Here is a 57,671-nt window from a genome sequence, read left to right as displayed (position 1 = left end):
TCTTGCGGTAGCCGGTCAGCTTGCCGCCTGCGATGGTAAGCATGCCGGAAGGCGATCGAAAGATCTCATCCCGTCTGGAGACCTCGGAAGGCGACTTCCCCTCCTGATAGATCAGCGGGCGCAGGCCGGCCCAGCTCGATTCCACATCGTCTGCGGTCAGACTAAGCACCGGGAACATAAAGTTTGCCGCCTGAATCACATAATCACGATCAGCAGCCGTCATCTGCGGATGGGCCGTATCCCCTGTGTAGTCGGTATCGGTCGTGCCCACGTAGGTCTTGCCGTCACGCGGAATCGCGAACACCATCCGCTTGTCAGGCGTATCGAAGTAAACCGCCTGATGCAAGGGAAACCGGCTTCCGTCGAAGACCAGGTGAATGCCTTTGGTCAGCCGCAGCGTCTTGCCCTGCTTCGACTTGTCGAGCTCGCGCAGCGTATCCACCCACGGACCGGTCGCATTGACGACGCGTCGCGCCCGGATCGTATAAGTGCCGCCTCCGATAAGATCCTCGGCCTCTACACCGGCCAGCTTGCCCTGGTCATAGACCAGCTGCTGCGCTTTCGTATAATTCACAGCGAGAGCCTCGGCTTCCACCGCCCGCTTCATCACCTCGATGGTGAGACGCGCATCGTCGGTCCGGTATTCGACGTAGTAGCCACCGCCCTTAAGACCTTGCTGCTTCAGCAGCGGCTCCTTGACCAGCGTCTCGCTGCGGCTCAGCATTCTGCGCCGTTCCGCCCGCTTCACGCCGGCCAAATAATCATAGATCCGCAAGCCGATCGAGGTAGAGAACCCCCCGAACGTCCCGCCCTCATGAAGCGGCAGCAGCATCCATTCCGGCGTCGTTACATGCGGCCCATTCTCATAGACGACTGCACGTTCCTTACCGACCTCGGCTACCATCTTGACTTCGAATTGCTTCAGGTAACGCAGCCCGCCATGCACCAGCTTCGTCGACCGGCTGGATGTGCCCGATGCAAAATCCTGCATCTCCAGAAGCGCCACACTCATCCCCCGCGAGGCCGCATCCAGCGCGATGCCCGCTCCCGTAATACCTCCGCCGATTATCAGCACATCAACGGCTTCACTCGCCATTCTTTTCAATACCGATTGCCGGGTCAGCCCGGAAAAACGCTCATTCATCTGCAATTCCTCCCTGTTCTATCGCGAGCGCTTATGCGCCGATTGATCGCCAGTTAAGCCGTCAAGCAAAAAGAAACCACGAACAGCCGCTGCAGCGTAACTGCAGCAGGATGTCGTGGTTTCTCCGCTTCTCCAACCGAATATGAACTTGTAGTCAGTATATCAGCTTTAGTTCGTGATTCACAGCCCTGTTTTGTTAAAGATCCGTAAAGAGCGCTCCTAGCAAATCGCATACGTTGCGTCCTCTTAAGCTTGTGACCGTCAGGATCATCCAGCCTGATCCCGGCCTAAGAACCGGATCCGGATCTGACCATGACCAGCCTGCTGCGAACGTCAATCACCCCGGGAGAATAAGCCTGCGCTCAACATTGCACCCGTGAGCCCTCCCCTTCGGCGTCCCGCTCTAGGCAAAAGCCAGCGCGGCCTTCACCGCTTTGCGCCAGCCTCCGTAGAGCTCCTGCCGTTCCGTCTCCGTCATGCCCGGCGTGAAGGTGCGGTCGGAGCGCCAACGCTCCGCAATCTCGCTGCGGTCCTTCCAGTAGCCGACCGCCAGACCGGCGAGATACGCTGCGCCCAGCGCCGTCGTCTCATTGACGACCGGTCGCTCGACATCCGTGCCCAGCAGATCGCTCTGGAACTGCATCAGGAAGCTGTTGCGCACCGCTCCCCCGTCCACGCGCAGCGTGTGCAGCTTCAGACCGGAGTCCTCTTCCATCACATCGGTCACATCCTTGGTCTGATAGGCCAGCGCCTCCAGGGTCGCCCGGATGAAATGCTCCTTGCTTGTGCCGCGGGTAAGTCCGAAGACGGCTCCCCGCACCTCGCTGTTCCAATAAGGCGTGCCGAGTCCGACGAAGGCCGGTACGACATACACACCCTCCGTCGAGGTCACGCGGCTGGCATACGTCTCGCTGTCTGCGGCCGACTTGATCATCCGCAGGCCATCGCGCAGCCACTGCAGCGCAGAGCCCGCCACGAATATGCTGCCTTCCAGCGCATATTCGACCCTGCCTCCGATCCCCCACGCGATCGTCGTCAGCAGGCCGTGCTGGGAAGCGACGGCTTGCTCACCGGTATTCATCAGCATGAAGCAGCCGGTGCCGTATGTATTCTTCACCATCCCCTTGTCGAAGCACGCCTGCCCGAACAACGCCGCCTGCTGGTCCCCGGCCATCCCGGCAATCGGCACTTTACAGCCGAAGAAATGATGCTCCACCGTATGTCCATATACCTCGGACGAGGATCGAACCTCAGGCAGCATCCCCTTCGGGATATCCAGTATTTCGAGCAGATCGTCATCCCAGCTTAGCTCATGGATATTATAGAGCAGCGTCCGCGAAGCATTGGAATAGTCCGTCACATGTGCCTGTCCGCCTGTGAGCTTCCAGACCAGCCAGCTATCGATCGTGCCGAACAGCAGATCTCCGTTCCATGCCTTCTCCCGGGCTCCGTCCACATGATCGAGGATCCATTTGATTTTCGTCCCGGAGAAATAAGGATCAATCAGCAGCCCCGTCTTGCGGCGGAACAGCTCCTCATGCCCCTGCTGCCTCAGCTCCTCGCAGATCCCTGCCGTCTGCCTCGATTGCCAGACTAACGCATGATAGATCGGGTGACCGGTGTGACGGTCCCAGACGACGGCCGTCTCTCTCTGATTCGTAATCCCGATCGCCTCGATCTGGTCGGCGACAATCTCGGCCTCCGTCAGCGCTCCGGCCAGCACCCCGAGCACAGACACCCAGATTTCGCTGGCATTATGCTCCACCCAGCCGGGCTGCGGGTAAAACTGCTTAATCTCCTGCTGCGCCGTGCTGACGATCTCTCCATGGCGATCGAAGATGATCGCCCGGGTGCTCGTCGTTCCTTGATCTATCGCTATAATATAGGTATCCTGCTTCTCGTTCACTGACACTGGTCTATCCCCCTATCCGTCCGGCTGCGCAAAATGCTTCCACAGCTCGGCTCTCGAAGTCGTGACCGCAGATGCCCCGGCCGTAATCGCCTGCTCCACGTCGTTCACGGTACGGATCAATCCGCCGGCGAATATCGGAATACCTGTGCGTTCATGGACTTCCGCGATCATATGCGGCATAACGCCTGGCAGCACTTCGATATAATCCGGCTTCGTGCGCTCCAGCAGCACGTAGCTTTTCTCCAGTGCATTCGTATCGAGCAGGAATAGGCGCTGGATGGCGAGCAGTCCGTTTTGCTTGGTTTTGGCAATGACGCCCGATCGCGTCGAGATCAGACCCGCCGGCTTCACCACCTGACAGAGGAACTCGGCTGCGTATTCGTCATTTTTCAAGCCCTCAATCAGATCGGCATGCAGCAGCGCCTTCTTCCCTTGCGCCTTGGCCAGCCCAACGGCCGGCTGAACCTGGCTGATGTGGATATCGAGGATCACCAGGTATTCGTAGGATAGCTTCATCAGCTTCTCCAAATCCTTCATTCGGCGGGCGGCCGGCAAAATCTGCTGACCATGAAATGTCATCCCTTCCCTCCCCTTTCCCCGAGGCTCCAGCGAAAGAAAAAGACCACAACGAATCCCATCCCGCTAAGAATGTCATTCGTGTGGTCTCCGTCTCTCCGTCACCTGGTATCAACTTGTTGGTCTTATTATAGGGCTACCTGCTGCCGCCCGTCAACGGGCAACCTGCAGTCTGCATCTAAGCGTCCAAGTAAAATTCGTAGCCAGATGCTGCAGAGTACTAGACACAGACGTTTGCTTATTGTCCGCGATCGGCAAGTTGGGGCCTACGCCTTCGAACGGGCCAGCAGGTACAGGAAGTACGGTGCCCCGATCACAGCGACGACGATACCCGTCGGGATCTCGGATGGCTGCAAGATGACGCGGCCGATCAGATCGGCTACGAGCAGCAGCAAGCTGCCCACCAAGGCGGACGCCGGGATCAGAAACTGATGCCGCGATCCGACCAGCTGTCTGGCCAGATGGGGGCCGATCAGCCCGACGAAGCCGATGGCTCCGCCCACGGCTACGCACGAGCCTGCCAGAGCAACGGCTGTCAGCAGCAGCAGCAGCCGTTCACGGCTGACCCTCGTGCCCAAACCTACAGCAGTCATATCCCCCATATTCATCACGTTGAGCGTACGGGCCTTATACAGAGCAAACGGCAGCAGCACGATCAGCCATGGCAGCAGCACCACGACGAACTTCCAGCTCGTCCCCCAGATGCTGCCGGCCAGCCAGATGGCGACAAACTGATACTTATTGGGATCCAGCTTGATCGTCAGAATGATCATGGCAGCCGCTATCCCTGCAGCGACCGCGATCCCGGATAGGACCATCCGGATAGGGGAAATCCCCTTATGCTTTACATAGGATAAAGCAAAGATAATTGCGGCTGTCGCCCCCGCTCCCAGCAGCGCCAGAAACGGGAGGAAGAAAATCGGCGAAGCCTTATCGCTCGGAAAGAACATGATAAAGAGCACAACCATCAATCCGGCTCCCGCGTTGATCCCGAGAATACCGGGGTCCGCCAGCGCATTGCGCGTCAGGCCCTGCAATATGCAACCCGACACCGCGAGCCCTGCTCCGATCAGCACGGAGATCACGATCCGAGGCAGCCTGAACTCAAACAAAATCAAGTGTTGCTTGGCCGTACCTGAACCGAAGAGCGTCTTGAATACCTCCGTCGGGGTCAGCTTAATCGAACCGGTGTTCATGCTGAGAATAAATACGAGCACGATCAGTGCAGCTAGTACGGCAAAAATGGTCGTTACGCGAATTCGCTTGTTGCGCTCCGACTTGGATGCCAAGAAACTGGTGGAGGACATTACATATCCCTCCTTTCCTTGCGGATCAGATACAGGAAGAACGGTACGCCCAGCACGGCAATCAACGCGCCGACCGGGGTTTCATGGCCTGGATTGACCATGCGGGCACCGATATCAGCCAATACCATCAGCAAGCTCCCGAGAACAGCCGAGCATGGAATAATCCAGCGGTAATCGACTCCGACCAGATAGCGAGCGATATGAGGAATCATCAGGCCGACGAAGCCGATGGAGCCTACCGCGGATACTGCTGAGCCTGCCAATACGAGTACAACCACCGTGCAAGCCAGCTTGATCAGACCGGTGCGGCCCCCGAGGCTCTTGGCGATATCCTCACCCAAGCTGAGCAGCGTCACCGATCTCGATAGAATCAGGGCCACGATCATCGCTCCTACAAACCACGGGAACATCAGCTTGAGCTGCATCCACTTGGTGCCTGCGACACCGCCTGCATACCAGAAGGCCAGATCCTGCCCGATGTTGAAGAAAATGGCGATGCCTTCGCTTAGCGACGACAGCAGTGCCGTAACCGCTGCTCCGGCCAGCGCCAGCCGGACCGGCGTCAGCCCGCCCCTCGCCATCGAGCCTATACCGTAGACGATACCCACGCCCACGGCAGCCCCCACGAAGGAGTATAGGATCAGATATTGGAACGGCAGGCCCTTGGCAAAGGCAAAGCACAACGCCAGCACAAAGCCCGCTCCGGCGTTAATCCCGAGAAGCCCCGGATCGGCGAGCGGGTTGCGCGTCATCCCTTGCATAATCGCGCCCGCGACAGCGAAGCAAGCGCCGATCATCGCACCGGCCAGCGCGCGGGGCAGCCGGAGCTCTTGAATAATCTGATGGTCCGTCAGATCCGGATTAAACCGGAATACCGCTTCCCATACGGTCAGGAAACGGATATTCGCCGCCCCCAGCGAAATGGATGCGACGAGTGCAAGCACCAATGCCCCGATCCCTGCAATGATAATGACCGAAGCTGTCACCGGTCTGGATTTGATGACCGGTGATTCCGTCGGCTGTTCAGAAGCCGAGGAAGCTTTCTTAGATGAGGACATTGATTTCATACCTTCCTTGTCACGCGAGAGACGTGTATGGATGCCTCTCCATAATTATGATAACGATTATCATTTTCATGATAGCAGACTAGGAGTGTGGTCGCAACGGATTTTTGAAATTCCTGAATGCCATTTACACCGTGATCCGGTCGCCCTTGGTTGCAGGATTCGATATGACGAGAAATTCCGTATCCGCCTCTGAATCGTTGCGTATCTGATGGGGAACCCCCGGCTCGACCGCAACACCCTGTCCGGGGCCAAGCTCCAGCATCTGCCCATTCAGCTCCATCGTCGCGGTTCCGGCCAGCATGAAGAAAAACTGCTTGGCCTTCACATGATAGTGCTTGACCTCGGCCGTCCCGGGAGGCATCCGCTCATGAATGACGCTGCGATCCGCCTCATTGACCAGAAACCAGCCGTCACAGTCTTCTCCCCATTTGTAATGCTCTGCTGTCTCTTTGCTGATCGGTGTCATGTACTTTCCCCCTTAGATTCCTACCTGCAGCATCACCTCATGTGATGCCCGATCCATGAAGAAGGGTGCCGCAGGGCACCCCTCTACTCGCTAACTATTTTATCGCAAATCAGAAATTGCCGCATTCCGGTTCCTTACCCGTTCTGCTCATTCTTCTCCCGAGGCGTTACGAGCCGCTCATACAGGTAATCGACCACATGCTCCGCTTTCATCCGGCCTGTCATTCCCTCCCGCTCAATGCCGAGCTGCATCTGCAGCAGGCAGCCAGGGTTGCTCGTCAATATGACCTGCGCCTTCGTCTCCTTCACATGCTCCATCTTGTGATCCAGCACCTGCATGGACATCTCGGGCTGGGTCATATTGTAGATCCCTGCCGAGCCGCAGCAGCGGTCCGCGCCCTGCAGCTCGACGACATTCACATGGCCGACGCGCGCGATCAGGTTGCGGGGAGCATTGCCCGCCTTCATCACATTGCGCAGATGGCAGGAGTCCTGGTAGGTCACCGTCTCTCGGACGGTACCGGCAGCTGGCATCACCGTGACGGGAGAAGCCGCGGATGTCCGCTGGGCCGCAGGAGCAGCCTCCTGCCGTGCCTGGTCCTCTTCATGGGCAGCAGCCGCGTCGAAATTCAGCCGGCCCGCCCGCTCAAGCAGCAGCTGGCTGACATCCTTCACGCCTTCGGCGAAGGCTAGTGCCGCGCCTGCATAGTGAGCGTCATCATGCAGCAGATGACCGTATTCCACCAGCAATGCGCCGCACCCGCCCGCATTCGAGACGACGGTGTCCACCTTCGCTTCCTGGAAGGTGAGGATATTCTTCCTGGCCAGCTCCCGGGCCTGGTCCAGCTCTCCGCTGTGCGCATGGAGCGCCCCGCAGCAGTTCTGTGTCTCGGGAATGACTACGTCATAACCGGCCTCGGACAGCAGGCGCACCGTGCGTACATTCGTCTCGGTATACAGCACATCCATGATGCAGCCTCGGAACAAGCCCACTCGTCCGATCGGCTTGCCCTGAGCCGGTACGAAGGTCCCAAGCTGCTCCACCACACCGCTGCCCGATGCTGAAGGCAGGATACGCTCCATCTGACGCATGTGCTCCGGGAACAGATTCATCATCCCGGAGGTGCGGGCCAGCCCCTGCAGGCCGGAGCGCTGATACAGCCGTAGCGCCTTCCCCAGCACCTTCATCCGCTGCTGCTTCGGGAATAGATGCCTGAATGTGATAGAGCGCAATGCACGAATCCACAGCGGATGGTCTGCGTGCTGCTCCAGCGCTTCCTTCGTTTGTTCCAGCAAGGTTCCGTATTGGACATCCGCCGGGCAGACAGGCTCGCAGGCACGGCAGCCCAGGCAGAGGTCGATCTGCTTCCGGAAGCTCGTGTCCGGCTCCATCACATCGTCGACGACAGCCTTCATCAGGGCAATCCGCCCGCGCGGGGAAGCCGCCTCCAGGCCCGTCTCACGAAAGGTCGGACAAGCCGGCTGGCAGAAGCCGCAGCGCATGCAATTGGTCAGCTCATCGTAATCGAGCGAGAGCTTCATCCGCTCAGCTAGTGGGGAACCGCTTTCACGTACCAGCTGTTCTTTGATCGATACAGAACCGCTCATCGGTTCACCACCACCCGTTTGCGCGATGACTTGGCAAAGATTTTGCCCGGATTCATAATGTTATTCGGATCAAAGGCTAGCTTAAGGCTGCGCATCAGCGCGATCCCCGCCTCACCGACCTTCCACTCCAGGAAGGGAGCCTTCACCGTTCCGACGCCATGCTCCCCGGTAATCGTGCCTCCGAAGCCAATCGCCGCTTCGAAAATCTCCTCGAACGCCTGCTCGACCCGGTGAATTTCCTCCGCATCGCGGGCATCGGTCGTACAGGTCGGATGCAGGTTACCGTCTCCGGCATGGCCGAACGTGCAGATCTGCAGCTCATATTTCTTGGCTATCCGGTTAATCTCCAGCACCATATCGGCGATCTTCGAGCGCGGTACGGTCGCATCCTCCAGAATCGTCGTCGGACGAATCCGGGACAAGGTCGACAAGGCGCTCCGTCTAGCCTTCATCAGCCGCTCCGCTTCGTCGGCATCGCGGGCCATCTGTACGCTAGCCGCCCCTTCCTCACGGCAGAGTCGGATCATCTCCTCCATATCCTTGGCGACCACCGATTCATCGACGCCATCCTGCTCAATCAGCAGTACAGCTTCCATATCAGTCGGGAGTCCCAGCTTGTTGTACGCCTCCACCACCCGAAGGGTCGGATTATCGATAAATTCCAGCGTCGCCGGTACGATCCGGTGCCGGATTATACTCGATACGCTGCGTGCAGCCGCGTGAATATCCGTGTACAGCGCGAGCATCGTCTGCTTGTACACGGGGGCAGCAACTAGCTTCACCGTAGCCTCTGTGATGATCGCCAGCGTCCCCTCCGAGCCCACCAGCAGCTTGGTCAAGTCATAGCCGGCTACATCCTTGTACAGCTTGCCTCCGGTACGGATGACTTCACCAGACGGCAGCACAGCCTCCAGACCAATAACATAATCCTTGGTCGTGCCGTACTTGAGCCCGCGCAGTCCGCCCGCGCATTCCATAATATTGCCGCCTAGCGTGGAAATCACCATGCTGCTCGGGTCCGGCGGGTAGAACAGTCCCTGCGCTTCCACCGCCAGATGGAACTCCTTGGTATTCAGCCCTGGCTGGAACGTAGCCGTCAGATTATCGGTGTCGATCTCCAGCAGCTTGTTCATCCGGTTCATCACCATCACGATGCCGCCCTCCACCGGAACCGTACCGCCGCACAGATTAGTACCTGCGCCGCGCCCTATAATCGGTACGCGATGTTCATTGGCCAGCTTCAGGACGAAAGCGACATCCTCCGTATCCCTCGGAAAAACAACGCCGTCAGGCATAGATTGAAGCATCGGTGTCGCATCATAAGAATACGAGACCAGTGTCTCCCGATCATCACGGAAATAGGCCTCCCCCAGCCTCTTGCGCAGACTTAGACGCATTTGTTCGTTTAGCATAACTATCCCTCCTTTTTGTCGGCTGATTTGGCTCTTTTGTAAAATTTGATCATGTGATCTGATGACTTTTGTTCCATTATAGCTTATGCTTGAATGAGTTGTATAGATGTTTGGTGCGGAGGTTCAAGACAAGATGACATTCAAACCCGTTCGGCCCCAAAAAGGAAGCGAAATCGTCCTGCAGTATCTGGAGGGCCAAATCCGCAGCGGCCATTACCCCCTCGGCTCCAAGCTGCCCACGGTGGTCGATCTGGCCGCAGGCTTCGAGGTCGGACGTTCGACAGTGCGCGAGGCATTAAGCGGTCTGAAGGCGATGGGCCTCGTCGATATTCGGCACGGTGGCGGAACCTATGTCTCCGAAGTGCTTCCCCAGTCCCCTGGAGAGCCGGGCGCCACGGACTTCTTCCGTCCGAACGAGTCGCTCAAGGAAGTGCTGGAGGTACGCAAATATATTGAATCCGGCTGCGCGGAGCTCGCTGCGCTGAGGCGGTCGGATGCCGATCTCGCGGCCATCGAGGCGGTACTGGAGCGGATGCAAGACACGCTTGGAGACGAGCGTCAGGCTGAGGAAGCGGATGTGGACTTCCATGTGCGCATCGCCGAGGCTTCGCATAACACCCTGCTGCTGCAGATGATGCTCTCGCTGACCCAGCGGCTGAAGGAGCATATGTCCGACTCGCGGCGGATGTGGTTTTTCGCCGAGCGCAGCTCGGTGGAGCTGCTGCTGGCCGAGCATACGGGCATCTACGAAGCAATCCGCGACCGGAATGCGACCCTGGCCAGCGAACGGATGACCGCGCATATCGGCAAGGTGGACCGGCTTGTGCAATCCCTGTACCGGGATGAACCGCAGTAGCCTTATAGCTCAGCCGTCGTCCCGTGTCTCCAAAGAATGGATTTTCATGACAACGGTACTGCCGTATCTCAACAAGGAGGCTCGCAGCTCGAATGGCATTCGGAATCAATAGGGAAGAATTAACCCGGTGGAAGACCGCCGTCAGCCGCGGTGAGCTGGCTTTCCTGACCCATTACTGGCTGGACAACCGCTTTCCCGGTATCAAGACGGTGACCAAGGTCGGCTGCTCCGATCTGCATACGCTATCGGACTGGTGTATCCGCAACGGCTTGAACCCCGCTTATATCCATCGCCGCCTGCCCTATCCCCACTTTGACCTCATCGGGTCCAAGCAGAAGGAGATTTTGGAGCAGGAGGGACTGCACGAGCATATTGAGCGGTTCAAGCTGTAGCAGCATGCATGACGACGTGGCTGCATGTTATGAAGAAAAACAACAAGCTTGCGGTCATCTGCCGCAAGCTTGTTGTTGTTTATGGCCCCGGATTCCAGTTTTCCTTGGCTCTTGGCCTTCATAGCCTTCCTGATCGGATGGCTGACGCCACGCCAGGCTTTTGCCGCGTGTAGCGCGGATGATTCCAGCATTCCTACTACGGTGTTTATATACAGGATTTATCAAGCTTCCTGCGAAAGCCTGGTCAGACATGCAGCGGCAGCGGCCACATGCTCGGATTTTGTCTTGCCGTCCAACGCCACAATGGGATGCGATGGATATAGCTGCGCGTAATCCGGGTGAAGCACCAGCTCCAACTGCTGTACGGCATCGATCCGGGTCAGCCGGTTGTGCGGCCACCGCACGATGAAGGATTCGCGGCTATTCCCCTGCCTAGCTTCTAACCCTTGGGAAGTAATCGGGGAAGAGCCGGTGTAATACATCGCTTGACTTGCCTCACGCGGGCTTCCCGTTCTTCGGCTGCCTGGGCTGTTAGCGGGTTTTGGGCGCTTGCGCAGCTCCCACAGCACGATAACAGCAATCGGGATCAGGCAGGCCAGCAGCGCGCGCCCTATGCTTCCACTCCATACCCAGATAGCTATAAACAGGCCCGCCAACACAATCGCAAGCAGCCAAGTATACAGCTCCTGGACCCACTTAGTGGACTTCTTCGGCGAAGAGACCTCCCGATCCTCCCCAAGAAACCTTCCAGTATCCACGGTTAGGACAGATTCGCTATCCACTTCCTCTAAGCTTTCAGCACGTTTGGGCAAGTGCTCGCCACCCAGCATATAAGCATTGGCTTGATCGCTGTGCCGCTCAAACCAAGCGGAATCGGGATTCCGCCAAAGAGTCAGGCAGTCCTCTATACTCTTCAAGTATGCCTTAGGCTCACCAAAAAAACCGAAAAACTGCCCTAGCTCCAGATGGATGACCATCGACTGCCGCCCGGCGATATGGCTCCATAGCGTATCCATCCACGCAGATACATACGTCCCCAATGCAGGAAATCGCGACAAGGCCGCCGGCAGGCTCCGATTCATCTGCTGCAAGGCCTCCTCCCATGGAATATGCAGATTCAATGAATCCCAGAACGCCTCACGCTCAGGAGAATCTTCCTCTTCCTCCTGCTCCAGCAGAGGCTCAACTGCCTGCCAGGCTGCCAGAACCTGCTCACGGTATTGCTCATACCGTTCCTGACTCACGACGCAAAACCATAGCGGCGCGATAAAATTATTCGTTTCAAAAGCAACGTCAGCATAAGACCCCACGCTCAGGTTCTCTTGATTCACGCTCAGAAACGTCCGGTTTCCCATCCATCGATCCTCCTCGATTCTTGCCCATGCAGCAAAGCTTCAACGATCTATTACACGCTTTTTTGCAGGTTATAACCGCAATGATGCCAAGAGGATGCCAAAGAAGCCGCCAATGGGAATCCGCAGGAGCGAAAAGTCCAAAGTGCAGCAGCTCTGCCTTCTGTTTAGGTTTTTGATATAATAATCCTATCTCCCGTTGAACCCGACTGCTCTGCTGCTCGAAGCCCTACTGCTCCTCGTTCGGCACAAGCTTCGATTTGATCGACTCGAACGACACGGGCGTATAATCCCACAGTTCCACACTGACGTTGACGTACTGGACACCTTCATACTTCTGTCCGTGAATATGACCGTGGATGTTGACATACGGCATATGCTTGTTCATATACATCGGCTCATGGGACAAGAAAAAGAAGCCCCCATATACGAGCGGATATTCACTTACCTCGTCAAATCCCGCCTCCAGCCACCACGACCGGGAGCGGCCGCGGTCATGATTGCCCAGCACCAGAGTCTTGTAGCCCTGCAGACGCGCGACGATCGCCTTCGTTTTCTCCAGGTTCAAGAACGAGAAATCTCCCAGATGGAAGACCTTATCCTCCGGTTTGACCACGGCATTCCACTTCTCGATCATCGTTTCCGTCATGTCCTCTACGCTGGTGAACGGTCGCGACTCGAAATCGATGATCGCCTTATGGCCGAAATGATGATCCGAAATGACAAATACATTCGGCATAACTCCAACTCCTCTACTCAGTTGCATCGGGAAAATCCCGCATTACCGGACCGGCGCCGGAGGAAGGCTTTCCCCGCGGCGGACGATACCGACCCCTTCCCTGCATACGCCGTAGGGCTCCCAGGGACATGTGGCGCAGATGACGGAAATATCGTGGGACTCGATTTCTACGGCGATCCTGCCCTTTACCTCAGACCAGGGAAGGGGCCTATCCAACTGCAGCCCAAGCCGCTCCAGAACAAGTGCGTCTCGTCCATAAACGCTGGCGCCTTCGCAATGAGGCGGCTTGTCCTGAGGATAATAAGCACAGATGTCATCGGGCCCTTCGGTCATAACGACCTCCGTGTCCGGCTCCATACGCAGGCGCTCATAGATCACCGTCATGTTCACGCAAAACTCCTCCGAATACCCCATGCCCCGAAATCCCAGCAAGCATAGCAGATGATGACCTCTCAGCCTAATCATCGCTTCAGCCCCCCCGCGGCTCAAATACGTACAGCTTGCCATTCGTCGCCGTTCCGAACCTCGGTCCGCTATAGCCCCTGCGCAGCAGTTCCTTGCGCAGCTCCATCATCAGTGCAGCATGGCTGACGATCAGCACATCGCCGTCGCCCTGCGCGATAATCTCATCCAGCACAGAGGCCGCTCTCTTCCGTACTTCTGCCCTTCCCTCCGGGTAAACCCGGGGCGAGAAGTACCAAGCCAGCCGGACCAGCAGCACCCAGGCGACGATATGCAGCCGCCGCTTGGAGATATGACCAAAGTCCGGATAGGCCACCTCACGGAGTCGCTCTGTGACCTTGATGGGCCCGGGGTACAAGTGCTTGGCCGATTTCACCGCACGATCCATATTGCTGGCGTAACACCGGCTCCACTCAATCCCCTTCAGCTCGGTCCGCACCATCTCCACATCCGATGCATCATAGGCCTGAAACCAAGCCGTCAGCTCATCGGGGCTTAGGAAGCCGGCTTTGGGAAAGGAATGCTTGACCTTGTAATGCCTGACCAACCCTATTCTCATCTCATCGATACCTTTCCTTCTCAGTTCCTCATATACGATTTTATTATCATTCCGCAGATTAGGGGTGACTGCTCTCCACGTGACCTGTGGAGGATATCAGGCGCAGATTAGGCGACAGGCGGGTTCAGCATCAATCGCCCTCGCCCATGACCCGTCTCTGCCAGCTCATGGGCGAGCCGCGCTTCCGCGAGCGGAAAGCTTCGGGACGTACAAGCCTTCAGCGTACCGTCCGCCAGTAATCTTGCAATCTCCTGTAGCACGTCCGCGTCGGCCAGTTGGCTAGTGAACCATGTGCGGATTCCCATCTCTTCGGCCATTTCTGCAAAGGGCAGTCCTACCATCGACACCAGCGATCCGCCCCGCTTCACAACGGACAAGGACCGCTCCTGCACCACGCCTCCGATCGTGTCGAGCACCAGGTCCACATCGCGAACCTCCTGTTCGAAGGGAGTGGACGTATAATCAATCACTTGATGGGCTCCCAGTCCGCGCACGAAATCCACATTAGCTGTGGAGGCGGTCCCGATTACCTCCGCGCCTCTCCAGCGGGCCAGCTGTACGGCAAACATGCCGACACCGCCTGCAGCCCCATGCACCAGCACCTTCATGCCGGGCTCAAGCTCTCCGAATGCGAATAGAGCCATCCACGCGGGGGCAGCCCCGCCTGTGATCGCCGCCGCGTCCTCGAAGCTGACCTGCTCCGGCTTCATGGCTAAGGAGTCGGCCCGGGCAATCGTATACTCCGCATAGGTGCCCTGCAAGCTGCGGCCGAATACCGCTTCACCCTTCTGGAACTCCAGGGGACAAGCTCCCGCATCCTCCACGATACCGGAGAAGGACGTCCCCGGTATATAAGGCAGCGTATGGGGGCGGATTAATTGAAACTGCCCCTGCCGCATCTTCCAGTCATTCGGCAGCACGGCAGCCGCCTGTACCCGTACCAGTACCTCGCCATCCCGCGGCTTCGGAACAGGTACCTGCTCCAGCCGCAGCACTTCCGGCCCTCCATAGCGATGAACACGTATTACGCTTTGCATCTGTTCCGACATCTGGCATGGCTCCTTCCCAGGGAAAAGCTCTTGTTCGTCTCTTCTTATTATAGTACGCCAAATGCCGAAAATATAGAAAGCAGCAGGCTCAGCTGCGCATGACCAGCATATTGCCCGATGCATAACGTTTCAGTCCGCGATAGAAGAACCAGGTTCCCCCGACGCTGAGAAGCGCCGTAACCCCCAGCGCGCCGAGCATGAACGGCAGGTCGAAGCTGCGCAGCAGCCCGATCGGTAGGTAGCTGATAAATCCCGCAGGGACGACGGTAAAGAGCAGCAATCTCCCCCAGCTGCGGAAAATATCTGTCGGGTATGTGGCAAACGCCAGCAGACAGTGAAACAGCTGATAAGCCAGCCCTTCGGCATTGCCCATATAGAAGGCAAGCGTATTGACGATCACGATAAAAAATAAAAAGATCAGCATAGCGATCAGCAGCGCCGCTGCGAACTTGAGCGCGCCAAGCAGGCTTTTGTCGCCGAAGATCAGGAACAGCAACAGCCCGAAGATCACATCCCCAATCGCCGACACCGACATGCGGCTGATCAGCACATGCATCAGCACCGGCTTGGGCTGAGTTAGATACACATCGATCTGACCGGTGGAAATCAGTTGGGCCATCCGATTGGCATTGCCGAAGAACACCGCCATTAGACCGAAACCGCCTGCACTGACCGCCCACATCATCATGACATCCTGAAAGCCCCAACCGTTCACCACAGAGAATCGGTGGAAGAAAACGCCCCAGAAAAATACCCATACAACATTATTAACCAGCATCATCCCGGCCGTCATCAGAAAGCTAAGACGGAACTCCATGGCTCCGGCAAGATTCAGCTTCCAGAATGTCCAGACGAAAGCCACCAGGCGGCGCCACTTACCCTCCGTTAACATGCAGCTTCTTCACTCCTTTACGGTAGACAAGCACAGACGCCAGACCCAGCACGACCAGCCAGATCGCTTGCACCGCAAGCATATACGGCACATGGCTCGCATCGTATTGAACCGCAGACTTGGCGGGGAAATACAGAACCGCCTGGAACGGCAGCCATACACAAATCTTCTGCAGGATTTCCGGGAACATCTCCAGTGGCATCAGCATGCCCCCTATCGTGAAGAGCAGCTTTTGATACACAAATTCGAGTCCCCTCGTCTCCTCGACCCAGAATGCGCTGAGTGCGAGCAGCAGATTGAGAAAAAAGTTCACGCTGAAGCCGAATAAGGCGATCGGGAAGAAGACAGCCCAGCCATACCCGAAGCCGGGAGCTCCGAGCACCAGCCATCCGAGGATAGAGCCTACCGTCAGATTGACGGTGAAGCGGATCGCAATTTCGCTGATATAGCCCATATAGTGCAGCCCTATGTAGTTGATCGGCTTCGTCAGCTTGTAGCCGACATCACCGCTCTTCACCTCTTCCTCGATCCGGGTACAAAGACTCGGACAGGCCATCGTCATCGATTCGGTCAGGATCAGGTACCAGATCAATTGGCGGAAGCTGTACCCGGCGATCGAGGTCCCTCCTTCCCCCTGGAACGTCGCCTGCCATAGCTGCGTGAAGATATAGAGGATAAACACGAGAAATACGGTACGGACGAGGAAATCTGCCAAATAAGCCAGATGATTGCGGACCGTGATCCGGCCGACCGCGGCATATTTGGCCGCCCTGAGCGTCAGGTTCATGCGGGTTCGCTTCCTTCCTCCGACCCGGCGGCCGTCTGTGCATAGATATGGGTAATAATCTCCTCCATCGGGGGGTCCTCGATCGTCACGTCATGAATGCGAACATGCCTGACCAGCTGGGCCAGTACCATCTCCATCGAAGTCAGCGACGTATTGATCGACAGCGTCGCCTTCAACCCATCATGCTCGGTCACCGTGGCCCCGGGGATGCTGATCCCGAGCTCGTTCTCCTCCGCCAGCACCAGCCGGATCGTCTTGAAGGTCAACAGCTCCCGCTTCATCAAGGCAACCTTGTCGTCGAGTATGATGCGTCCGTAGTTGACGACGATAGCCCGCTCGCATAACTGCTCGACATCGCCCGCATCATGGGAGGTGAGGAACACCGTCATGCCCTCTTCCCGGTTCATCTCCCGAATCAGCTCCCGGATGCGCAGCTTCACTACCACATCCAGTCCAATCGTCGGCTCATCGAGGAAAATGACGCGCGGCCGGTGCAGCAGCGAAACGGCGATCTCGCAGCGCATCCGTTCGCCGAGCGATAGCTTGCGCACCGGGGTGTTCATATAAGGACCCAACTCGAAGCGGCGGACCAGGTCCTCCTTTCGCGTGAGGTAGTCGCCACGGGGCAGCTCATAGATATGCCGCATTAGCTCGAAGGTATCAGCAGGCGGCAGGTGATACCAGAGCTGGGACTTCTGGCCAAAGACCGACCCGATCCGGAACGACAGCTTGCTCCGCTCTGTCCACGGATTGCAGCCGAGCACCTGGGCATGGCCTGAGGTAGGATGCAGGATGCCCGTCAGCATCTTGATCGTCGTGGACTTGCCTGCCCCATTGGGACCCAGAAAGGCCAGCCTCTCCCCCTGCTGGACGGAGAACGAGATGCCGGATACCGCCTGCTTCGTCTCGTAAACAGGCTTCCATAGACTGCGGAGACTCCCCGCCAAACCCGGCTGTTTCTTCTTGACCTCGAACGTTTTGTTCAGATTGTCGATCGTTATCGCAGCTGCCATACTTTCTTTCTCCTCCCTTGTTCTTTGCGAGTAAAGCAAAAAAGACCGCCGACAAGATTCTCCCGGATTTGGGGAGGAACTTGCCGATGGTCTTTTATCCCTACGGTGTAGCACAGCTATCGCTATGCCGGCTTCGCTCGGTTCGGCTTGATCCGGATCCCTAGAAGCCCTTCCATGAAATGTTAAGTGATAATTTACCATAATATGGACCTGTCTGGCAATCATTTTTTCCAGCGGAGCGATAGCTTATATTCTGCTTGCGGTTACTACCTCCAAGAACGATCCCGGTAAGTGCCGCCCGTGAACGACGAGACAAACAGGATGATCGCGGTCAGGATGTGCATAACCATCCCTACAAACGGAATCCAGGCAATCAACGAGGTGAAAATACCGGCCAAGCTCCCGATTTTGGGACCGCTTTCTCTAAGTGCCAGCGCAAGGGTGACTACATGAAGAATAAACATAACCACAAGCGGGGTATAGGACATGGAAATCACAATCGTGCCGCCGATAAACGGAATGCCTAGAATCGCCTCCAGCAGAGCCGTGATAATAATAAACACCTGAGAAAGTCTCATAACCAACCAATCCTTTGCCGTTTAGTTTGCTCTCAATTAGTATATGAGCTATTTCCTTCCCGCGCTATACCCAACTTCGAGAGAAGCCCCACGACGCTAACACAGTTACCGGGTTGTCCTCCTGTTACTGAAGTCTAGCCACTATCCGGGACAGGTCAGAAATCTTACTGCCCGCCGACGCTAGCTAATCTCAGGAGTCCTCCCGTACGGGCACGGACCTCAAGCTCCCCGCGCGTATCTCCGACAAACCCGTTTACGCGAAGCCGATCTCCAGGACGTATCCCCTCTAGTTGCTCTGCTGCCACCACGATCTCGCCGGTTGCATCATGCAGACGCAAGGACCGGCGCTGGCCGTCCTGACTCAAGACGGGTTCGCTGATGACGATGCCTTCGACCGATACAGGCTGCTCCAGCATATGCCGGGCTTCGAGCACCGATACCGGAGGATAGACCTCGGCCTCACGCACCGGACGTTCCGGTACGGCTGCTATCGCCGCTTGGCTGAAGCCCAAGACCTGCTGGAACGCGGCTTCTACGCTACGGGCCACACTATTTTGAATGGAAAGCGGGAGCACGGATACAACCAGCAAGACGAGGAGCAGCAGCCAAAGCGCATATATTCTCACAACCGGGTTCACTTGAATCGTCCCCTTCCCATTTACATGCCTACCTACTATTTCATCATAAATGGCGGATGTTAAACAGGGTCGATGATTATGTTAAAGGTTTGTTAATCTGGATGCTGTATGTGAAAACCAAGCATAAAGAAACACAGGCACAATACTGCACCTGTGTCAGAGATCACCGTAAAACTATATGAACAATACCCTGCCGAATACTCAGCTCACCTAAGCATGCTATTAAGCAGATTGTAAAATTTTCTCCAGCAGGTCTTCCTTGATCATCTTGATCCGCTGCTTGACGTAGAAATCATAGCTTGCTCCCTTGAGGCTGTGAAGAGGCACGGGCTGATCCGTATGGTTGTCCACGATCATCATCGAACCGTTATCAAAAAATTTGAATGTTAAATCCACCCAATCTCTGCCCACAGCGTCGAGAATCTTCTCAATCTGCCGCTCGCTCATATGCTCGCTATTCTCCAGCATGACTTTTCTGAAATAATCCCGCTCGATAAATCTGACATTTACCATACTCATGATCTACACCCCTCTCAAATTAGGAACATGTGTTCTATATCTCCATTATATCAAAATTATGATTCATGTCAACATTTTACAGAACAAATGTTCCTGTTTATTGACTAACCCTTTGGAACATACTACCGTGGTGAACCGAACTGCCAAATTCATCCTATAGGCCGATCTTCGCTCGTACGCCTTGACAGTTTCGCCCCAGTTAACTACAATAAATGAAACCAAAAGGTTTCATATTATCGCATTACACCACATCCAAGGAGGCTATTTGCCGCAATGACTTCTCCAGCCCACGAACCGGTACCGGATATCCACAAAACCGTTCTGCTCAACGCGCCGATCCAGAAAGTATGGAACGCCGTCTCTACATCCGAAGGAATCGCCGCTTGGTTTATGCCTAACAACTTCGAACCGCAGCTCGGGTTCGAATTCACGATCCAGTCCCCGTACGGGACACAGACCTGCCGGGTGGAAGAGCTCGATCCTCCCAACCGCCTCGTCTTCACTTGGGGAGATGAATGGATTCTTTCGTTCAACCTCGTCGAGCGTGACGGACAGACCGAGTTCACCCTTACTCACTCCGGCTGGGGCGAGGCCGAAGCTGTTATCGCCCAAACCGGCATGAAGCACGGAATGGTCAGAGACCGTATGAACCAAGGCTGGGAGCAGATTGTCAACGAAAGGCTGCGCAAGCATGTAGAGGAATAAGCTATGCAAGCCCCTGAACCCAAGCACGACGTGTTTCAGGCGATTGCAGATCCGACCCGACGCAAGCTGCTCCGACTGCTCGGCGACCGGGAGCTGCCCGTCACTGCGATCAGCAGCCATTTCCCGATGACCCGCACAGCCGTCTCCAAGCATCTGCGTATTTTGTCCGATGCAGGGCTGGTCAGCGAGCAGAAGGTAGGGCGTGAGAAACGCTACAAGCTGCAGCCCGAGCCGCTTCTGGAGCTGAAGCGTTGGCTCGCGTACTACGATCGGTTCTGGGACAACCGGCTGGCTGTGTTAAAGCACCTGGTGGAAGCGGAGGACCCGGCCGATATCGGGCCATTAGGTCCTCAGGCGGTCCCTCCTGGCGAGTAGGCGGCAGATTACAGCCCCTGCTGCAAGTCGCGTTCCGGTCATTCACCGGAGGAGTACCAGCCGCCGCATAAGTTACGATCCGTTATGCACCGCCATACCTTAGAAATGCAACATACCCCAAAGAGAGCCCCGGCCACGAGGTTCTCTTTGGGGTATGTTTCTGCATCACTTCATGAAGTATAGCTCAATTGGCTGAACGTGCTCCACTCGACGCGCGGACGACCTGCACCAGGGAATATGCGCAGAAATATAGTTCGGCTTCCCTCTTCCGGCTCCCGCTTGACGGTTCAAACCGCCAAGACAGTCCGGCTCAAATTCTCCGTTCAGGAATCCATGATCCGGGCAGCTATGGCTGTAAACCGCCGCCAGCGGCCTGTCCAATGGATGCAACAGCCCTGTGTCCAATTACTTCTTCCGGACGATATCTGTTATGAAACCGCGTCGGCCTTACCGGCACAGCAGCGTCTGAGTAACAATATCCGAGTACAGCTCCATGCCGTCCGTCCTGGCGATATGGATAACATCGGCGAACTTTTCGCTGCCAGGCAGCACGGCCGATAGCTGGTTCTCCCGCCCCAGAATATACTCGGGGTGAAACTCCACGCCAGGACGCCCGTCAAAGATCGCCGCGTAAAAGATCCCCGTCTCCACCAGATCCTGAAAGAAATGGCTTCCGTACGACAGCTCGGGCGTGAAGCCCGCCTCCTCCGAGGCTACCTCGCAGATGGCTGACACATGGCATAGCTCCGAGAAGTGAACCGGAACCCCCAGAGATGGCATCGTCGTCCCCCAGCGGCCTGGACCGATGAGCAGGGCGTTTTTCCCTCGAAGCGCTTGATTGATTTTCCCGATTTGCCGGGCCACGGCATATTTCCCCTGCTCGGTGCGTTCCAGATAAGCACGAGGCTGAATATATACCGCATAATCGACAGGCAGCCGTACATTTCCGCCCATAAAGCTGCCTTTCGCGGAAAATAAGCACGTCTCTCCCTCCCCCAGCTCAGGAAGCTCCACCGGCTGTCCCAATCCCCGCGTCTGCAAGGGACGGCACTGGAGCACATTCACCTTAAACTGGTTGTCCCGCGTAAAGTTCGCGGTAAACTCGATGTCTACTGGGTACTCGTATACGCTAGAGAGCAAGGCGAGCATGTCTTTCATCACCCCAGGGAATTCCGTATGCTTCAGCAATCGGTGAAAATTAATGATATATGGGACAGGCCGATCCTTGTAGCCCAGCTCTCGCAGGCGGTCCGCGGTAGCCTTGTCCACTGAAGCGAATAACGCCCGATCCGTCTTCAGATCGTAGGTCAGCACATCGTCCGCCTTCGGGCTGGCAGGTGCATTATCCTTCAGGGAGAGCACATCCACTCCCCGCTGGGAAAACTTGCGGAGATCCTCCGCATCCATCGGCGAAGGGCGCAGCGGGTTGTCCAGGGTAACGATCTTGACATAATCCCCGACCGTACGGTCCACGGCCCGGGTACCAAGCCCGAAGACGAGCCGGAGCATACCCGCCTCCATATCGACGCCCGGTTCCCACACATACAGGTTGGAGGAATTGCCAACTCCCGCAATATGCGGAAAATACGCATCCCGGTAGTGGTCCCCGGATACGCGCTGGACGAGTAGAGCCATCTGCTCATCCTTCTCCCGCAAGCCACGGTTCAGCCGGTAAGCCAGCGCATCCTCATTCATCATGCTGGCATATACGGTGCGAACCGCCTGAACAAAGGCTTCATAGCGTTCCTCAGGGGTGCCCTGGTTCACGCAAAATACGCTTTCATATTTGCCTGCGAAGGCATTCCCGAAGTTATCCTCCAGCAGCGAGCTGGATCGGACGATAATCGGCGATTGGCCGAAGTACTCCAGCAGCTGCATGAATCGCCTGCGGATGCTCTCCGAGAACTTGCCCTGCTTCATCTTCTCCTGCAGCTCCGGGGCGAGGGTGAAGTAGCCCTCCTGCGTTCTTTGCTTCGCCCGCAGCTTCCACCAGCCGTTCTGCACCATATAGGTGTAGAACACATCCGCTCCGATGTAATACGAATCATGCGGCTCCAGATAAGGTGCGATACGATCCTGCCCCTCGCGTTCGAGGATTTTCCGGGCCAGCAGCATCCCGATGCTCTTGCCTCCGATTAGCCCCGTTCCAACCTCCCGGGAGGCAATCGCCAGCAGGTCTTCCAGCGTGAAGAAACGCTCGCACAGCTCCAGCATCCGGGAGGCCGGGCCGACGAGCAGCGACATCAGCAATCCCTTCGCTTCCGACTGCCGCTCCGGCTCCAATGTCAGTGCCTCTCTGGCTTTATTGACCGTCACATCCCAGAAATCGAGCCGTTCCACTCCACGGTGAATCGCTGAGAATAATTCGGCAGCCTGTGCGCTGGCTGTGATGCTGACGGCCTCTTGTCCCTGAATGAGATGCGGAAAAAACATGCTTGGCGAATACCGGTTCCACACCTTGAGCGGATGGACATACATATGGTCACCCAGCTGATACAGATCGAGCAGCAATTGAGTCGTCTCGCGGATGCCGGCAATCGTAGCGTAGGTATGGGCATTGCGGATGATAGAGAAGTAAGCGATCGTGTCCAGCTCATACAAATAAGGGCAGGATACGTTGAAAAAGTTGCCGATCATCGCGTCGGAATACCAATATTCCAGCAGCTCGGTCAGACAGTCGAACACGTAGAAGGTCCTTCGGCCTTCACGTTCGATCAGCAGATGCACCGCTGCCGCGAAGCTTTCAAACCCCTTCTGCGCATCCAGCGTGACGACCTCGATGTCCGGACTTTCTTCCAGAATCGGTTCATGGCTGCCGAAACGGACGTACACAAGCTTGCGATGCTCCAGCTTCGCCTGGGTGACGAACGGCTCGACCATGCTTGCATAGTGGAGAACAGAATCAACCTGCCAGACAACATTATCGCCGAGCCTCAGCTTGTCGATCACCTGGTCAAACCCTGTCAATCCGGTACTCACCTTGTCATGCATTTCCGTACTCATGGATATCCCTCCAGACGGCTGTTATTGTCCCTATCATAAGGGATGAACCGGAGCAGGGGCAATCTATCTCTCCAGCCGACTCTTCTTCCGATGAATCCCCCCGCTTCCAATCGAGCATCCTGTCACGGTACAAAGATAAACGGCTCCGCCGTCCTTTCATGGACGGGAGCGTTTACGGATGGCATAGAGCCACTTCGAGGATATACTTTCTGATATGCTGAAAAAAAGAATCTGTTGCCGATGTACACAAGGATCGTTTTTCATTTCGTTTATTCCATTGCTTAGGGACGCGCAGCAGAATCCAGCCTGCTGCATCCGCCAAGACCGTCTGCCTGACATCAGGGGGCATCTGCTCAAGCAGGAGCCTGCGGACCAACAACCGCATGTACCGGGCGGGGACGGTCAATGGCGGTTCGTTGAGCAAGAAGGCGCGTCAGTCCGCGGCATCACTTGGAAGCGATCTCATCATATTCGGCGGCAAAGCCGCTACGACCTGAAGGAATTGGACGCCGAGAATGGCTCCCCAGTGAACATACATCCCACGGATACTTGAAGCGCTCGAGCGATTTTCTCAATATTGATGATGCTAATATTGCGCTCACCCCGTTCGATCCCCGACACATAGGTTCGGTCCAGACCTGCCTTATGGGCCAGCAGCTCCTGAGACATACCCGATCTAGCCCGCAACTCCTTTACCCTTTGCCCGAAGTTAAATCGTATATCCATCGTGCAAACCCTCCCATACACATCCATATCTACTATATTATATTACACTTTGTCGGCTGGGTCTAAAGTTGTATGGATCTATAAAAAAACAGGACATGTGACTTATAGTCCGTGGAGGAAGGCGCATGGGGCCTCTATAATGGAAGGGCTGGTCCTCTATAGAGGGGGACCGGAGTGAAAGAAATGATTACAAAGGAGATGATTCCGTGCATCAGACATTCAAGAAGGTTTCGACTGCACTAGTGTTCACCTTACTGGTGTCGCTCTTCTCATCGGTTGCCGCTTGGGCTGCTGCCAGCGAGAAGACGGTCAAAACGCAGCAGGGCGGTTACGTCAAGATTTCCAATATTAGCGAGGAAATCAAATACACAGACGAAGGTGCCGGGGTAGGCGATACCCTCTTTATCGCTCACGGCCCGGTCGTCGTCACTGTCCACGGTGATGAGCCTAGCGCTAGCGTCAGCTTCCTCGCTGAGGCGAAGCTGGAGGGCGATTTATTTGATATCGGAGAATCCATGGAAGAGATTCCGGTCAAGGATAACCAGGTCACGCTGACCAAGCCTGGCTACTACGGGGGCTATGTGATTTTCGGCTCGGAGTATTCCATAGAAACGGTGGCGCAATTCGCCATACAGATCGTGTCCGCCTCCAGCACGGAGTCTGCAGTCAAGCCAGGTAAGAGCCCGGAAGCCCCGAAAGCTACCGAAGTGAAGACCGAAGAAAAAGCGGAAGCCAAGCCGGCAGACAAGCCTGCCGTTCCTTCGGAAACCGCTGCGGCCCAGCCGACTGCCTCCAAGGTATTGGTCAACGGCAAGGAAGTCGCTTTCGAAGCCTATAGCATTAACGGCAATAACTACTTCAAGCTGCGCGATCTGGCCCAGGCGGTCACAGGCACCGAGAAGCAATTCGAAGTAGGCTGGGACGCTGCCAAGAATGCGATTGGACTCGAAGCCGGTAAAGCTTATACCCCCGCTGGTGGGGAGCTTGCCGCCTCCTCCGGCACAGGCGCTCAAGTGGCGAACCCTACCGGCTCCAAGATCTATCTGGATGGCAAAGAAGTGCCGCTGACCGCTTATAACATCGGTGGCAATAATTACTTCAAGCTGCGCGACATCGCCAGTGCCCTGAACATTGGCATCACTTGGGACGGCCAAGCCAGCCTGATTGGTATCGATACGAAGTCCGATTATAAAGAGTAGGACGTTGCTGCCGGGCATTCCTGCAGCATGACAAAGAACCTGGCTTTCTTCCCTGGAAGAAAGCCAGGTTCTTTGCTGTGTCCGATACAGCCAACCATGCGTGGCTTCTCACCAAGCATGCAGTTGACAATAAACGAAATCATTGGTAGTTTATACTTTATTACGATAATACGATAATATACTAAAGTAATTGAAAGAAGGTGGACTTAGATGGAAAAGCTTAGAATGGCCTTCCCAAAGGGCAATCAGGCTGTAACGGACTTGCTTCACCAAGCAGGCTTCCTATTACCTCCTAATTTCGAGGAATCCAGACTCTATCTCATACCTCTTGCAAACACGAGTTTAGAGCTTATTCTGGCCAAGCCCGCAGATATTCCGGTCTATGTTGAATATGGCGCCGCTGACGTGGGGATTGTAGGAAAGGATATCCTGCTGGAGAAGCAGCGTGATGTCTACGAGCTGCTGGATTTACAAATCTCCGTTGGTTGTTTGTCCATACTCAGCATAGCCAAGCCAGCCCGCTCCCCTCTTCGAGTAGCCACCATGTATCCCCGGCTGGCTGCCGAGCATTACCGGCAAACAGGGAAGCAGGTAGACGTGATCAAGTTGAGCGGTGAACCGGAGCTTGCTCTTCTCACCGGATTAGCGGATTGCGTGCTCGGTGTCCTGGATAAATCCCCTTCAAGCTCCATGGCCATGGGATGGGATTACATTCGCCGTGTTTCCGATCGTCTGATTGCCAACCGGGCAAGCTATCACATCAAACACAAGGACATCCAACATCTGCATGCAGCCTTACAACTCCCCATGAAGTGCGCGAGGACTTGATGGTCGCCAAGCCCCGAATCGGCCTTTCCTTCTAGCTGTTTCACTTCCGAATCACTTGGTAACGTTACCAAAAACCGTTGATCAATTCATAATTTTAGGTTAAAATCAAGAAAACGGACTTAAAGGACGTGCCCTATTGTCAAAAAAAATAACCATTACCGAAATCGCTGAGAAAAGCGGCGTCTCTGTTTCCACGGTGTCCCGGGTTCTCAATAATAGTCCCTCGGTATCGCCGGCCAAGAGGGAACGAATCCAGCGGATCATCGACGAATATAACTACACGCCCAGCATTTTCGCCCGCGGGATGATTAATCATAAGACCAAAAATATCGGGGTCATGCTCCCGGATATCACCAACCCGTATTTTGCCTCTTTCTTTCTTCAGGTGGAGCACTTTGCGCTCAGCAATATGTACGCCACGATCCTGTTCAACACGATGTTTACGAAAAACCCCCGTAAATACGAAACGCCGCTCAGTGAAACGGATTACTTCAAAATCATCTTGGAAAAGCAGGTGGACGGCGTCCTGATTCTCGGCGGGCAAATCGATAAAGAAGAGGTTTCGCCTTCATTTGTCGAAGCGCTCAATGAGCTGCACCGCAATGTGCCGGTCGTGATCGTAGGCTCCCGAATCGAAGGCTGCGACTGCTTATTCATTGAAAGAAATTCCAAGCAGGGCATCACGTCGCTGGTGCATCACTTCAAAGCCTTGGGCCATAAGGACATCGGCTTTGTCGGCGGTGAGCCCGGCATCCGGATTACCTCGGCACGGATCGATGCCTTCCGGCAAAGCATGCGCGCCTTCGGTAATGAGCCGCTGGAGCGCCATATCGTGATGTCGGATTACTACGCGCCCGACGGCTACCAGGCCATGAAGCAGCTGCTGGAGCAGAACCCGGGACAGCTTCCCACAGCGGTGATTGCCATCAACGATATGGTCGCGCTGGGCGCGATCCGGGCCATGAAGGACGCCGGTCTAAGCTGCCCGGAGGATATCGCGATCGCCAGCTGCGATCAATTTCTGCAAAGCGATTACTCCATCCCGCGGCTGACGTCTGTCGATCAGCACAATGAGTACCTCGGCCGGATGGCTGTTCTGCAGTTGATCAGCGCCATTAACGGCTCCATGGAATCCGTCAGCGTGGACCATATGCCGCAATTAATTATCCGGGAATCCTGCGGATCCACAGCACGTCTGTAACGTGCCGCCACTAGCATACAGCCCGCAAAAAAAGATGGCTCCTGAACCGTTCAGGAGCCATCTTTATTGTGGGCTATTCCAATCAATTCATCTTCGTATTCCCGCTGCACTTAGGCGTAATCCCCCGGCTGCGTCTTGCTCTGCATCGCCACGCCAAAATCCGTGTAGATGCGCTGCGTCAAGTCGATTCCGCGAGCGCCTGCAATATGATGGGCCAGAATTTGGAACGGGATGATCAGGATCAGCGGCGCCATGTACTCGTCAAGGTCCACATCCAAGCCGAGCACGCGCTCGCCGTCGGAAGACCCCAGCGTCACCGTGTACACATAAGGCGTAATCCGGCTTTCGTACCCCCGCAGCCGCTCCATCCTGTCCTTCACCGGGCTCTCCGTCTCCAGGAAGAAAATTCGATGCTCGGGGTTCACCTCCAGATAAGGGCCGTGCATAAAAGCCTCCAGGTCGATCCCCTGCGAGGGAAGGCGCACCGTTTCACAGAACTTGGTTTCCATCTCCTTGGCCGTACCGACCGTAGGGCCGTAGCCGACCGAGGTAAATCTTGGCGCAGCCGCCAGCTCGCTGCGATGCCGCTCGAAGAAAGCTTCCGTACGGGCGATCACCTCCGGGATGGACGAGCTGGCCGCGCGGAACCTCGCCAGGTGAGCCTGCTCCTCGGCTTCTGTCAGCCTGCCCCTCGCTACCGCCACCCGCAGGCCGGCGAGCATCAGGGAGAGCACGGTCGCCGTAAAGCCCTTCGTCACATAGCCAACCCGCTCCTTGCCGCAGCCGATATCGACCGTCACGTCCGCCGCCTCGGAGATGGCCGCAGTCACATCGCTCGTGAAGGCGACGGCCCTAAGGCCCGTCTGCTCGCGAATCCGCTCCAGCGCCCCGATGGTCGACGTGCTTTGTCCGCTTTGTGAGATACCGAGAACTAGCCCGCAATGCGGGCTAATCTTGTCGTAATAGGTAAAATTAAAGGGCTCCTTGATGTCGATCCGCACATCGGTTACCCGCTCGATGTAATATTTGGCGCTTTGCGCCGCATTGATGCTGGAGCCGGTCGCCAGAATCAGCCATTCCGCGGCAGCGGCCGGTACCAGCTCCGCGAAGGCGCGGACATTATGAGGATAGGCATCCAGAATGCCTGCCGTCACCGCCTGCTCTTCCCCAATATACGTCATCATGGTCGGTTTTATCTCGTTCATGTGGATCATCCCGCCTCCCAGTGGTTGCATGTATTCCCATAAGCTTTCCTTATTGGTAACGTTGCCAAATCAAGCTGCCACATGCCTCAGAATGATTCAGAATCACCCTTTCAGCGTCGGCTGTCATCGTATCCCCTTGCTCAGCTTCAGCCGTCAGCGCATCAGTTCTTCCTAGCTGAGGCGTTAAGCTTGTCAGCCCTTCACCGCACCCGCCGTCATGCCCTGCACCAGCTGCTTCTCGAGCAGCGCATAGAATGCCAGCACTGGCAGCAAAGCCATCGTGAGCGCCGCCATCTGCAGCGTCTGGAACTTCGTCTCGGTCCCGGCAAAATTCGCAAGCCCCAGCGGTATCGTCTTCAGAGCCGACTTACTGATTAATACCAACGCGAACAGGAATTCATTCCAATTGTAAATAAAGTTGATGATGATGACCGTAGCCAGCGCCGGGCGGGTCATCGGCAGAATGATGGACCAGAAAATCCGGTAAATGCCGCAGCCGTCGATAATCGCAGACTCCTCAATATCCTTGGGGAACGACTTCATAAATCCGGCCAGAATAAAGATCGTGATGGATAGATGAAAGGCCGTGTACGGCAATATCAGCGAGAGATGCGTATCCAGCAGCTGGAGCTTATTCATAATCATGAAGATGGGTACCAGCGTCGCATGAATCGGAATCGTCAGCCCGATCACGAACAGGCCATATACCCATCCGGACAGCTTGAAGCTGAATCGGGCGATAAAGTACGAGGTCAGCGCGCCCAGCAATACGGTCGTGACGATCGAAATCGCGGTGACCAGGATACTGTTCCAGAAGTAGGTGCCCAGCTTGGCAACCTCCCACGCCTGGGTGTAGTTGCTCCAGTTCCAAACCTTCGGCAACCCGAGCGGGTTCATCGAGAAATCCTCTTCCGACTTGAATGAGTTCATCACCATCCACAGTAGCGGCACAATATTGACCAGACCGGTAACTAATAAAATAAGATGAAGCGCTGTTACCTTTAAACGGGGTGTTCGCATACGTCCTCCTCCAGCCGCCTAGCTGCTGCGTCGTGTAATCAAGTTCGCGGCATAAATCACAATCAGACTGAACAGAAGAATCAGGATGGACACGGCGCTTCCGTAGCCGAAGCTCATATTCTGGAATGCGCTGTTGTACATGTAAATTGTCATCACGTCCGTGTTGTGTGCCGGGCCTCCGGCCGTCATCACGAAGATCAGGTCGAAGACGCGGAAGCTGTTGCTGATCGCAAAGACGACTGTAACCCAGATCGTTTCCTTCAGCATCGGAAGCGTCAGATGCCAGAACTGCTTCCAGCCTGTCGCTCCGTCCATCACTGCCGCTTCCTTGATTTCCTCCGGTATATTCTGCAGCGCAGCCAGGAAGATCACCATGTAGAAGCCGTAGTTCTGCCAGATATATGTCAGACTGATCGATGGCATGCCGAACGTCGGGCTGCCCAGCCAATCCTGGATCCAGCTATCCAGCCCCAGCATCAGCAGGATGCTGTTCAAGAGGCCGGCTTCATGGCGGTATACCATGCCCCATGTCAGGGAGACGATGGCTGTCGAGATGACGACAGGGACAAACAGCATAGAGCGGTAGAGCTTGAGCCCACGCAGTGAGCGGTTCAGCAGCAGCGCGAACAACAGCCCCAGCGGCAGCTGACCGAACACGCCGGTGAGCAGCATGAACAGATTGTTCTTCACCCCGGTCCAGAACACCATGTCCTTCAAAATCGTGATAAAGTTATCCAGACCGACATAACGCATCGGGGACAAGCCGTCCCAATTGAAAAATGAATAAAATAACGACATACCGATAGGGATGAGCGCAATGCCTATATAAATGACAAGTGCCGGGAGCATGCCAAGGAATACGATCCATCCTGTCCTTCTCGTTACAAGCATAGGCAACCTCTTCTCGCGGTAATGATGGGTAATGATGGTAGTGAACGCTTATTTCCGCAGCTTATCGACCGCATCCTGCATATCCTTGGCAACCAATTCCGGAGTTCTGACCTTGGCCGTGATCGCCTGGATGCCGTTCATCAGCGCATCCTTCACCGTGGAATGCATCGTGCCGTCGAATACCAGCGCAGAGCCATTCTTGGTCAATTGCATCATTTCCTTCAGGTACGGGTTCACGTCGGCCGGAATTTCGACAGTCGCCGGCACAATAATCCCCAGCTTGAGCAGATCCTGATACAGTTCAGGCGCGTAGAAGAACTTCAGGAACTTGAAGGCAGCCTCCTTCTTGGCCCCGCTCAGCTCCTTGTTCAAGCCGATACCGTACTGAATCGCGCCTGCGCTGGCAGTCGGATCGCCCTTGCCGCCCTCGACGGCCGGGAACAGCGCGATGCCGATATTGTCGGCGGCCGCTTTATCCGAATTGTTGACCCGGAACTTGGCGTCGATCGTGGAGCTGGTCATCGTCATAGCCGCTTTCTTCTGCAGGAAATAATCCTGCTGCTGCACCTCGTCCATCGTGTTGATGTCCGCATTGAAGGCCCCGATCTTGGCGAAGTCGGCAATGACCTCCAGCGACTTCACATACTGAGGATCGGTAAACTTGGCTTCGCCCTTGATGACCTTGAGCAGGAAGTCGCTGCCGGTCAGACGGTCTTCGACAGCGGACATGAAGGTCGATTCCATCGGCCATTTGTTTTTATTGCCCATCGCCATCGGCGTGACGCCAGAGTCCTTCAGCTTCTGCATCATCGTCAGGAAGTCCGCATAGGTTTTAGGGAATTCCTTGTAGCCAACCTTGGCCAGCATATCCTTATGATAGTAGATGATGTCGACAAATGTCCGCTTGGCAGGAACCGCGTACTGCTTGCCGTTCACTTTGTACCCGGCAACCGCCTGATCGGACAGAAGCCCCTTCCAGGTCGGCATAATCTCATCGATCGGCAGCAGCACATCGGCGGCGATGAACGGGTCCATCTCAACGCCCGGGAACAGCACGAACATATCAGGCAAGCTCTTGCCCGCCGCCTGTGTACGGAGTTTGGTGATGTATTGGCCGGACGGCACGTCCTGCTCCTCGATCTTGATGTTCGGATTCTGTTCCTTGAACTTCTGAATCCGGTCCTTGTACAGCTTGTTGTCGACATTGGGGCTGGACCAGTTGTACTGGATGGTCAGAGTTACCGGCTCCTGCTTGTCTTTGGGCGCCCCCTTGTCAGCGTTTCCAGGGCTCGTAGCAGGAGCAGGCGCTCCTCCGCAGGCCGATAAGGTCAGCAATCCGGCAGCCGAGGTCATCATGAGCATGGTTTTCAAGTTCGCTTGTTTCATAAGAACAACTCCCCTTTAATTGTTTATGATGAACCGTTGGCCCCCGTCTTGTGAGCCAAGAGACGATCCCGCTTTTCCTGCTCGTACAGATCAGCCAGCAGGGATAACCATTTACCGGCCAAGCCTACCCATACTTCCTTATAAGTCGCGCTGTTCATATGCGGCCAATAAGGGATATCCTCGTTCTCGAAGGTCTGAACGCCGACCGGGAGTTCCCCGACCATCTCGCCGCTCAGTACGGTATATTGCTGTGCGAAGTTATAACCTTCGCCGTACATCAGAGATTGATTGAACGGATTTTTGCCTACTACCCAGTGCAGCTGACTCTCAGCGATCGCGAGCAGCTCCTGATCGCCCAAGATCAGGCCCGCCAAGGAAGCCGCCTTCCCTGTAGAGAGGACGATCGCCGTGTTTCCTTTGAAGGAAAACCAGACCGGGAACCGCTTGAGCGTATAGTCGTCGTTCAGACGGTGACCCTGCTTCAGCTGCTCCGCGTAACGCCCCTTGGCTTCCTCGCCGACAAGCAGATGCTGATGCTGGAAGCTCTCGTCATCCTGCGGCTCATCCACATGGTAGAGGCCGCTCGACAGCATCGGATACGGCGCCGTGAAGGCCGTCAGGAACTTCACGTAAGACCCGTAGCTGCGGACCGCCTCCAGCCAGCTTGCCGCCTTCGGATGGTCCGGCTGGGTAGCGAGAATCTCGCTCAGCGCCGTCAGATACAGATGCTCTCTCGCCTGATGGTTGAAGTGCTGGATGACCTTCCGCTCCGGATTACGGTAAAAGAACCCCGCGACGGTCTGCCCGTCATCCGTCCGAATCCCTTCCTGCTCCTGTGATTCGAGCACATAGTCCAGGTAATGCTCAGCCTTCTGCGCATAAGCCTCGTCGCCGGTCATCCGGTGCAGCAGCGAGGCCGCCCATGACGCAGTCGCCATGAACAAACTCTCCGAGGTCATGTACGTATGCTCCCAGAAGATCGGCTTCGGTGCGAAGCCCTGCAGCTCGAATTGCTCTACCGCATACCGGAAGTCCTCCACGGCGCAGGCGGTAAGCTTATCCTTCAGCAGATCGCCTTCTTCCATATACATGGAGATCTGCGCTTCAATCGCGGAGAGGATGAAGTTCTCATACGGGTTGTTGTGCACACGGGCCTTCATATCGTCCATATTGCCGATGATGCCGTCCGACCAGATGCGGATGCCTGCGCTCGTCGCCCGGTAGCCGTCGCCGAACCGTGTCTTCAGAATAAAGTCCACGCCCCACTCGCCTTCCTCGACGAGACGCAGATAGAGCGGCAGATTATGCGCCTTCACCTGATGCGCCATCTCGTACAACGCGCATGCAACCTCTGCGGTCTGCACGAGCTGCTGGGACACATCCCCGGCATCATGCCAGCCGCCGTTGAAGATGATCATCCCGTCCTTGTGCCGGGCGAGAATATCCGCATGACAGCTGCCGTGAATGCCGTGCACCGGACAGCCGCAGCGCTCGCAGTAGATAAAGTTGAGCGATTTCCAGATGGAGTCTTCCCAGCGGTCGGCCGAGCCTCCTATTTCGAAAGGCTTGGATTGCAGCTCCCCGATTCGGACGATGTAGGTGCCCGGCTCGCGGAACTCGGTAAAATCCACGACGGAGAAGCTCCCGATCGTCGTCTTGGCCGGCTGCACGGCGCCCGTAAATTTCTCGGCCCCCGTCTCCAGCTCGATCACCGTAAAGGAAGCGGCCGTGCTCTCCGCCAGAATCATCGTCTTCGGATGCTCCGGGTGATAGCCGTTGTGGGAGAAGATCACATCGCGGCTTCTCGGCTGCCAGCCCTTGGAGATATTCGGATACTCGACCTTCTCGATATAGACCTCGCGGATATGGAAGGTCAGCGTCTCTCCGGTTGCCCGGTCCTTGCCGTACATGTCGTACATGAATTTCAGCTCAGTGATGCCGTCCCTTGGCAAGTCGGGAATTTCCATCGTACAGTGGTTCCACTGCCGGTTCTTCAGATTGATGACGTTGAAGCCCTCACGGTTGTAGACGTCCGGGATCTTGATGGTTCCGTCGTTGCGGATCGCAACCTTGATGTGCGGATTGGCCATCCCCGGGCAGTCCGGGTAGATCTCGAACGAGATCCGGTTGAAGTCCTCCCAGTTCTCATGATCGAAGGCCCGCAGCACGGCCACAGGGCCGTAGGTGCTGTAATCGCCGTCGCTCGGGGAACCATCCGGCCAGCGGTCCATTATGGAGGGCGAGGTCAGCTCCAGCACGCCCGCCTCTACCGCCCGGGAGGAGCCTAGCCCCTTGTGCGTCCACACCTGAGCCTCGGTAGCCGTGTCGAGGATCGCTCTGCGGTGCAGCACCTGCTTCCTCAAGCTGTCCGCTTCCAGCGAAGCGCTCTCATCCACCTTCAAAGGCTTGTGAATCATATTCGATAATTGAAGTTCACGCTGAATACCCGATGCCATGGGCTCGTTCCCCCTCTAGATTTGATGCTTGCACGTCAGGTCCATCCCGAGCAGTGCAGCTCCTTTCAATCCGATCAGACCCTCTTGCAGGTCCGTCTTCTTCACCCCGTTCAGCACGAATCGCATCGTCTTCGGCTCCAGCCGGGTCTGCAGCTTGTCGATAAACCAATGGCCGCTCACGACGCCGCCGCCCAGCACGATCGTATCCGGATCTGAGAAGCGGACCATATTCATAATCGTCTCGGCTACAGCCTGCAGTGCGGTATCCAGAACGACTACGCAGAGCTGATCCCCCTCGTCGTACAGGGCGAATAGGTCCGCCACGTCGACGCGCCCCTCTTCAGGAATGACGACCTTGGAATCCGGGTAGGCAGGCTTCAGCGCTACGATCCGGTTGTGCAGCCCGAGACCTGAGGCCAGCAGCTCGACGCAGCCCTTGCGGCCGCAGACGCACTGGATATCACTGTCATAATCGGCCACATGATGACCGACCTCCCCGGCATTGAAATGCTTGCCGATGATCGGCTCACTGTCCACGACACAACCGGCCGCAATTCCCGTTCCGATGTTCATATAGATGAAATTATCGGAGTAACGGCCGCAGCCCCACTTCTGCTCCGCCATCGTCGCGCAGTACACGTCATTCCCTATGGCACAAGGAAGCCCGAACAGCTCCCGGATGCGTCCCGCGACATCGATCGCCTGACTGCGCCCCGGATCGATCTCCAGCCAGACGCCGCTCTCGGTATCGACCCGGCCTACTACACCGATACCAACCGCCTGTGGCTCACCCTGCAGTCCGACATGGTCGATGTAATCCCGAAGCCCGGCGGTAATCGCCTCGAACGCCTGCGGCTGCGAGATGACTGTGGACGGGTAGACGCGGGTCCCCAGCACCTCGCCGTCCAGCGAGACCTCCCCGATCAAGATTTTGGTTCCGCCTAAGTCGACAGACAGCACAGATTTTTGCACGATTTCCCCTCCACATGTGGTAACGTTACCAAATAACTTCATGATAGCGCTTCTATTTTTAGAGAAAGCATAACAAAAGCCCGTTATAGTGTCAATCCATCTCTTATTAATTTATTTTCGAAATGGTAACGTAACCAAATTTCATGGTTAGTAGTGACAAATTTCATTAGCTGAAATCCCCATGAACATGCTGTCGACAGAAATTGAATCGTTAGAACCCATTCCACGATAAATATAAATCATCGCCTTGCCCCTTAAATAAACAAGGACAAGGCGATGAATTAATTGCAAGTCTTATTTGGCTGTCAGACCGCCATCCACGAGAATTCCCGTGCCTGTGATCGCGCTGGATTCGTCCGAAGCTAAGAAAACAGCTACGTTAGCAATTTCCACCGGCTGGATCGTTCTGCCGATCGGGTGAATGTCATCGATCATCTTGAGGATTTCATCACGGCCGCCGAACAAGTCGCAATGCGCGTCATTGAAGGTCGTGTCCACCCACCCCGGACAAATGCAATTCACCCGGATATTGAGTTTGGCAAAATCCAGCGCCATCGCTTTGGTCAGCATAAGGATGGCTCCCTTCGAGGATACATACGCAGCCAGCCTGGGCTCGGCAATATAGCTGTTAGCGGAGCCCATATTGACGATGGAACCGCCGCCATGTTGCTCCATGATCGGAACGACAGCCCTCGAAAGCAAAAATTGCGATTTCACATTGACTGCATAGGTCTTGTCCCAGATTTCTTCCGAAAGCTCCATAATCGATCCGGGAATATTGATCGCTGCATTATTCGCCAGAATATCCACCCGGCCGTATTTCTCCAAGGTGAAGGCCACCAAAGCCACCACCGATTCATTCGCCGCTACATCCGTATGGAAAAACTCCACATCATGCCCCAGCGTCTTCAGCGATTCGGCTGCTTCCGGCCCGTTCTCGGCCAGATCGGCCAACACGACCTTAGCGCCTTCCTCTGCGTAACGCTTGGCGATCTGGTATCCAATCCCCCGTGCAGCTCCTGTGACAATCGCCACTTTATCCTTCAATCTCATGATCTGTTCCTCCTGTAGGTAAGGTGATTATAGGTTATGCAAGGCGGGTGGAACTTCCTTATAGCCCTTGGACTTCACAAAGCCAAGAATGGCTCCGACCGCAAGCCACGTAAAGCCTACGATATATGTTTTCGCATCGAAGCCGCTCCAGATGAATGCAATGACACCAAAGCCGATCAGCGGAGACAGCAGATAGCTGAGCGTATGCTTCAGCCCGCGCAGCTTCTTCTTGAAGAAGAAGTGAGTGACCACCGACAAGTTCAACAGCATATACGTCGTCATAGCGCCAAAGTTGACGAGCATGACCAGATTGTCCAGGCTGACGAATATGGCGATCAGGACGGATACGATACCGATAAATAGGGTAGCATTCGCAGGGGTTTGATACGTCGGATGCACCTTCGCGAGAAACCCGGAGAACGGCAGCATCTTATCCCGGCTCATCGTGAAGATGATTCTGGAGATTGCCGATTGCACCGCCAGAGCGTTAGCAATGCCGACAGCAAGAATGCCCACACCGATAAAGGAGTAATACAGCAGATCCCCGCCTACCTCGCGGATAATGTCAAAATAGCCCATATCCGGGTCCAGTGTCGAAAAATCCGGATGTGCCAGCGAAGCCATATAGGCTTGCCCCATAAAAAGCAGCCCGATCAACAGTAAGCTCAATACGACGGAACGTCCCACTGTCTTCCTCGGATTTACCGTCTCCTCCGACAAGGTGCTGATGGAGTCGAACCCAATGAAGCCGAGAACCGCGATCGAAGCCGCCGTAGCAATTAATTGAAGATCTACTTTACCCGACTGGAAGAAGGGGTCCAGCGAAAATCCGCCGATTCCATGCCCGTCAATAAAGACGAATTTGACAGCGCAAATCAGAAACGCTGCAATCAAAGCCAATTGGCAGATCAAGAAGACATTATTGGCCCACTTCGTTAACGTAATGCCTCTCACGTTAATCACGGTAATAATCGCAGCAAAGACAACGATAATAATCAGCCTCGGCATATCGGGCAAGATGGCCCCCAGCCATAAATTCGAGAACGAGATGAGTAAGCCCGGTACGACAAGATAATCCATCACAATCGTCCACCCGGCCAAAAAACCGATATGCGGGTTCATCCCCCGCTGCACGAAGGAATAGGAAGAGCCCGCAACGGGGAATTCCTCGCTCATTTTGCGGTAGCTGATCGCAGTAAAGATCATCGCCACGATGCCAACGAGGTACACGAGTGCTGCCATACCGAAGCTGTTGATCGCCGCAGCCGCATACACCTGGGTCGGGGCAATCGGAAGCATCGTGATCAATCCGAAGATGACCAGGTCTTTCATCGTTAAAGTTCGTTTTAATTCCTGCGTATAGCCTGTGTTGAATTGGGAACTTGCTGCCTCTGAGCTGATGTTTTGCAAATGAATACGCCCTCTCGCCTGAGATTAAACTTCCCGCTGCCTTCCCCCTTTGACTCCTCCTCCATAACTAGTTTCAGCCCCAAACATCTGGTTCGAAATAATCAAGCTCTAAAATATTGAACCCTATTTGTATGCCCTTTCAGAACATTCGACAAAAAAATAGCGATTCCTTTCCCTCATCGAAGCTGCTGAGGAAAAAATCACCAGCCCATGGACAAGCAGCCCTCATTCTTCGGACTCTATGCGCGGTATCCGCTTGCCTGATTGCTGCTTTGATAAACTTATGCGTTCCCACACCCAATCTTCTGGATATTATGAACGGGTATAACCACCGCTCAAGCTCAGCTTTCAAGGCTTCCCGTTCGTTATCGTCATCCCCCCGGAAGGGGTCAAAATCCAGCCAAACATCAAGTTCAACCCAGTCTATCGGAACAAATTCAACCTGTTCCTGCTCACATAAAGGGAAGATCAGCTCCCTATATTCACTGGGCGGCTCCCCCCAATATCCCCGATGCGTGCGGTCCTCCTGGTATCGTTTCCAGCTACCAGGCAGCACCTTGCCGTAGATCACATCCGGGCTGAATTCCAGGATTAACTCCCGGATACGGCTAGTGAGAAGCCACAGGCCTGCCGGAGGTCCTCGTCATCGATTGCACCGAGAATCCCGACAGTCGTCACGAAAGCGTGTCCCACTTCGTCCACATTTCTTGCGGGTTCAATTCGTACTGCTCATCCTCTCTGAACATGAAGTGATGCATAATAAACTCCCGGCGGATCGTCGCAAAGTCCTCGTGATAGCCACGGATAAATGCATTGATCTCCTTCTCGCTGTACGTCCGGCCCTTCTCCAGCTTCGCGACCAGATGCTCCAGTACGATCAGCTTCTTCTTAAGCTGGGCGGGAATACTCTTTAATTTCCCCTCGGCTGTAAAGAAATTTTTGATCACGGCCTGTCTGACCCGGTGATGGCTATCGTCCACGGCTTCCGTTCCTCCTTCGACTACTGCCCGGTAGATGAGGTTTACCGCAGCATTCGCATTATTTTTGATGAAATAGTCGTTGAGGGAGAAATAAATCGTATTTTTCTCTCTCCGCTCGTTGATCAGACTGGCCTCCCGCAGCTTGGCGGCATGATGGGTGATGGTAGCCGGGGTAACCCCCAGCTTCTCCGCTAGTACCTGACCATTCAGCTCTCCATCTGCCAGCAGAATCAGCAGCTTGATTCGAGTCGGATCTGCAAGCGCCTTATGATAGTTCACGACTTTGTCCAACTGCATCCGGTAAAAACCTCCCTCACATAAATTAAATAAAATATAAATTTAATAAAAGTCTAATTAGATTTTTGTTGAATTAACAATAAATGAAAAGGAATCATTTGTCAATCCTAATAGAAACAGCAAAAGACACGGAAGCCGTCTTCCGTGTCTCGAGTTCCAAGCAAAGCTAGCCTGCATGCCGGCGACTTACAAGATCCACCCCAGCAAGGCCATCGACGCCATGCCGGTGATCACCGTCGCCAGCAGACGACGGGTGAGGATCGCTACCGCCAGCGTCGGGATCAGCGCGGCCAGCTTGATATTGCTGAGCGGGTTCACCCATGCTCCTTCCACCGTCAGCACTTCCTGTGCCAGCAAGGCGCTCATGACGGCGACAGGCACATAATGCAGGTACCGGAGCAGCCATTCCGGCAACGATACCTGGCTCAGCACCGCGAGCGGAAGCACCCGGGGCAGCAGAGTGACCAGCGAGGCGCCCAGGAGCGCCCATAGAAATTCGCTGCTTACCGCCATCGTTCCACCCCCATTCCTATTAAGGGTGCGACGAGGATCGCTGCAATCACCGCTATGTTAACCGGCATCAGCTGCATCGCCACGATCAGGAAGATCACGGCCCCGACTGCCGTCAACAGCTCCGGCAGCTTGCGATGCTGAGCCGCAATCTGCATGACCAGCAGACCTGCGAACATGGCTGGCAGCGCATAGGGCAGTCCGACGGCATCCGGGTCGGGAATCCAGGCGCCGAGGTAAGCGCCGACCCACGTCGCGATGATCCAATTGATCTGGGCAGTCACGTTCAGTCCGAACATCCACCGGTCCGCCCCCCCGCTGATCCCGGTCCGCAGACGCTGGATCGCTACGCCAAACGTCTCATCCGTAAGCTGTGAGCCGATAAGCACGTTTTTCCAGGCAGGCTGATTGCGGAAATACGGGGAGATGGCGGCGCTCAGCAGCAAGTGCCGCATATTGACAAACAGAACCGTCAGCATGATCGATAGAGGGCCCGCTCCCGCTGCGAACATCCCCGCGAAGACGAACTGGGCCGAGCCTGCGTACAAGAAGGTCGACATCAGTACCACCTCCAGGCCGGACAGGCCGCTGGTCTTCCCCACCACGCCTGCGGCGAAGCCGATGCTCAAGTAACCGAGCAGCGTAGGGACGCAATCCTTCACGCCCAGCCAGAACGAACCCTCCGGGGCCGTATCTCGGGCCTGCTGAATCGGATCGGTCTTGATCAGGGTCATATCTGTACTCACTCCTTACCCCTGCAAGCAAACATTACCCACATCATAAACAGCCCGGCCTTTTCTGTCTAGTCTCGCCTCCACTCCAGACCCAGGCAATCACCAGGTATTAGACAGCCTGAGGGAGGCTCGGCTCAGGGAAGTCCAACCGGACAGAGGCCCCGCTTCTCCGGGAAGCAGGGCCTCTGTCTGCGCTAGTAGGCAGGTGTGTGTTAGTGTGTCATGCTGCAGCTCGGCACCCTACGGAGCGAGCGGCTGAGTCCTTATAGATTCGACAGGCCGAAGCCGTAAATCAGTACGTAACCGAGCAGGGCGAGCAGAACGGACCCTAGCAGGGACGCAGCCAAGGGCTTCATGCCCTGCCTGCGGAAAGCCGACAGCCTGACATTCAAGCCAAGCCCCGCCATGGCCATCGCCATGAGCAGGTAGGAGGCTGTGACCATATACCCTGCGGCAGCGGCAGGGATGATCCCCCATGTATGCAGGCCGCTCATCGCCAGAAAGCTGAGGATAAACCAGGGAACCGGAATCGGGCTTCGTTCCGCTTGGACTTGAGCACCGCTGTTCGCTCCGGCTTCGCTGCATACGGCCCTCCGGGCGCGCAGCCCGACCAATAGCGCCACCGGCACGAGCAGAGCGACCCGCGACAGCTTGGCGACAACCGCCAGATCGACAGCCTCCTGTCCGGCTACAGCCGAGGCCGCGATCGCATGCGCCACCTCGTGCAGCGTAGCGCCCGAGAAGATGCCGTAGGCCCCGGCCGTCAGGCCAAGCACGGGGTAGAGCAGCGTATAGGCTACGGTGAATACCGTGCCCCATATCGCGGCGATGGCGGCGGCGATCGCCGTCTCCTCCGGAGTTGCTTTCGCTTGCGGCGCGATAGCGGCGACAGCCGCAGCCCCGCAGATCGCCGTCCCGCAGGCGGTCAGCAGCCCGAGTCTGTCCCCAACCCCAAAGCGTCGGGCCAGTAGGGCAACAACGGTTAAGGTGAACATCACATGAATGACCGCCATGGCCGCTACCTGAGGACCGGCATGCACCAGATCGCGCCAGTCCAGCCGCATGCCGAGCAGGATGATGCCGAGCCGCAGCAGCTTTTGGCTGGAGAAGGCGATTCCTGCGGTCATCCCATCCCCGACCCCAACCGTAGCCCGCCAGGCCATGCCGAGGATGATCGCCAGCACCAACGGCCCGACGATACCCAGGTGCGGCAAGCCGGATGCACCCCAGGCAAGCGCCGCCAGCAGCAGCGTCAAGCCGATTCCTTGCATGATCCCCCACTGTATCACTCGTCTGCGGCTGCCCGTATAGTCTCCGAGAAGCTGTGTCCGTCCCATGCGCCATCTCTCCCCTTCTGCACCGGCCCGTCTTGCCAGCCGACCTTGCTGTTGATTCCACTATAAGAGGAGGAGAAGAGAATGGGAAATACCGATCTGCTATCTCAATCATTACAAAAACTTATGATACAATCAGAAGAGAAAGAAAAGGAGGGCATTTTCATGATCGTTGAAACACTCCGGGTATTCGTCGCCGTTGCCGAACAAAGCCACTTCTCCCGCGCAGCCGAGCTGCTGAACCTGTCCCAGCCCGGTGTCTCCCAGCATATCCGCAATCTGGAGAACGAATGGGGCACCAAGCTGATGCACCGCTCGCCCAAGCAGGTCCGGCTAACGGAAGCCGGCGAGATTCTGTACCGGCGCGCCAAGCAAATTCTCGACCTGTACGAGCAGGCCCGCCAGGATGTCCAACGCCTGCAGCACACCGTCAGCGGCTCGCTCCATCTCGGGGCGAGCTTCACCATCGGCGAATATATGCTGCCGCGGATGCTGGCCGCCTTCGCCAAGTCGTACCCGGATGTCGACATTCAGGTCACGATCGGCAATACCGAAGAGATCGTTCACGCCATAAGGAACAACCAGCTCGATCTCGGGCTTATCGAAGGCCAAGCGGAATTTCCCGATCTCCTGGTCACTGCCTATAGCAAGGACGAGATGCTGCTCGTCGCTCCCTCCGGGCATCCACTCGCCGTCCATCCATCGGTCAAGCCCGAGCTGCTTCAGGACCAGGTGTGGGTGATGCGGGAGAACGGCTCGGGCACGCGGGATTACAGCGACCGGTTTATCCGCGAGCTGGAGCTCTCTGTGCGGCGGTCCTATGTATTCAACAGCAGCCAGGGGATCAAGGAAGCCGTCGCAGCCGGACTCGGGCTGGCGATTCTGTCACGGTGGATTGTGCGCAAAGAAATCGAATCCGGGGAAATCCGGCAAATCATCGTACAGGGCCGGCGCATGGAACGGGAGTTCCGGATCATTCAGAACCAGGATCATACCCCTACCCTAGCCTGCACGGTCTTCCGCGAGAAGCTATTTGATCTGGCATAGTGAACCGCTCGCCCGGCAGCTTGAATACGGCTAGAGCAGCGTTAATAGCCCCCTGCTTAGAAGCCGTTATAGCTGACGAATTCTCCGACCGGCTTGCGGTAGCCGCGCGGGCGCTGGCTGGACGTATCCTCCTTGCCCAGGGCTATCAGCATCGCAGGCACATAGCCAGCCGGAATATGCAGCGCTTCCCGCATCGCCTCGGGGTCGAAGCCGATCATCGGGCAGGTATCCCAGCCCTTATCCTTGGCTATCAGCATCAGCAGCATCGCAGACAGGCTGGCATTGCGGATCGCTTCCTCGCGCATGAAGACCTCACCCCTGTCCGTATAGAAGCTCTGCACGGACTGCACGGTCTGGTCATACTCCTGACGGTTGATAACGCCCAGATGGAGCAGTCCTTCATTAATCTTCGGCGCATCCTGGTACGCCTCGGTATTGCCGAGCACCACAATGACAGCAGAGGCGCTGCTTACTTTATATTGCTTGTAGGCAGCCTCATGCACCTTGGCCTTCACTTCCGGGTCCTTGACCGCAATGAAATGGGTGTGCTGCAAATTAAACGCCGACGGAGAAAACTTGACCAGCTGGAAGATCTCATCCAGCTCTTGTTCCGTGATGTTCACACCGGGTATAAATTTATTGGCCGATCTGCGCGATTTGACCAGTTCTGCGAAAGTATTTGTCGTCATTATGAATCTCCCCCATCATCATCTTAATATTAAGATTTTTATCCTTCCTGCCACAGTGTCTTTATGTAACCGAATGAATATCTTGAAACAAAGATAATTCATGCCCCGTCTTATTGTCAAGAAGAAAAAAACACTTGGCTTCAAGGCGGTAGCCATCTGTCGTTTCTTGGGGGCGGGTCTTAAGCCTCTAAGGCATCCGAGAGTCCCAGAGAGGTCCATGTCGGATTCTGGTACTATCTACCTCCTCCACACATAAAATCCAGTATCGCCCCCTTCAAAAAAGTCTGTTACACTAGGATTAATCGGCTTTTCCTCCGCACAGCAAGACGTTGACCATCGCTCGGCGCGGCGCGCTTCCCGCTTCTTCCCCTTCTATATGCAGTAACGGTCTATCGTACAGCAAGGATACGATTGGCCCGCTTCCCATCTATACCGCAGAAAGAGGTAGCTAAACCATGAAAGCACTTGTCATTGACGACGAGCAACCTTCTATAGACATCATGAAGCTCATGCTTGTTAAGGACGGCCGACTTGAAATCGCAGGCGCCTTCAGCAATCCTGCCGAGGCACTTGCCTGCTTGCCCCAATTAAAACCGGATGTCGTATTTCTGGATGTCAATATGCCCATAATCAACGGATTGGAGCTTGGAGAACGAATAAACGAGCTGGATGAGGATATCGAGCTCGTTTATGTTACCGCTTACGACCAATATGCGCTGGAAGCCTTCAGGCTTAATGCCATCGATTACATCCTGAAGCCCTACACTCCCGAACATCTTGGCCGTACGATCAACCGTCTGTTCAAGCGTAGAGGATTAACCGGAATTGCCGCTTCGCAGCAGACACCACCCCTAAGCGCTCCATCGCCTGTAGACTTCCCGCGCATCTGCTCACTGGGCGGGTTCAAGGTAATCGGACAAAACTCCCCAGGCGTGCCTGCCAAATGGCGGACAGCCAAAACCGAGGAATTAATGGCCTACCTGTACTTGAACAAAAACAAATCCATTCCCAAGTGGGAGCTTATGGACGCCATATGGCCCAACTCCCCGGCCGAGCAAGCCCATTCCCATCTGCATACCACCCTGTACAAAATACGCAAGACGCTCCGTGAGCTTATGATCGACGCCCCTATCACATTCAAAAACGGCTGCTACTACATGGAGATCCGGCAGCCGCTGGCATGCGACCTGGAGCAATTCGAACAATTCGCACAGGCGGACGAGCCACTGATCGAACGCAATCTGCCAACCTATCTCCACATCCTTTCCATGTATGAGGGGGATCTATATAAGGGTCTTGATTACAGTTGGTGCCTGCCGGCTAGAGAATATTACCGGGAGCTGTTCACCCGTATGTCCGGACGTCTTCTGGACTACCTCATGGCATCAGGCGACTATACGTCTGCAGAAGCCTATATCCACAAGGCGCAGAGCAAGGTCGGTTGGGATGAAAAAATTCACGAAACACAGCTGCGGATTTATTTCCTGCGCAAGGACCGTGTCTCGCTAGTCAGGCATTACCATAAAATGACCGAGCAGTTGTACCATGAACTGGGCCTGGAGCCGCAGGAATCTACCCGGCAGCAGTACCTCCACATGCTCGAGCAGCTAAAGAACGTTTGAAGCTCTTAATCGTTTCCCAGACCCTGCCCGGCGCCCCTTTCCTACATGTGGAATGGGGCTATTTGTGATGAGGATAAAGTCTCTGTTATTTTCAAATAGAATTTTATATAATATATACCCAAACCATCCTATTATACTATATAATGGAAATATAAATCTTAGCATGTCTATCGGAGGAGTTTTCCTATCCTTTTCAAAGGAGCAGCCCCTATGTTGTCTGAGCGTCATCATACCTTCGGCGGATCTCCCCATCGTACCGCGTTACTCATCCAAGAATCCAAAGAACGCTGTGTCCGCTATGGATTGCAGCCCCATCACTTCCCCGACCCCCTAACCAGACTCTCAAAAGCAGAATTGGAAGACCAGCAGATCAAATACAGCGAAGTTTTATCGGTCGTAGAAAATCTGGGCGCCAAGGTGATGGACCTGCTCTCCGGGACACCGGTGATGATCCTCGTTTCGGACCCCCAGGGCTACATTATCACGCTGTTTGGCGACCAATCCATCAAGGAAATCTTGAAGCAGCTCGGGATCGTCGAGGGCATCCAGCTGAATGAACGGGAGATGGGTACGAATGTCGTTCATCTGGCCTTGACCGCCAACTGTCTCATTCAAGTCGTCGGCCCGGACCATTATCATGAGGCACTTCAGCAGACGGCATGCTACTGCGTCCCCTTTCATTTAAAGGAGCCCAGCCCCTTGTCGGGCAGCATCGGGTTCATGACGACGGCAGACCTGCATAACTCCCTGACGCTGCCGCTGCTGGCCAATATGGTCGATTCCATGGAGCGGGAGCTGCTCCTGCGACAGCACGCCCGTCACCAGACCCTGATCAACGAGCATATTCTGAATGCCGTCCCTAACGGAGTGCTGATCACCGACGCCAAGGGCAACATCGTCGATTTCAACCAGTTTGCCGAGAAGATTACGAACCGGAAGCGGCAGCAAGTCCTTCATAAGCCGGTATTCGCCTTCGAGCAGTTCGGCAATCTGATCTATGAGGTGCTGAAGAACAAGAAGAGCTTCGATAATGTCGAGCTGACCTTCACGAATAGTCTGGAGCACCGGACGATCTGCCTGTTCGATGCAATGCCGATTCTGCAGAACGGCATGCTCCTCGGCGCTTATGCCCAGTTCAGGGACATCACGGAACGCCGCGAGCTGGAGAAGCAGATTATCGTGTCTGAGAAATACTCGGCGATCGGCAAGCTAGGAGCAGGCTTGGCCCACGAGATCCGCAATCCGCTCACCTCGGTCATGGGCTTCATCCAGCTGATGAAGGAAAGGCAGCCGGAGGATGCCCAATCCAGCTACCTGCAGATGATTTATTCGGAGCTGGAGACGATGAAAACCTTGGTCTCGGATTTTGTCCTGATGTCCAAGCCCGCGTCCCCGGACCGAAAGGAATGCCTGATCGAGGAACTGATCCGGGAAACAATCCGCTTCATGGAGAGCCAGGCTATTCTGAAGCGCTGCGAGATCGTGAGCAGGCTCCCCGGACAAGGCACCGTCATCCGCATCGATCCGATTCAGATCAAGCAGGTGCTGATCAATCTGATTCAGAATGCGATCGAGGCCATGCCATACGGGGGGATCGTGCGGGTCAGCAGCCGGCTGGATTATGAGAATAAGTATATTCACATCCATGTAGCCGATGCAGGCATGGGGATGACGGAGGATCAAATGAGAGACATCATGACTCCGTTCTTCTCAACCAAGGACTCCGGTCTTGGCCTTGGCCTCTCCACGTGCTACCGGATTATCGAGAATCATCTGGGCAAGTTGACCTTCCAGTCCCAGATTGGGCTTGGCTCCACCTTCACCATCTCACTCCCGCTCTAGATTGCGTTGAGAGGGCCTTCCGCTGCGGAAGCCTTATGGATTCCCTGTGATATTCAGAAACTTGGTTTGCCAGGCGCTTCCGATATCCGGACTTATGCCCGGAGCTTCAGGCCGCTGCTAAATCGTCATCAGCTTGTCCTGCACCGCTATTTTTAATCAGGGAGGTCATCGCTACTATGGAAACTGTAGTGCAATCATTGGTTCGTCATTTTCGGGAGTGGGGAGTCCGGCATGTATTCAGCATACCGGGTAAAGCGATTGTTCCACTGATGCTGGAGGTAGGCAATCAAGGCGTGCAATATGTACTGAGCCGCCATGAATGCGGAGCCGGCTATTCGGCTGCAGGATATGCCCTGCTCAGTCAAGGACTAGGGGTCGCCATCGGCACCTCAGGCCCCGGAGGCACCAATATGCTGACAGCCGCCGGACAGGCCAAGGCTTATCATCTGCCCGTGCTCTTTATTACCGGGCATGCTTCCATGAAGGATAACGGCAAGCCGCTAGGACAAGACTCTACCTTCTTCGCGACCGACCTGGTCCGGATGTTCGAGCCGGTCACCTTATTCAGCGCCAGAGTGGAGCGCGGGGATCAGTTCCCGGTCTATCTCCAGCATGCGGTCGAGCAAGCCGTTCAGGGAGTGCGCGGTCCTGTCCATCTCAGCATTCCGCAGGATGTGCTTACGGAAGCCACGCCATCGTTCCAGCTCGAGCTTCCCTCGGACAAGCCCCTGATGATGTCAACCCGGCTGCGGGAAGCGTTGGACCTGCTAGCCACAGCACGCCGTCCGCTCCTGTTTCTGGGGAAAGGCGTCCATATCTCCCGGGCTTACGACGCCGTCCAGCGACTCGCCGAGACGTGGGGAATTCCTGTCATTACGACTCCTGGGGGCAAGGGAGCATTCCGTTCCACACATCCCCTGCATATCGGTCCGCTTGGGCTGGGCGGCATTACTGAGGCCAAGGACTACTTGGAATCGGGCATTGATGTCCTGGTCGTGATCGGTACCAAGCTGAGCGATATGTCCATCCCCTTCATGAACGACAGGATGGTTCCCAAGCATATCCTTCAATTCGATGTGGACGGCACCTTTATCGGTAAAACCTTCCCTTCCCCGACCTTATTCGTCCAAGGCGATGCCCGGCTGAATCTCGAGGCGCTGCTAGCCGAAGCGGAGAGGCTGATTCCGGCGCAAGAGTCCGCTTACTCCCTGGCTGCGGCAGCTCTTGAGGCGCCTGCCCCGGAGAGCGACACCAGCACGACGCCGAAAGTTTCAGTCGGTCTGCTGACGGCCGAGCAGGTGATGCAGTCGCTGGGGGATCTGCTGCCGCAGGATGCTGTAGTTTTCGGCGATGACGGCAGCCATAGCTATCATGCGATCCGACATTTGCAGATCGGACAGGCGGGCTTCTTCCGCTTCGATGACGTCTTCGCCGCCATGGGGCATGCGATCGGATACTCCGTAGGAGCGCAGCTCGCGGCGCCTGACCGCAGGATCGTCTGCCTGACGGGCGACGGCTGCATGTTCATGCATGGCAGTGAGGTTTCCACCGCTGTCAATAACGGAGCGCATGTGCTGTTTATCGTGCTGAACAACGGCAAGCTGGATATGGTCAATAAGGGAATGCAGAACGCCACGGGACGTACCGACGGGACCGTCTACGAGGTACCGCTGGATGCCGCCATGTACGCCCGGTCGATGGGGGCCCGGGTTTATTCCGCGGACAACCAGCTCCAGTTCGAAGCCGTGTTGAAGGAAGCACTGCTGCTGAAGGAAACCATCGTCATCGAAGCGTGCGTCGATCCCGACGAGATTCCGCCCACATTAGCCCGAGGATAAGGAGAATCGACAATGAATGAGGATCAGATTGCCAAGGGTCAAGAGCAGCTCCGCCTGATGGCGGGTTCGTTCGGACAAGCCATGGTAGACAAGGTAAAGCGGGAGAGTCCGGAGCTGGCACAATTCGTGCTGGGCTTCGGCTTCGGCGAGATCTACGCCCGCGAAGGGCTGTCCTACAGGGACAAGGAGATGCTGTCCATCGCCTCCCTCGTCTCGCAGGGCGATACGGCCAACCAATTGCGATTCCACTTCTCGGCCGCCCTCACCTGCGGCTTGACGGAACGGGAAGTAACGGAAATTCTAATTCACTGCATCCCGCATGTCGGCATCCCGAAGGTCATGAACGCCTTCAACGTATTCGGAGCGCTGTTGAAGGAACGACAAACATCAGAAGAACCCGGCGATTGATCGCCAGGTTCTTCTTCGTATACGCCCGGCAAAGCGGCTTCTCTGCCGCGTCATGGCCGCCGTACGAATGATTCCATCTGCCAGCCTCCGGATTAATGCTGGATGTGGAAGGGTTGGTTCGGATGGGTCAGGGCCCCCTCAAACATATCAATAATCTCCAGGAACCTCTCTGCTTCACGAAATACATGGTCAGCCAATAGCGGATGAATGATACTTTTGATCTTGCATTGCTCGATTAGATTTCTGGCTGTCTGCTTGAAATCCTTCAATGCCTTGACGGATATCCGGTTCTGGTCCAGGAACTGTGTTAATAAGGGCTGTGTCTCAGACTGGGGACGCATGGAGTCCAGATCCTGCGCTTGGAACAGCAGCTGATCGAAGTCATGGGTGAACTCGCGCGCCTGATCAACCAGCTTACGTTCCGAAGGGTCCAGCAGATGTCCGATAAATTTGGCATGGTCGGCCATGATCCGCAGGAAGAACACATTCTCATCAATAATGGCGTCAGCTAAGGGCTCCAGCTTGCCCTGATTCAACTCCGCCAATCGGTTTCTGAAATAATTGGCCTCCCGGCTGGTGTGATCGACCAATAAGGGAAAGTTCGTCTGGCCGGGTAATTGACAGGTCAGGATGAGCCCCAATATCCTCCTCTTGAAAGCCCAGATATGAGAAGCGGCCGTATGTACCTCCGTATTAAATCTCTGGATGACGGCGGGATCTTCATTGGCCTGAAAGCCATGGGATCTATGCTCAATCTTCTCAAATAGATTGTAAAAATAATTCGCTTCCTGAATCAATTGCGTATCCTCGGCGCGAAATCCCAATCGAAGAAAAAAAGAATGCTCCTTCATGATCCGGGACCAGAATTGAATTTCATTCAATGAACGGGACACAAAAACTTCAGCCTTCATCACTTCAACCCCCATTAGCTTGATGCTAATAGGTATGCGTTCTTACAAATTTCTAGTCTTGGAAGAGGGAATAATTGGGCTGAGAGGTCCGAACCTGCTGGAAACAAAGCCCAAAGAGAGCTCTCTGCATGCAGTTTTCAAAGAGCTCTCCGTTCTGAAGGTTGAGAAGATAGACCTAGCCTTACTGTGTGTTACTCTTCCTGAGGCGTCATGCCCCAGCCCGACTCCGGAGGGTGCTTAAGGGAGTCCCTACCCTGCCCGCCGTGAGGCTCCAGCTCCAGCCGGGCCGTCTCGGCCCTCCGGAACGTCAGCTCGTCGAACCATTCCTTGTCATGCGTGATGAGCGCCAGCTCGATCAGGCTGGTCCACTCCTCCTCCGAAACCGGGTTCAAATCCGTCAGCCTGCTCAGCCTATGCTCCCTTGTCTGCACCAGGGTATTGATCAGCCGCTTGCGGTCGCACTGCGTAATGCGGACCAGCACAGCTCCACCTTCCAGCTTTGGTGCGGAATCGACATAGCCGATAAATTTTTCATCCCACACGGATGTACCGCTGACCCAATCCCCTTGTTGGAAAAAACTCTCATAATTCGCTTCTGTCATTCTCATCACCTCTTTCTGTTTGGTATACCCTTCCAGCGGACTCGTTAATCCGAAAATCCGGGTCATGCTCAGATTTTTTTTCATCTTTCCGCTCCAGCTGACCCGATGCCGCCGTTCCTCGGGTAAGCGAGGGTCCGGCTTTGCTGCTCCCGTGGACCGCCTGCCGCTTGGCTGTGCGGGTCTTGTCCGGCTCCGCGCCGGCATGTCTATTTCATGAAGCTCCTTATTTTGCATTTCACGAGAATAACTGTTATTATATTTATGACAGTTATAAGGTCATGCCTTTTTCCCTGAAAGTGGTATGTATATACGCAGGCTCCACAGGTCTCTGCTGGTAAGCCGCCTACTTATATCATATACCAATTTCACCGAAATGAAACATTTATGGGGATTCTATCTTCCCTCTACAGGAGTGAACAACCTTGGAACTCAAGCATAAAACCGCAGTCATCACCGGTGCTGGCAAAGGCATCGGCAAAGCAGCCGCCATCTCTCTCGCCAAGGAAGGCGTACACCTGGGGCTGATCTCCCGGAGTCTCTCCGATCTCGAGGCACTGAAGGCTGAGTTGACCCGAGAGTACGGCGTGAATGTCCATCTCGCAGTAGCGGACATCGGGAAGCGCGCGGAAGTCGAGCAGGCTGTAAGTCAGCTGATCAGTGGGCTCGGATCGCTCGATATCCTGATCAATAACGCCGGTATCGCGGGCTTCGGCAAGCTGGCCGAGATGGAGCCGGAGCAATGGGAAGGCATCATCCAGACGAATCTGATGGGTACTTACTATGTAACCCGTGCGGCTCTGCCTACGATGCTGGAGCAGAACAGCGGCAGCATCATCAATATAGCCTCCACTGCCGGTGAGAGGGGCTTTGCTACGGGTTCCGCATATTGCGCTTCGAAGTTTGCCGTCATGGGCATGACGGAGGCACTGATGCAAGAAGTGCGGAAGTCCAATATTCGTGTAACGGCCCTGACACCGAGCACGGTCAATACGGAGCTCGCGGTCAAGGCTGGCCTGCCGATCGGCGATGAGGACCGGATGATGCAAGCCGAGGATGTCGCAGAGCTGATCCTTACGGCACTTAAGCTCCCGGCAAGGGTATTTATCAAGACAGCGGGCATCTGGACGACCAACCCGCAGTAAGCGGGTATCTGCAAGACCCACATAGCTACCCAAGACAGGAGGGCAACGGTCTGATGAACATTCCACTTTCGATACTGGATCTCGCTGCAGTCGTACAGGGCAGTACACCGGCGGAGTCCTTCCGCCGGTCACTGGACCTCGCCCAGCATGCAGAGCGCTGGGGCTATAACCGCTACTGGCTGGCCGAGCATCACAATATGCCAGGGGTAGCCAGCTCCGCGACTTCGCTGGTCATCGGCTATATCGCCCAAGGCACCAGCACCATCCGCGTAGGCTCGGGCGGGATCATGCTGCCCAATCATGCCCCGCTGGTCATCGCGGAGCAGTTCGGCACGCTCGAATCGATGTACCCGGGACGTATCGATCTGGGCCTCGGCCGGGCGCCCGGCTCGGATCAACTGACTGCCCGCGCGCTGCGCCGCGGCCTGGGCAGCGACGGGCATGACTTCCCTGAGCAGCTCAGCGAGCTGCGGGCTTACTTTAACCCGAGTCTCGATCCCGACTCCGATGCCCGTCCGATAGGCGTTCGGGCCGTGCCCGGAGAAGGGCTGAATATCCCGATCTGGCTGCTGGGCTCCAGCGGCTTCAGCGCCAGGCTGGCTGCTCAGCTCGGGCTGCCATTCTCCTTCGCGAGCCATTTCGCCCCGGATTATCTGCTCGCGGCGCTGGAGCTGTACCGCAGCAGCTTCAAGCCGTCCGAAGCGCTGGAGAAGCCGTATGCGATGGTCGGCGTGAACATCATCGTAGCCGATACGGACGAAGAGGCCCGCAGAATCGCGACGTCTCACGAGCAGCAATTCCTTAATATCATCCGCGGCCGTACGGGTCAGCTCCCGCCTCCGGTAGATTCGATGGATGCGCTGTGGACACCGCAGGAGAAGGCTATCGTGCGCGATAAGCTGAGCTACTCACTGGCAGGCAGCCCCGACACCATCCGGGAGAAGCTGCCGGCGATTATCAAGCAGACAGGTGCGGACGAACTGATCGTGACGGCCTCCGCCTACGACCACGCAGCCCGGCTGCGCTCGTATGAACTACTCGCAGAAGTTGCGGCCAGCCTGTAGCGGGTATATCTCCCTAACCTCCAGCCGGGGGACAGGCGCAGCCTTTGCATACCCGGCATTTCTCGGTCATATCTGCAAAAATAGACTGGTGCTCGCTCATTGTCGATGAGCAGGCACCAGTCTATTCTATAATCGCCTTTCTTATGGTATTTCTTGGACAGACTCCCCTCAGTCGAAGCCTCAGTGGCAGCTCACCTCCGACGGCAGCCGCGAAAGGCCGCCTACGGCTGATGCAGCGGCTGGGCGTCGATATCCCCGGACTGGCCGGAAGAGGCGAAACCGAAATATCCATCGTGGAAGATCGGATCCTGGCGGTCAATCAGGTCGAACACCTGCTGGCCGTTGACGTAGCAGAGCAGCCGTACGCCTCCTTCGACATTCACAGCCCCCATATATACCTGCGCTGACGTCCCGTCGAATTGAGTATTGGGAAACGTCTTGAATAGCTTCTGCTTACCGTCCACCCACTTCTGCAGCTCCCAGACCCCGGCTTTGAAAATGACGAGATACGTTGTGTCCTGATTGAGCGGGCCGCTCGGCTTCTGGGATCTCAGGAGGACCCCCGGCCACTCCGAGCTGATATTCAGGAAAGTATATCTCAGGCTCCAAGCGAACAGGCCGCTGCCGAACTTGGAAGCCGTATACCTGGTGAAATCCTTGGAGAAGCGGGACCAGCCGCCGCTTACCGAAGCATAGGCTTCGGACCAGCCCTGCGGATCATTTAGCATACTGTCCAGATGAAGCTTCGGAATGAGCGCTACGGGCGTCGAGACCACCCGGGCATCGTACCGGCTTGCCGCTTCCACCACAACGAGCTTTGCCGCGACCAGCTGCGGACGGTCCTTCCCGGCATCACCGAATGCCGCCTGTGCCAGCAGGATGTCCTGCTGTAGCGCAGTCCGGTCGCTGCCCTCATATTGGCCCGGCAGCGTTCCTTCCGTCGTTTGCTCCAGGAGGAGACTTGCCTGCCGAATGGCGCCCAAGAGCTCCCTACGGGCCTGCAGCGACTCCTGCTTCGCCTTCAGCCGATCCCGTTCGGCCGTCAGCTCCGCACCGGTGGAGGCCGGGTCATCCGCAACCTGTCGGGCCTTGCTGATCGCTAGCGCCAGATCGTCCAGCACCTCGGCTGGGAACTCTTCGGCAGCAGCCGCGCTCGCATGCATGATCCGGGCATCGAGGACGACCTGTCTGAGCGCATCGGCCTCCGACTGATGCTCCAGCGGAAGCATGAACCCTATATCGTCATAGCTCACCGACTGCTCGAAGCCTTGAGGTTTATTGTTCCAAGTTAACGTCGTCTCCGACCAATTGTCGTCACTTAGGCCGAATACCGTACTCTTCGCCCCCGCAGCGGCCGCGCCGGTGGCGTTGAGTCTCAGCTTGGCAGATGTCACCTGTCCGCCGGCAAGCTGAGCCAGCGGGAATTTCAGGTAAAACTCTTCCTGGTAGCCGCTGTTCCAATTGGCCGCATTGAACGACGTCGGATTCGTAAAGCTGGCATCCGCATCGGGCGTTCCCGTCCGGAGCCGTACGCCCGCGCTGTGGGTCGCCGCAAGCTCCACCGGTACCGAGGAACCGGCCAAGGTGACGATGAGCTTCGGCTGCTTATCACCGCTCCGCTTGAGTGCGAAGGTCGTCCTACTGGAGGCTCCCTTCATATTCAAGCTGGCTGTCTGATCGCCGCCCGCTTCGGTCTGGATGAAGGAGGTTACATCGTACTCCAGCATAGCTGACGCGGTGGACGGGATCGTCTGCGTATCCAGCTCAATGAATTGGGGACCCGAGCCTCCGCCCCCTGCCTGCCCCAGGAACACCGTAGCCGAGGTGCTGGACGGTCCTGTCGTGAAATCGAATGTACGCTGCACCCAATCGGTTCCATAAGCCTGCTCGGTCACCGCCGCTCCCCCGTAATCCCTTACGCCGAAGAAAGCCAGGGCTGCAGCCGAGCTCGTCTTCGTCCAGAGGGAGAACGTATACCGCGTAGCGGGCTGCAGCCCTGTCACCGTCTGTACCAGCTCGGAGCCCGGGCTCTTCAGCTGGATACTTCCACTCTGCGTTCGCATCGCCGCCGTCTCGGATGACCAGGCCCCTCCCGAGGCGTACACAGGCTTGGCCGTTCCTGCCGTCACGGTCCAATCCTGCAAATCGCCCGTCTCGAAGCTGCCATTGCGGACCAGATTCACATAAGGCGGTTCGTGATGGACAATGCTTCCGATGACCGGAGGCGAGGAGAAGTCATGTCCGGTCTTAAATAAGGACTGACCGTATTCGTACGCTCCGATATCTGGAGCCGTCCCCGAATAGCCGTCCGTTATGGAAGCAATAACACGGCCCGCATCGATGGCGGGGGAACCCGTCTGGAGACGAAAGTCATGATGAGCCGGATCGGCGAACAGCGGATCAAGACCAGCCACCAGATTATGGCTCTTCACGTATCCCCTGGCTTCTCCGAAGTCGATATCCCCTCCCGCGAATATATTGTTGAATACCCGGTCTCCGAACATATCGCCCCGGAATACGATGGCCCAGGTGGCCATACCCTTCGTATTCGCGCCGGCGGTATTGTTAAAGACCAGATTGTAATTGCTCGGCGAATTCAAGCGGATCGGGTCGGCATTGGGCACATTCCAGATCACATTATGATGAATGATGAAGTTGCTGCTCTGATTATCCGTGTAGACGCCCATGCCCAGATGGGTATACATATCGTGGAACGTATTGTAGCGGATCTCCGTCCGCCGTGCATCGTCCCCGGCTGTGTAGATCAGACCGCTGTCGTTGGTCACAAGTCCCCCGTAGGAGAGGTCATTGTACTCCACGATCATCCGGTTCAGATTATCCAGCTTCATGACATCTCTTCCCGAACGGGTCAAGGTGTTGTAAGCGATATAATGCTCCTGGCCCACAGCGGAGATCAGGCCGTTCCAGCTGCCGGAATAATTGCCGTCATGGATGTAATTGTTGACGATCGTGTGGAACCTCCCCTTCACATTCAGCAGGCTGCCCGAGCTGTAGGCGAATTCACTGTTCCGGACTTGGTTGTATGCTCCCCGGAGCGTGATGCCGTTGTTGCTTTCATCCGGATTGCTCTGCAGATTGCGGCTGTTGTGGGACACATACGCGGCCTTCATGCCGTCGATGCTCAGGTACCGGGTCTCGTCATCCGTCTTGACGCTTGCGGCGAACAGGCCGATGCCTTTCACATGGATATGCGATCTGGCCGATACGTCGAGGCCAAATAACCGCTTCTTCGCCTCCACCAGTTGTCCGGCTATCGCAGCTACGGGGGAAGGCTGCAGATACAGCTCCTGATTCACGCTGTCGTACCACCATTCATTGTCCGCATCCAGTGCGCCCTTGACGCCGGACAAATAGTAGGCATTGCCAACGCGCGCATCATAGTTGGAATTGCTCGCCCGTACAGACGTGTATGCCAATTGGCCGTTCGCTGGATTGAAGCCGGTGATGGTGCTGTCCTGCCCGATCCACGCCGCGCCTCCGGCAAACCAGACGGTCCCTCCGCTCCAATCGACATTCGTCGGGATCTGGCTGTCGGTCAGCGTCGTGTTGCTTCCCGCACTCATCGTGGCCAGCGTTGGCTCGGATCGCGTCCCCGTGTTGTTGGGCCATCTCGCTTCGTCCGCCATCTGACCGTTGACGAAGAGCTGGTTCCCCGAGCCAAGCGTCCAGGACATCGGGGTCTTATAGATGCGTCCCGGAGCTCCGGGGTCCTCCGTCCAGCCGGCCAATACGTCGGCCCCGCTGATCGTCACGGTCTCACCAGGGTAATTCTTGAACGTAATAGGCGCTTCGTCTGTGCCGGAATGAGCGGGAATGACCGTCTCGCGGTAGATGCCCCCGCGGATGATACAAGTGTCCCCGGCTTGCATCAGATCAGCTGCCTTCTGGATCGTACGCCAAGGCTTCGCCAGGCTACCGTCTCCCGAAGTATCATCCCCATCCACCGATACATAATAAACCCAAGATGAAGCGCTTACAAATGTATCGTTGACATTCCATAGCTGCAGCCATAGCAAAATCGACAGCAGCCCAGCGAGGTTGCGCATAGCGTTGGTCTTCCTCATTATCATCCATCCTTTCTTCGCTTGCCTGTAGGAAACTGCCGGGAGCCTCCCCATCGTCGGCTGGATACTAGTGCCCCGGCAGTGCAATCTGATATCGGCTACTTCTGATTCTTTCTCCATTCGTCAAGCTGCAACTGAACCTCAGCCAGCACCTTGTCAAAGCCTGCCGCCTTCATCTTCTCCTCTCGCAGCTTCAGCGTCTTCTCCGTATCGTCCAGACCGTTATCGAGTATCGGCTGGAACTCCTTCTCGATAGCCGTCAGGCGGGCCATTTCGTTCTCGACTCGCGTGCGGTCGAAGTTGAAGGAAATGAGCGGATCAATCTGCGCCGTTTCGTTGATCTTCTTCGTTTGCTCCCACACATCATCGGGCTGACCCGGCAGCAGATACGTATTGAAGACATTGCCCAGCAGCCAGCCTGGCACTTCATAAGACCCGGCTTTTTTCTCGATGCGCTTGTCACCTGCCTTCGTATAATCCTGACCTTCGATGCCGAAGGACAGTAGATTGATCAGCTCCTTATCCGTATTGATCAGATGAATCAGCTTCATGGCGAGCTGTGGCTTCTTGGACGTCGTGCTGATCGCAGTAAGCGTGGAGAGCGCCGCACTGCGTCCGATAATCGGAGGGGCGGTCGGAGCCTGTACCACATCGAAACCATAGGCGGCTTTCAGCTCGGCATCGCCTCCCGGCTTCTGACGGCCGTAGCGGCTGAATATCTTGCCCGCTTTGATCAGACTCGTTTCATCCTTGAGCGTGGCCACGTCTTGCGGGAAGTAACCCTTCAGGTACCACTCACGGAAAGTTTT

The 57,671-nt window shown here is 55.9% G+C and carries 54 protein-coding genes (2 of these 54 only partly in view); 15 read left to right on the top strand and 39 right to left on the bottom strand.

From position 1 onward, the window contains the following. The 8 genes from WMW72_RS09225 to WMW72_RS09190 all read right to left on the bottom strand — a co-directional run. Positions 1-1,144, bottom strand: the 5' portion of a protein-coding gene (locus tag WMW72_RS09225; RefSeq protein WP_341415140.1) for a glycerol-3-phosphate dehydrogenase/oxidase. The gene continues 524 nt to the left of window position 1, outside the view; 1,144 of the gene's 1,668 nt are visible here — the first part of the coding sequence; its start codon is at positions 1,142-1,144; the stop codon falls past the left edge of the window. A gap of 403 nt (positions 1,145-1,547) precedes the next feature. Continuing rightward, positions 1,548-3,050 carry a glycerol kinase GlpK gene (gene glpK, locus WMW72_RS09220; RefSeq protein ID WP_341415191.1) on the bottom strand — a complete coding sequence of 501 codons (1,503 nt, stop codon included), beginning with the start codon at positions 3,048-3,050 and terminating at the stop codon, positions 1,548-1,550. Positions 3,051-3,068: 18 nt separating this feature from the next. Continuing rightward, positions 3,069-3,635, bottom strand: coding sequence for a glycerol-3-phosphate responsive antiterminator (locus WMW72_RS09215; protein ID WP_341415139.1), 567 nt, complete (start codon positions 3,633-3,635; stop codon positions 3,069-3,071). 263 nt (positions 3,636-3,898) lie between these two features. Next, on the bottom strand, positions 3,899-4,939 hold the full coding sequence (locus WMW72_RS09210) for a FecCD family ABC transporter permease (protein WP_341415138.1): 1,041 nt from the start codon (positions 4,937-4,939) through the stop codon (positions 3,899-3,901). After that, a complete protein-coding gene (locus WMW72_RS09205; protein ID WP_341415137.1) occupies positions 4,939-5,997 on the bottom strand; it encodes a FecCD family ABC transporter permease in 1,059 nt (352 codons plus the stop codon). Before WMW72_RS09205 ends, WMW72_RS09210 begins: the two co-directional genes overlap by 1 nt. Positions 5,998-6,130: 133 nt before the next feature. Further along, complete coding sequence (locus WMW72_RS09200; RefSeq protein ID WP_341415136.1) at positions 6,131-6,472, bottom strand: cupin domain-containing protein; 342 nt, start codon at positions 6,470-6,472, stop codon at positions 6,131-6,133. A 134-nt stretch (positions 6,473-6,606) separates the two neighbouring features. Beyond that, positions 6,607-8,079 (bottom strand): (Fe-S)-binding protein, encoded by a 1,473-nt coding sequence (locus tag WMW72_RS09195; RefSeq protein ID WP_341415135.1) that lies wholly within the window; start codon positions 8,077-8,079, stop codon positions 6,607-6,609. Further along, a complete protein-coding gene (locus WMW72_RS09190) occupies positions 8,076-9,491 on the bottom strand; it encodes an FAD-binding oxidoreductase (protein WP_341415134.1) in 1,416 nt (471 codons plus the stop codon). Before WMW72_RS09190 ends, WMW72_RS09195 begins: the two co-directional genes overlap by 4 nt. 133 nt (positions 9,492-9,624) lie before the next feature. On the opposite strand from WMW72_RS09190, the gene WMW72_RS09185 reads away from it, so the two are divergent. From WMW72_RS09185 to WMW72_RS09175, 3 genes are all read left to right on the top strand, one after another. Then, positions 9,625-10,347 carry a FadR/GntR family transcriptional regulator gene (locus WMW72_RS09185; RefSeq protein WP_341415133.1) on the top strand — a complete coding sequence of 241 codons (723 nt, stop codon included), beginning with the start codon at positions 9,625-9,627 and terminating at the stop codon, positions 10,345-10,347. Positions 10,348-10,439: 92 nt separating this feature from the next. Then, positions 10,440-10,739: a hypothetical protein gene (locus WMW72_RS09180; protein WP_341415132.1), complete on the top strand. Its 300-nt coding sequence runs from the start codon at positions 10,440-10,442 to the stop codon at positions 10,737-10,739. Between the two features lie 8 nt (positions 10,740-10,747). Further along, the gene (locus WMW72_RS09175) at positions 10,748-10,912 is read left to right on the top strand and encodes a hypothetical protein (RefSeq protein WP_341415130.1); all 165 of its coding nucleotides are present in this window, start codon (positions 10,748-10,750) and stop codon (positions 10,910-10,912) included. Positions 10,913-10,960: 48 nt separating this feature from the next. On the opposite strand, the gene WMW72_RS09170 is transcribed toward WMW72_RS09175, so the two are convergent. The 11 genes from WMW72_RS09170 to WMW72_RS09120 all read right to left on the bottom strand — a co-directional run bounded on the left by WMW72_RS09170 (position 10,961) and on the right by WMW72_RS09120 (position 19,327). Continuing rightward, positions 10,961-12,094 carry a hypothetical protein gene (locus tag WMW72_RS09170; protein WP_341415129.1) on the bottom strand — a complete coding sequence of 378 codons (1,134 nt, stop codon included), beginning with the start codon at positions 12,092-12,094 and terminating at the stop codon, positions 10,961-10,963. A 226-nt stretch (positions 12,095-12,320) separates the two neighbouring features. Next, positions 12,321-12,830: a phosphoesterase gene (locus WMW72_RS09165; RefSeq protein ID WP_341415128.1), complete on the bottom strand. Its 510-nt coding sequence runs from the start codon at positions 12,828-12,830 to the stop codon at positions 12,321-12,323. A gap of 42 nt (positions 12,831-12,872) precedes the next feature. Further along, positions 12,873-13,295 (bottom strand): DUF1284 domain-containing protein, encoded by a 423-nt coding sequence (locus WMW72_RS09160; RefSeq protein ID WP_341415127.1) that lies wholly within the window; start codon positions 13,293-13,295, stop codon positions 12,873-12,875. A gap of 4 nt (positions 13,296-13,299) precedes the next feature. Next, complete coding sequence (locus WMW72_RS09155) at positions 13,300-13,851, bottom strand: histidine phosphatase family protein (RefSeq protein WP_341415126.1); 552 nt, start codon at positions 13,849-13,851, stop codon at positions 13,300-13,302. A gap of 107 nt (positions 13,852-13,958) precedes the next feature. Next, complete coding sequence (locus tag WMW72_RS09150; protein ID WP_341415125.1) at positions 13,959-14,900, bottom strand: NADP-dependent oxidoreductase; 942 nt, start codon at positions 14,898-14,900, stop codon at positions 13,959-13,961. An 88-nt stretch (positions 14,901-14,988) separates the two neighbouring features. Beyond that, positions 14,989-15,792, bottom strand: coding sequence for an ABC transporter permease (locus tag WMW72_RS09145; protein ID WP_341415124.1), 804 nt, complete (start codon positions 15,790-15,792; stop codon positions 14,989-14,991). Then, entirely contained in the window at positions 15,776-16,579 is an 804-nt protein-coding gene (locus WMW72_RS09140) for an ABC transporter permease (protein WP_341415123.1), read from the bottom strand. The genes WMW72_RS09145 and WMW72_RS09140 overlap by 17 nt, the downstream gene beginning before the upstream one ends. Further along, positions 16,576-17,592: an ABC transporter ATP-binding protein gene (locus tag WMW72_RS09135; protein WP_341415122.1), complete on the bottom strand. Its 1,017-nt coding sequence runs from the start codon at positions 17,590-17,592 to the stop codon at positions 16,576-16,578. Before WMW72_RS09135 ends, WMW72_RS09140 begins: the two co-directional genes overlap by 4 nt. A gap of 266 nt (positions 17,593-17,858) precedes the next feature. Next, positions 17,859-18,155, bottom strand: coding sequence for a hypothetical protein (locus WMW72_RS09130; RefSeq protein ID WP_341415121.1), 297 nt, complete (start codon positions 18,153-18,155; stop codon positions 17,859-17,861). Between the two features lie 179 nt (positions 18,156-18,334). After that, positions 18,335-18,808 (bottom strand): hypothetical protein, encoded by a 474-nt coding sequence (locus WMW72_RS09125; RefSeq protein WP_341415120.1) that lies wholly within the window; start codon positions 18,806-18,808, stop codon positions 18,335-18,337. Between the two features lie 222 nt (positions 18,809-19,030). Continuing rightward, positions 19,031-19,327, bottom strand: coding sequence for a hypothetical protein (locus tag WMW72_RS09120; RefSeq protein ID WP_341415119.1), 297 nt, complete (start codon positions 19,325-19,327; stop codon positions 19,031-19,033). Between the two features lie 273 nt (positions 19,328-19,600). On the opposite strand from WMW72_RS09120, the gene WMW72_RS09115 reads away from it, so the two are divergent. Continuing rightward, the gene (locus tag WMW72_RS09115; protein ID WP_341415118.1) at positions 19,601-20,032 is read left to right on the top strand and encodes an SRPBCC family protein; all 432 of its coding nucleotides are present in this window, start codon (positions 19,601-19,603) and stop codon (positions 20,030-20,032) included. 3 nt (positions 20,033-20,035) lie between these two features. Beyond that, positions 20,036-20,407, top strand: a complete 372-nt coding sequence (locus WMW72_RS09110) for an ArsR/SmtB family transcription factor (RefSeq protein ID WP_341415117.1) — start codon at positions 20,036-20,038, stop codon at positions 20,405-20,407. A gap of 447 nt (positions 20,408-20,854) precedes the next feature. Here the strand turns inward: WMW72_RS09110 and WMW72_RS09105 are convergent, their stop codons facing one another. Next, positions 20,855-23,410, bottom strand: coding sequence for a PEP/pyruvate-binding domain-containing protein (locus WMW72_RS09105; protein WP_341415116.1), 2,556 nt, complete (start codon positions 23,408-23,410; stop codon positions 20,855-20,857). Positions 23,411-23,896: 486 nt separating this feature from the next. Continuing rightward, the gene (locus WMW72_RS09100; RefSeq protein WP_341415115.1) at positions 23,897-24,136 is read right to left on the bottom strand and encodes a helix-turn-helix domain-containing protein; all 240 of its coding nucleotides are present in this window, start codon (positions 24,134-24,136) and stop codon (positions 23,897-23,899) included. A 206-nt stretch (positions 24,137-24,342) separates the two neighbouring features. Between WMW72_RS09100 and WMW72_RS09095 the strand changes: the two genes are divergently transcribed. From WMW72_RS09095 to WMW72_RS09085, 3 genes are all read left to right on the top strand, one after another. Then, positions 24,343-25,335 carry a hypothetical protein gene (locus tag WMW72_RS09095; RefSeq protein WP_341415114.1) on the top strand — a complete coding sequence of 331 codons (993 nt, stop codon included), beginning with the start codon at positions 24,343-24,345 and terminating at the stop codon, positions 25,333-25,335. A gap of 210 nt (positions 25,336-25,545) precedes the next feature. Then, entirely contained in the window at positions 25,546-26,163 is a 618-nt protein-coding gene (gene hisG / locus WMW72_RS09090; protein ID WP_341415113.1) for an ATP phosphoribosyltransferase, read from the top strand. A gap of 136 nt (positions 26,164-26,299) precedes the next feature. Next, the gene (locus WMW72_RS09085; protein ID WP_341415112.1) at positions 26,300-27,364 is read left to right on the top strand and encodes a LacI family DNA-binding transcriptional regulator; all 1,065 of its coding nucleotides are present in this window, start codon (positions 26,300-26,302) and stop codon (positions 27,362-27,364) included. A 110-nt stretch (positions 27,365-27,474) separates the two neighbouring features. Here WMW72_RS09085 and WMW72_RS09080 read toward each other — a convergent pair whose 3' ends face one another. The 13 genes from WMW72_RS09080 to WMW72_RS09020 form a co-directional block, all read right to left on the bottom strand. Continuing rightward, positions 27,475-28,560 (bottom strand): SIS domain-containing protein, encoded by a 1,086-nt coding sequence (locus WMW72_RS09080; RefSeq protein WP_341415190.1) that lies wholly within the window; start codon positions 28,558-28,560, stop codon positions 27,475-27,477. A gap of 201 nt (positions 28,561-28,761) precedes the next feature. Continuing rightward, positions 28,762-29,589 (bottom strand): carbohydrate ABC transporter permease, encoded by an 828-nt coding sequence (locus tag WMW72_RS09075; protein WP_341415111.1) that lies wholly within the window; start codon positions 29,587-29,589, stop codon positions 28,762-28,764. 18 nt (positions 29,590-29,607) lie between these two features. Next, positions 29,608-30,480 (bottom strand): carbohydrate ABC transporter permease, encoded by an 873-nt coding sequence (locus WMW72_RS09070; protein ID WP_341415110.1) that lies wholly within the window; start codon positions 30,478-30,480, stop codon positions 29,608-29,610. A 48-nt stretch (positions 30,481-30,528) separates the two neighbouring features. Then, positions 30,529-31,866, bottom strand: a complete 1,338-nt coding sequence (locus tag WMW72_RS09065; protein ID WP_341415109.1) for an ABC transporter substrate-binding protein — start codon at positions 31,864-31,866, stop codon at positions 30,529-30,531. Positions 31,867-31,889: 23 nt separating this feature from the next. After that, a complete protein-coding gene (locus WMW72_RS09060; protein ID WP_341415108.1) occupies positions 31,890-34,322 on the bottom strand; it encodes a glycoside hydrolase family 9 protein in 2,433 nt (810 codons plus the stop codon). A 15-nt stretch (positions 34,323-34,337) separates the two neighbouring features. Beyond that, the gene (locus WMW72_RS09055) at positions 34,338-35,294 is read right to left on the bottom strand and encodes an ROK family protein (RefSeq protein ID WP_341415107.1); all 957 of its coding nucleotides are present in this window, start codon (positions 35,292-35,294) and stop codon (positions 34,338-34,340) included. Positions 35,295-35,588: 294 nt separating this feature from the next. Next, positions 35,589-36,347, bottom strand: coding sequence for an SDR family NAD(P)-dependent oxidoreductase (locus tag WMW72_RS09050; protein WP_341415106.1), 759 nt, complete (start codon positions 36,345-36,347; stop codon positions 35,589-35,591). 27 nt (positions 36,348-36,374) lie between these two features. After that, positions 36,375-37,757 carry an APC family permease gene (locus tag WMW72_RS09045; RefSeq protein WP_341415105.1) on the bottom strand — a complete coding sequence of 461 codons (1,383 nt, stop codon included), beginning with the start codon at positions 37,755-37,757 and terminating at the stop codon, positions 36,375-36,377. A gap of 139 nt (positions 37,758-37,896) precedes the next feature. After that, complete coding sequence (locus tag WMW72_RS09040) at positions 37,897-38,328, bottom strand: hypothetical protein (RefSeq protein WP_341415104.1); 432 nt, start codon at positions 38,326-38,328, stop codon at positions 37,897-37,899. A 103-nt stretch (positions 38,329-38,431) separates the two neighbouring features. Beyond that, positions 38,432-39,034, bottom strand: coding sequence for a DUF2087 domain-containing protein (locus WMW72_RS09035; protein ID WP_341415103.1), 603 nt, complete (start codon positions 39,032-39,034; stop codon positions 38,432-38,434). A 186-nt stretch (positions 39,035-39,220) separates the two neighbouring features. Further along, positions 39,221-39,547 carry an AzlD domain-containing protein gene (locus WMW72_RS09030; RefSeq protein WP_341415102.1) on the bottom strand — a complete coding sequence of 109 codons (327 nt, stop codon included), beginning with the start codon at positions 39,545-39,547 and terminating at the stop codon, positions 39,221-39,223. Next, positions 39,538-40,278, bottom strand: a complete 741-nt coding sequence (locus WMW72_RS09025) for an AzlC family ABC transporter permease (protein ID WP_341415101.1) — start codon at positions 40,276-40,278, stop codon at positions 39,538-39,540. Before WMW72_RS09025 ends, WMW72_RS09030 begins: the two co-directional genes overlap by 10 nt. Positions 40,279-40,541: 263 nt before the next feature. Then, positions 40,542-41,615: a YeiH family protein gene (locus tag WMW72_RS09020; protein WP_341415100.1), complete on the bottom strand. Its 1,074-nt coding sequence runs from the start codon at positions 41,613-41,615 to the stop codon at positions 40,542-40,544. 162 nt (positions 41,616-41,777) lie between these two features. Between WMW72_RS09020 and WMW72_RS09015 the strand changes: the two genes are divergently transcribed. Further along, on the top strand, positions 41,778-42,659 hold the full coding sequence (locus WMW72_RS09015) for a LysR family transcriptional regulator (protein WP_341415099.1): 882 nt from the start codon (positions 41,778-41,780) through the stop codon (positions 42,657-42,659). Positions 42,660-42,715: 56 nt separating this feature from the next. Here WMW72_RS09015 and WMW72_RS09010 read toward each other — a convergent pair whose 3' ends face one another. After that, entirely contained in the window at positions 42,716-43,348 is a 633-nt protein-coding gene (locus WMW72_RS09010; RefSeq protein ID WP_341415098.1) for a nitroreductase family protein, read from the bottom strand. Positions 43,349-43,803: 455 nt separating this feature from the next. On the opposite strand from WMW72_RS09010, the gene WMW72_RS09005 reads away from it, so the two are divergent. The 4 genes from WMW72_RS09005 to WMW72_RS08990 all read left to right on the top strand — a co-directional run bounded on the left by WMW72_RS09005 (position 43,804) and on the right by WMW72_RS08990 (position 49,058). After that, on the top strand, positions 43,804-44,970 hold the full coding sequence (locus WMW72_RS09005; RefSeq protein ID WP_341415097.1) for a response regulator: 1,167 nt from the start codon (positions 43,804-43,806) through the stop codon (positions 44,968-44,970). A gap of 210 nt (positions 44,971-45,180) precedes the next feature. Next, positions 45,181-46,812: an ATP-binding protein gene (locus WMW72_RS09000; RefSeq protein WP_341415096.1), complete on the top strand. Its 1,632-nt coding sequence runs from the start codon at positions 45,181-45,183 to the stop codon at positions 46,810-46,812. Positions 46,813-46,988: 176 nt separating this feature from the next. Then, positions 46,989-48,650 carry a thiamine pyrophosphate-binding protein gene (locus tag WMW72_RS08995; protein ID WP_341415095.1) on the top strand — a complete coding sequence of 554 codons (1,662 nt, stop codon included), beginning with the start codon at positions 46,989-46,991 and terminating at the stop codon, positions 48,648-48,650. A gap of 12 nt (positions 48,651-48,662) precedes the next feature. Then, on the top strand, positions 48,663-49,058 hold the full coding sequence (locus WMW72_RS08990; protein ID WP_341415094.1) for a carboxymuconolactone decarboxylase family protein: 396 nt from the start codon (positions 48,663-48,665) through the stop codon (positions 49,056-49,058). A 92-nt stretch (positions 49,059-49,150) separates the two neighbouring features. On the opposite strand, the gene WMW72_RS08985 is transcribed toward WMW72_RS08990, so the two are convergent. Beyond that, positions 49,151-49,969, bottom strand: coding sequence for a DUF2935 domain-containing protein (locus tag WMW72_RS08985; protein WP_341415093.1), 819 nt, complete (start codon positions 49,967-49,969; stop codon positions 49,151-49,153). A 191-nt stretch (positions 49,970-50,160) separates the two neighbouring features. After that, entirely contained in the window at positions 50,161-50,655 is a 495-nt protein-coding gene (locus WMW72_RS08980) for a hypothetical protein (protein WP_341415092.1), read from the bottom strand. 338 nt (positions 50,656-50,993) lie between these two features. Between WMW72_RS08980 and WMW72_RS08975 the strand changes: the two genes are divergently transcribed. Together WMW72_RS08975 and WMW72_RS08970 are read left to right on the top strand one after the other, a co-directional pair. Beyond that, on the top strand, positions 50,994-51,713 hold the full coding sequence (locus tag WMW72_RS08975; RefSeq protein WP_341415091.1) for a 3-ketoacyl-ACP reductase: 720 nt from the start codon (positions 50,994-50,996) through the stop codon (positions 51,711-51,713). 53 nt (positions 51,714-51,766) lie between these two features. Then, complete coding sequence (locus tag WMW72_RS08970; RefSeq protein ID WP_341415090.1) at positions 51,767-52,777, top strand: LLM class flavin-dependent oxidoreductase; 1,011 nt, start codon at positions 51,767-51,769, stop codon at positions 52,775-52,777. Positions 52,778-52,998: 221 nt separating this feature from the next. Here WMW72_RS08970 and WMW72_RS08965 read toward each other — a convergent pair whose 3' ends face one another. Both WMW72_RS08965 and WMW72_RS08960 read right to left on the bottom strand, forming a co-directional pair. Continuing rightward, a complete protein-coding gene (locus tag WMW72_RS08965) occupies positions 52,999-56,862 on the bottom strand; it encodes a CBM96 family carbohydrate-binding protein (protein ID WP_341415089.1) in 3,864 nt (1,287 codons plus the stop codon). Between the two features lie 98 nt (positions 56,863-56,960). Further along, on the bottom strand, positions 56,961-57,671 hold the 3' portion of the coding sequence (locus WMW72_RS08960; RefSeq protein ID WP_341415088.1) for an ABC transporter substrate-binding protein. 756 nt of this gene lie beyond the right edge of the window; 711 of the gene's 1,467 nt are visible here — the last part of the coding sequence; its start codon lies beyond the right edge, outside the window; it ends in the stop codon at positions 56,961-56,963.

This window comes from Paenibacillus filicis, from assembly GCF_038070315.1.
Taxonomy (GTDB): domain Bacteria; phylum Bacillota; class Bacilli; order Paenibacillales; family NBRC-103111; genus Paenibacillus_G; species Paenibacillus_G filicis.
The sequence above is the reverse complement of the archived record's forward strand: the minus strand, read 5'-3'. Positions and strand labels throughout refer to the sequence as shown.

Coding starts and splice junctions, on each gene's coding strand:
- WMW72_RS09215 (WP_341415139.1), bottom strand. CDS start 3,635: ATGACATTTCATGGTCAGCAGATTTTGCCGGCCGCCCGCCGAATGAAG.
- WMW72_RS09210 (WP_341415138.1), bottom strand. CDS start 4,939: ATGTCCTCCACCAGTTTCTTGGCATCCAAGTCGGAGCGCAACAAGCGA.
- WMW72_RS09205 (WP_341415137.1), bottom strand. CDS start 5,997: ATGTCCTCATCTAAGAAAGCTTCCTCGGCTTCTGAACAGCCGACGGAA.
- WMW72_RS09200 (WP_341415136.1), bottom strand. CDS start 6,472: ATGACACCGATCAGCAAAGAGACAGCAGAGCATTACAAATGGGGAGAA.
- WMW72_RS09195 (WP_341415135.1), bottom strand. CDS start 8,079: ATGAGCGGTTCTGTATCGATCAAAGAACAGCTGGTACGTGAAAGCGGT.
- WMW72_RS09190 (WP_341415134.1), bottom strand. CDS start 9,491: ATGCTAAACGAACAAATGCGTCTAAGTCTGCGCAAGAGGCTGGGGGAG.
- WMW72_RS09185 (WP_341415133.1), top strand. CDS start 9,625: ATGACATTCAAACCCGTTCGGCCCCAAAAAGGAAGCGAAATCGTCCTG.
- WMW72_RS09180 (WP_341415132.1), top strand. CDS start 10,440: ATGGCATTCGGAATCAATAGGGAAGAATTAACCCGGTGGAAGACCGCC.
- WMW72_RS09175 (WP_341415130.1), top strand. CDS start 10,748: ATGACGACGTGGCTGCATGTTATGAAGAAAAACAACAAGCTTGCGGTC.
- WMW72_RS09170 (WP_341415129.1), bottom strand. CDS start 12,094: ATGGGAAACCGGACGTTTCTGAGCGTGAATCAAGAGAACCTGAGCGTG.
- WMW72_RS09165 (WP_341415128.1), bottom strand. CDS start 12,830: ATGCCGAATGTATTTGTCATTTCGGATCATCATTTCGGCCATAAGGCG.
- WMW72_RS09160 (WP_341415127.1), bottom strand. CDS start 13,295: ATGATTAGGCTGAGAGGTCATCATCTGCTATGCTTGCTGGGATTTCGG.
- WMW72_RS09155 (WP_341415126.1), bottom strand. CDS start 13,851: ATGAGAATAGGGTTGGTCAGGCATTACAAGGTCAAGCATTCCTTTCCC.
- WMW72_RS09150 (WP_341415125.1), bottom strand. CDS start 14,900: ATGTCGGAACAGATGCAAAGCGTAATACGTGTTCATCGCTATGGAGGG.
- WMW72_RS09145 (WP_341415124.1), bottom strand. CDS start 15,792: ATGTTAACGGAGGGTAAGTGGCGCCGCCTGGTGGCTTTCGTCTGGACA.
- WMW72_RS09140 (WP_341415123.1), bottom strand. CDS start 16,579: ATGAACCTGACGCTCAGGGCGGCCAAATATGCCGCGGTCGGCCGGATC.
- WMW72_RS09135 (WP_341415122.1), bottom strand. CDS start 17,592: ATGGCAGCTGCGATAACGATCGACAATCTGAACAAAACGTTCGAGGTC.
- WMW72_RS09120 (WP_341415119.1), bottom strand. CDS start 19,327: ATGAGTATGGTAAATGTCAGATTTATCGAGCGGGATTATTTCAGAAAA.
- WMW72_RS09115 (WP_341415118.1), top strand. CDS start 19,601: ATGACTTCTCCAGCCCACGAACCGGTACCGGATATCCACAAAACCGTT.
- WMW72_RS09110 (WP_341415117.1), top strand. CDS start 20,036: ATGCAAGCCCCTGAACCCAAGCACGACGTGTTTCAGGCGATTGCAGAT.
- WMW72_RS09105 (WP_341415116.1), bottom strand. CDS start 23,410: ATGAGTACGGAAATGCATGACAAGGTGAGTACCGGATTGACAGGGTTT.
- WMW72_RS09100 (WP_341415115.1), bottom strand. CDS start 24,136: ATGGATATACGATTTAACTTCGGGCAAAGGGTAAAGGAGTTGCGGGCT.
- hisG (WP_341415113.1), top strand. CDS start 25,546: ATGGAAAAGCTTAGAATGGCCTTCCCAAAGGGCAATCAGGCTGTAACG.
- WMW72_RS09075 (WP_341415111.1), bottom strand. CDS start 29,589: ATGCGAACACCCCGTTTAAAGGTAACAGCGCTTCATCTTATTTTATTA.
- WMW72_RS09070 (WP_341415110.1), bottom strand. CDS start 30,480: ATGCTTGTAACGAGAAGGACAGGATGGATCGTATTCCTTGGCATGCTC.
- WMW72_RS09065 (WP_341415109.1), bottom strand. CDS start 31,866: ATGAAACAAGCGAACTTGAAAACCATGCTCATGATGACCTCGGCTGCC.
- WMW72_RS09060 (WP_341415108.1), bottom strand. CDS start 34,322: ATGGCATCGGGTATTCAGCGTGAACTTCAATTATCGAATATGATTCAC.
- WMW72_RS09050 (WP_341415106.1), bottom strand. CDS start 36,347: ATGAGATTGAAGGATAAAGTGGCGATTGTCACAGGAGCTGCACGGGGG.
- WMW72_RS09035 (WP_341415103.1), bottom strand. CDS start 39,034: ATGCAGTTGGACAAAGTCGTGAACTATCATAAGGCGCTTGCAGATCCG.
- WMW72_RS09030 (WP_341415102.1), bottom strand. CDS start 39,547: ATGGCGGTAAGCAGCGAATTTCTATGGGCGCTCCTGGGCGCCTCGCTG.
- WMW72_RS09025 (WP_341415101.1), bottom strand. CDS start 40,278: ATGACCCTGATCAAGACCGATCCGATTCAGCAGGCCCGAGATACGGCC.
- WMW72_RS09020 (WP_341415100.1), bottom strand. CDS start 41,615: ATGGGACGGACACAGCTTCTCGGAGACTATACGGGCAGCCGCAGACGA.
- WMW72_RS09015 (WP_341415099.1), top strand. CDS start 41,778: ATGATCGTTGAAACACTCCGGGTATTCGTCGCCGTTGCCGAACAAAGC.
- WMW72_RS09010 (WP_341415098.1), bottom strand. CDS start 43,348: ATGACGACAAATACTTTCGCAGAACTGGTCAAATCGCGCAGATCGGCC.
- WMW72_RS09005 (WP_341415097.1), top strand. CDS start 43,804: ATGAAAGCACTTGTCATTGACGACGAGCAACCTTCTATAGACATCATG.
- WMW72_RS09000 (WP_341415096.1), top strand. CDS start 45,181: ATGTTGTCTGAGCGTCATCATACCTTCGGCGGATCTCCCCATCGTACC.
- WMW72_RS08995 (WP_341415095.1), top strand. CDS start 46,989: ATGGAAACTGTAGTGCAATCATTGGTTCGTCATTTTCGGGAGTGGGGA.
- WMW72_RS08990 (WP_341415094.1), top strand. CDS start 48,663: ATGAATGAGGATCAGATTGCCAAGGGTCAAGAGCAGCTCCGCCTGATG.
- WMW72_RS08985 (WP_341415093.1), bottom strand. CDS start 49,969: ATGAAGGCTGAAGTTTTTGTGTCCCGTTCATTGAATGAAATTCAATTC.
- WMW72_RS08980 (WP_341415092.1), bottom strand. CDS start 50,655: ATGAAAAAAAATCTGAGCATGACCCGGATTTTCGGATTAACGAGTCCG.
- WMW72_RS08970 (WP_341415090.1), top strand. CDS start 51,767: ATGAACATTCCACTTTCGATACTGGATCTCGCTGCAGTCGTACAGGGC.
- WMW72_RS08965 (WP_341415089.1), bottom strand. CDS start 56,862: ATGAGGAAGACCAACGCTATGCGCAACCTCGCTGGGCTGCTGTCGATT.